This window comes from Nocardioides aurantiacus (genome assembly GCF_003752505.1).
In the GTDB taxonomy this organism is placed as follows: Bacteria; Actinomycetota; Actinomycetes; order Propionibacteriales; family Nocardioidaceae; genus Marmoricola; species Marmoricola aurantiacus.
Map to the genome: position 1 here is coordinate 965,621 of NZ_RKHO01000001.1, position 56,669 is coordinate 1,022,289.

Annotated in this window: 53 protein-coding genes, 1 pseudogene and 1 riboswitch (2 of these 55 running past the window's edge); of the genes and pseudogenes, 29 read left to right on the forward strand and 25 right to left on the reverse strand. The window is 73.8% G+C overall.

What is annotated here, in order from left to right; genetic code table 11:
- A protein-coding gene (locus tag EDD33_RS04635) for an amino acid ABC transporter ATP-binding protein (protein ID WP_123389299.1) crosses the window boundary here: on the reverse strand, positions 1–289 show its beginning. The gene continues 452 nt to the left of window position 1, outside the view; 289 of the gene's 741 nt are visible here — the first part of the coding sequence; it begins with the start codon at positions 287–289; the stop codon falls past the left edge of the window.
- Positions 290–477: 188 nt separating this feature from the next.
- Here EDD33_RS04635 and EDD33_RS20655 point away from each other — a divergent pair, with 188 nt between their 5' ends.
- Positions 478–1,149 carry a hypothetical protein gene (locus EDD33_RS20655; protein WP_170169699.1) on the forward strand — a complete coding sequence of 224 codons (672 nt, stop codon included), beginning with the start codon at positions 478–480 and terminating at the stop codon, positions 1,147–1,149.
- A gap of 37 nt (positions 1,150–1,186) precedes the next feature.
- Entirely contained in the window at positions 1,187–2,680 is a 1,494-nt protein-coding gene (gene miaB, locus EDD33_RS04645) for a tRNA (N6-isopentenyl adenosine(37)-C2)-methylthiotransferase MiaB (RefSeq protein ID WP_123389300.1), read from the forward strand.
- Between the two features lie 10 nt (positions 2,681–2,690).
- Here the strand turns inward: miaB and EDD33_RS04650 are convergent, their stop codons facing one another.
- From EDD33_RS04650 to EDD33_RS20790, 3 genes are read right to left on the reverse strand one after another with little or no spacing between them, the layout of a single operon-like run.
- Positions 2,691–3,326, reverse strand: coding sequence for a GNAT family N-acetyltransferase (locus tag EDD33_RS04650; protein WP_123389301.1), 636 nt, complete (start codon positions 3,324–3,326; stop codon positions 2,691–2,693).
- A 41-nt stretch (positions 3,327–3,367) separates the two neighbouring features.
- Positions 3,368–3,607, reverse strand: a complete 240-nt coding sequence (locus EDD33_RS04655) for a hypothetical protein (RefSeq protein ID WP_123389302.1) — start codon at positions 3,605–3,607, stop codon at positions 3,368–3,370.
- Positions 3,604–4,071, reverse strand: a complete 468-nt coding sequence (locus EDD33_RS20790) for an antitoxin (RefSeq protein ID WP_246003370.1) — start codon at positions 4,069–4,071, stop codon at positions 3,604–3,606. Before EDD33_RS20790 ends, EDD33_RS04655 begins: the two co-directional genes overlap by 4 nt.
- 48 nt (positions 4,072–4,119) lie before the next feature.
- Here EDD33_RS20790 and miaA point away from each other — a divergent pair, with 48 nt between their 5' ends.
- Complete coding sequence (gene miaA, locus EDD33_RS04665) at positions 4,120–5,046, forward strand: tRNA (adenosine(37)-N6)-dimethylallyltransferase MiaA (RefSeq protein ID WP_123389303.1); 927 nt, start codon at positions 4,120–4,122, stop codon at positions 5,044–5,046.
- Here miaA and EDD33_RS04670 read toward each other — a convergent pair.
- Positions 5,033–6,307, reverse strand: a complete 1,275-nt coding sequence (locus tag EDD33_RS04670) for an MFS transporter (protein ID WP_211332413.1) — start codon at positions 6,305–6,307, stop codon at positions 5,033–5,035. The two genes, miaA and EDD33_RS04670, sit on opposite strands and share 14 nt — an antisense overlap.
- A 256-nt stretch (positions 6,308–6,563) precedes the next feature.
- Between EDD33_RS04670 and EDD33_RS04675 the strand changes: the two genes are divergently transcribed.
- The 4 genes from EDD33_RS04675 to EDD33_RS04690 all read left to right on the forward strand — a co-directional run bounded on the left by EDD33_RS04675 (position 6,564) and on the right by EDD33_RS04690 (position 10,639).
- Positions 6,564–7,229 (forward strand): MSMEG_1061 family FMN-dependent PPOX-type flavoprotein, encoded by a 666-nt coding sequence (locus EDD33_RS04675; protein WP_123389305.1) that lies wholly within the window; start codon positions 6,564–6,566, stop codon positions 7,227–7,229.
- A 14-nt stretch (positions 7,230–7,243) separates the two neighbouring features.
- Positions 7,244–8,083, forward strand: a complete 840-nt coding sequence (gene dapF / locus EDD33_RS04680; protein ID WP_211332414.1) for a diaminopimelate epimerase — start codon at positions 7,244–7,246, stop codon at positions 8,081–8,083.
- A 144-nt stretch (positions 8,084–8,227) separates the two neighbouring features.
- The gene (locus tag EDD33_RS04685) at positions 8,228–9,004 is read left to right on the forward strand and encodes an SDR family oxidoreductase (protein WP_123389306.1); all 777 of its coding nucleotides are present in this window, start codon (positions 8,228–8,230) and stop codon (positions 9,002–9,004) included.
- Between the two features lie 69 nt (positions 9,005–9,073).
- On the forward strand, positions 9,074–10,639 hold the full coding sequence (locus EDD33_RS04690) for an alkaline phosphatase D family protein (RefSeq protein ID WP_123389307.1): 1,566 nt from the start codon (positions 9,074–9,076) through the stop codon (positions 10,637–10,639).
- Between the two features lie 6 nt (positions 10,640–10,645).
- On the opposite strand, the gene EDD33_RS04695 is transcribed toward EDD33_RS04690, so the two are convergent.
- On the reverse strand, positions 10,646–10,957 hold the full coding sequence (locus EDD33_RS04695; protein ID WP_123389308.1) for a hypothetical protein: 312 nt from the start codon (positions 10,955–10,957) through the stop codon (positions 10,646–10,648).
- 38 nt (positions 10,958–10,995) lie between these two features.
- Positions 10,996–11,289 carry a hypothetical protein gene (locus EDD33_RS04700; RefSeq protein ID WP_123389309.1) on the reverse strand — a complete coding sequence of 98 codons (294 nt, stop codon included), beginning with the start codon at positions 11,287–11,289 and terminating at the stop codon, positions 10,996–10,998.
- Positions 11,290–11,431: 142 nt separating this feature from the next.
- Between EDD33_RS04700 and ggt the strand changes: the two genes are divergently transcribed.
- From ggt to EDD33_RS04725, 5 genes are all read left to right on the forward strand, one after another.
- Positions 11,432–13,297: a gamma-glutamyltransferase gene (ggt, locus tag EDD33_RS04705; RefSeq protein WP_123389310.1), complete on the forward strand. Its 1,866-nt coding sequence runs from the start codon at positions 11,432–11,434 to the stop codon at positions 13,295–13,297.
- Between the two features lie 120 nt (positions 13,298–13,417).
- Positions 13,418–13,717, forward strand: coding sequence for an SAV_915 family protein (locus EDD33_RS04710; protein ID WP_123389311.1), 300 nt, complete (start codon positions 13,418–13,420; stop codon positions 13,715–13,717).
- Entirely contained in the window at positions 13,714–14,019 is a 306-nt protein-coding gene (locus EDD33_RS04715) for a hypothetical protein (protein WP_123389312.1), read from the forward strand. Before EDD33_RS04710 ends, EDD33_RS04715 begins: the two co-directional genes overlap by 4 nt.
- Complete coding sequence (locus EDD33_RS04720) at positions 14,016–15,200, forward strand: hypothetical protein (RefSeq protein ID WP_148076933.1); 1,185 nt, start codon at positions 14,016–14,018, stop codon at positions 15,198–15,200. Before EDD33_RS04715 ends, EDD33_RS04720 begins: the two co-directional genes overlap by 4 nt.
- Positions 15,176–16,009: a hypothetical protein gene (locus EDD33_RS04725; RefSeq protein WP_123389314.1), complete on the forward strand. Its 834-nt coding sequence runs from the start codon at positions 15,176–15,178 to the stop codon at positions 16,007–16,009. The genes EDD33_RS04720 and EDD33_RS04725 overlap by 25 nt, the downstream gene beginning before the upstream one ends.
- A gap of 33 nt (positions 16,010–16,042) precedes the next feature.
- On the opposite strand, the gene EDD33_RS04730 is transcribed toward EDD33_RS04725, so the two are convergent.
- Entirely contained in the window at positions 16,043–18,250 is a 2,208-nt protein-coding gene (locus EDD33_RS04730) for an ATP-binding protein (protein ID WP_123389315.1), read from the reverse strand.
- A gap of 121 nt (positions 18,251–18,371) precedes the next feature.
- Here EDD33_RS04730 and EDD33_RS19635 point away from each other — a divergent pair, with 121 nt between their 5' ends.
- From EDD33_RS19635 to EDD33_RS04745, 4 genes are read left to right on the forward strand one after another with little or no spacing between them, the layout of a single operon-like run.
- On the forward strand, positions 18,372–18,551 hold the full coding sequence (locus EDD33_RS19635) for a hypothetical protein (RefSeq protein ID WP_148076934.1): 180 nt from the start codon (positions 18,372–18,374) through the stop codon (positions 18,549–18,551).
- Positions 18,548–19,414, forward strand: coding sequence for a hypothetical protein (locus EDD33_RS04735; protein ID WP_123389316.1), 867 nt, complete (start codon positions 18,548–18,550; stop codon positions 19,412–19,414). Before EDD33_RS19635 ends, EDD33_RS04735 begins: the two co-directional genes overlap by 4 nt.
- Positions 19,411–20,937: a GTPase HflX gene (gene hflX, locus EDD33_RS04740; RefSeq protein WP_123389317.1), complete on the forward strand. Its 1,527-nt coding sequence runs from the start codon at positions 19,411–19,413 to the stop codon at positions 20,935–20,937. The genes EDD33_RS04735 and hflX overlap by 4 nt, the downstream gene beginning before the upstream one ends.
- A 27-nt stretch (positions 20,938–20,964) precedes the next feature.
- Positions 20,965–21,951 carry a DUF2207 domain-containing protein gene (locus EDD33_RS04745; RefSeq protein ID WP_123389318.1) on the forward strand — a complete coding sequence of 329 codons (987 nt, stop codon included), beginning with the start codon at positions 20,965–20,967 and terminating at the stop codon, positions 21,949–21,951.
- Here EDD33_RS04745 and EDD33_RS04750 read toward each other — a convergent pair.
- Positions 21,948–23,771, reverse strand: coding sequence for a BCCT family transporter (locus EDD33_RS04750; protein ID WP_123389319.1), 1,824 nt, complete (start codon positions 23,769–23,771; stop codon positions 21,948–21,950). The genes EDD33_RS04745 and EDD33_RS04750 overlap by 4 nt on opposite strands.
- A gap of 118 nt (positions 23,772–23,889) precedes the next feature.
- Here EDD33_RS04750 and EDD33_RS04755 point away from each other — a divergent pair, with 118 nt between their 5' ends.
- A complete protein-coding gene (locus EDD33_RS04755; RefSeq protein WP_425463835.1) occupies positions 23,890–25,902 on the forward strand; it encodes an ATP-dependent DNA helicase in 2,013 nt (670 codons plus the stop codon).
- 51 nt (positions 25,903–25,953) lie between these two features.
- On the opposite strand, the gene EDD33_RS04760 is transcribed toward EDD33_RS04755, so the two are convergent.
- Together EDD33_RS04760 and lexA are read right to left on the reverse strand one after the other, a co-directional pair.
- Positions 25,954–28,053 (reverse strand): fibronectin type III domain-containing protein, encoded by a 2,100-nt coding sequence (locus EDD33_RS04760; protein ID WP_123389320.1) that lies wholly within the window; start codon positions 28,051–28,053, stop codon positions 25,954–25,956.
- Positions 28,054–28,110: 57 nt separating this feature from the next.
- Positions 28,111–28,866, reverse strand: a complete 756-nt coding sequence (gene lexA, locus EDD33_RS04765; RefSeq protein ID WP_123393042.1) for a transcriptional repressor LexA — start codon at positions 28,864–28,866, stop codon at positions 28,111–28,113.
- 282 nt (positions 28,867–29,148) lie between these two features.
- Between lexA and EDD33_RS04770 the strand changes: the two genes are divergently transcribed.
- On the forward strand, positions 29,149–29,667 hold the full coding sequence (locus EDD33_RS04770; protein WP_123389321.1) for a LysM peptidoglycan-binding domain-containing protein: 519 nt from the start codon (positions 29,149–29,151) through the stop codon (positions 29,665–29,667).
- Between the two features lie 258 nt (positions 29,668–29,925).
- Positions 29,926–31,353: a hypothetical protein gene (locus tag EDD33_RS04775; protein WP_148076935.1), complete on the forward strand. Its 1,428-nt coding sequence runs from the start codon at positions 29,926–29,928 to the stop codon at positions 31,351–31,353.
- 8 nt (positions 31,354–31,361) lie between these two features.
- Here the strand turns inward: EDD33_RS04775 and EDD33_RS04780 are convergent, their stop codons facing one another.
- Positions 31,362–32,585: a glycosyltransferase gene (locus EDD33_RS04780; protein ID WP_123389323.1), complete on the reverse strand. Its 1,224-nt coding sequence runs from the start codon at positions 32,583–32,585 to the stop codon at positions 31,362–31,364.
- 47 nt (positions 32,586–32,632) lie between these two features.
- On the opposite strand from EDD33_RS04780, the gene EDD33_RS04785 reads away from it, so the two are divergent.
- Positions 32,633–33,712 carry a glycosyltransferase gene (locus EDD33_RS04785; protein ID WP_148076936.1) on the forward strand — a complete coding sequence of 360 codons (1,080 nt, stop codon included), beginning with the start codon at positions 32,633–32,635 and terminating at the stop codon, positions 33,710–33,712.
- A gap of 11 nt (positions 33,713–33,723) precedes the next feature.
- On the opposite strand, the gene EDD33_RS04790 is transcribed toward EDD33_RS04785, so the two are convergent.
- Positions 33,724–34,983 carry an ABC transporter ATP-binding protein gene (locus tag EDD33_RS04790; protein WP_123389325.1) on the reverse strand — a complete coding sequence of 420 codons (1,260 nt, stop codon included), beginning with the start codon at positions 34,981–34,983 and terminating at the stop codon, positions 33,724–33,726.
- Positions 34,973–35,833, reverse strand: a complete 861-nt coding sequence (locus tag EDD33_RS04795) for an ABC transporter permease (protein WP_123389326.1) — start codon at positions 35,831–35,833, stop codon at positions 34,973–34,975. Before EDD33_RS04795 ends, EDD33_RS04790 begins: the two co-directional genes overlap by 11 nt.
- A gap of 43 nt (positions 35,834–35,876) precedes the next feature.
- Here EDD33_RS04795 and EDD33_RS04800 point away from each other — a divergent pair, with 43 nt between their 5' ends.
- Positions 35,877–36,914: a glycosyltransferase gene (locus tag EDD33_RS04800; protein WP_211332415.1), complete on the forward strand. Its 1,038-nt coding sequence runs from the start codon at positions 35,877–35,879 to the stop codon at positions 36,912–36,914.
- Here the strand turns inward: EDD33_RS04800 and EDD33_RS04805 are convergent.
- The gene (locus EDD33_RS04805; protein ID WP_123389327.1) at positions 36,899–38,185 is read right to left on the reverse strand and encodes a polysaccharide deacetylase family protein; all 1,287 of its coding nucleotides are present in this window, start codon (positions 38,183–38,185) and stop codon (positions 36,899–36,901) included. The genes EDD33_RS04800 and EDD33_RS04805 overlap by 16 nt on opposite strands.
- A gap of 55 nt (positions 38,186–38,240) precedes the next feature.
- Between EDD33_RS04805 and EDD33_RS04810 the strand changes: the two genes are divergently transcribed.
- Positions 38,241–38,999, forward strand: a complete 759-nt coding sequence (locus EDD33_RS04810) for a class I SAM-dependent methyltransferase (RefSeq protein WP_170169700.1) — start codon at positions 38,241–38,243, stop codon at positions 38,997–38,999.
- Here EDD33_RS04810 and EDD33_RS04815 read toward each other — a convergent pair.
- Positions 38,977–40,002: a glycosyltransferase family 2 protein gene (locus EDD33_RS04815; RefSeq protein WP_123389329.1), complete on the reverse strand. Its 1,026-nt coding sequence runs from the start codon at positions 40,000–40,002 to the stop codon at positions 38,977–38,979. The two genes, EDD33_RS04810 and EDD33_RS04815, sit on opposite strands and share 23 nt — an antisense overlap.
- Before the next feature lie 51 nt (positions 40,003–40,053).
- Here EDD33_RS04815 and EDD33_RS04820 point away from each other — a divergent pair, with 51 nt between their 5' ends.
- Positions 40,054–41,832 carry a glycosyltransferase gene (locus EDD33_RS04820; RefSeq protein WP_123389330.1) on the forward strand — a complete coding sequence of 593 codons (1,779 nt, stop codon included), beginning with the start codon at positions 40,054–40,056 and terminating at the stop codon, positions 41,830–41,832.
- On the opposite strand, the gene EDD33_RS04825 is transcribed toward EDD33_RS04820, so the two are convergent.
- The 4 genes from EDD33_RS04825 to EDD33_RS04835 form a co-directional block, all read right to left on the reverse strand.
- Positions 41,811–42,704 (reverse strand): glycosyltransferase family 2 protein, encoded by an 894-nt coding sequence (locus tag EDD33_RS04825; RefSeq protein WP_148076937.1) that lies wholly within the window; start codon positions 42,702–42,704, stop codon positions 41,811–41,813. The two genes, EDD33_RS04820 and EDD33_RS04825, sit on opposite strands and share 22 nt — an antisense overlap.
- 55 nt (positions 42,705–42,759) lie before the next feature.
- On the reverse strand, positions 42,760–43,233 hold the full coding sequence (locus tag EDD33_RS04830) for a hypothetical protein (protein ID WP_123389332.1): 474 nt from the start codon (positions 43,231–43,233) through the stop codon (positions 42,760–42,762).
- Between the two features lie 380 nt (positions 43,234–43,613).
- A complete protein-coding gene (locus EDD33_RS20795; protein WP_425463836.1) occupies positions 43,614–44,180 on the reverse strand; it encodes a DUF6318 family protein in 567 nt (188 codons plus the stop codon).
- Positions 44,181–44,447: 267 nt separating this feature from the next.
- Positions 44,448–44,753, reverse strand: coding sequence for a hypothetical protein (locus EDD33_RS04835; protein ID WP_123389333.1), 306 nt, complete (start codon positions 44,751–44,753; stop codon positions 44,448–44,450).
- 387 nt (positions 44,754–45,140) lie between these two features.
- On the opposite strand from EDD33_RS04835, the gene nrdR reads away from it, so the two are divergent.
- Complete coding sequence (gene nrdR, locus EDD33_RS04840) at positions 45,141–45,656, forward strand: transcriptional regulator NrdR (RefSeq protein WP_123389334.1); 516 nt, start codon at positions 45,141–45,143, stop codon at positions 45,654–45,656.
- A gap of 88 nt (positions 45,657–45,744) precedes the next feature.
- On the forward strand, positions 45,745–48,678 hold the full coding sequence (locus tag EDD33_RS04845; protein ID WP_123393045.1) for a vitamin B12-dependent ribonucleotide reductase: 2,934 nt from the start codon (positions 45,745–45,747) through the stop codon (positions 48,676–48,678).
- A gap of 197 nt (positions 48,679–48,875) precedes the next feature.
- Here the strand turns inward: EDD33_RS04845 and EDD33_RS20485 are convergent, their stop codons facing one another.
- The 3 genes and pseudogenes from EDD33_RS20485 to EDD33_RS04855 all read right to left on the reverse strand — a co-directional run bounded on the left by EDD33_RS20485 (position 48,876) and on the right by EDD33_RS04855 (position 50,399).
- Complete coding sequence (locus EDD33_RS20485) at positions 48,876–49,244, reverse strand: hypothetical protein (RefSeq protein WP_246003371.1); 369 nt, start codon at positions 49,242–49,244, stop codon at positions 48,876–48,878.
- A gap of 75 nt (positions 49,245–49,319) precedes the next feature.
- A pseudogene (locus tag EDD33_RS20800) lies at positions 49,320–49,514 on the reverse strand (CPCC family cysteine-rich protein); the annotation flags it as partial.
- Positions 49,515–49,700: 186 nt separating this feature from the next.
- The gene (locus tag EDD33_RS04855; RefSeq protein ID WP_123389336.1) at positions 49,701–50,399 is read right to left on the reverse strand and encodes a hypothetical protein; all 699 of its coding nucleotides are present in this window, start codon (positions 50,397–50,399) and stop codon (positions 49,701–49,703) included.
- A 227-nt stretch (positions 50,400–50,626) separates the two neighbouring features.
- Here EDD33_RS04855 and EDD33_RS04860 point away from each other — a divergent pair, with 227 nt between their 5' ends.
- The 4 genes from EDD33_RS04860 to EDD33_RS04875 all read left to right on the forward strand — a co-directional run bounded on the left by EDD33_RS04860 (position 50,627) and on the right by EDD33_RS04875 (position 55,205).
- On the forward strand, positions 50,627–51,844 hold the full coding sequence (locus EDD33_RS04860; RefSeq protein WP_123389337.1) for a threonine synthase: 1,218 nt from the start codon (positions 50,627–50,629) through the stop codon (positions 51,842–51,844).
- Between the two features lie 145 nt (positions 51,845–51,989).
- Positions 51,990–52,703, forward strand: a complete 714-nt coding sequence (locus EDD33_RS04865; protein WP_123389338.1) for a hypothetical protein — start codon at positions 51,990–51,992, stop codon at positions 52,701–52,703.
- Positions 52,704–52,792: 89 nt separating this feature from the next.
- The gene (locus EDD33_RS04870) at positions 52,793–53,674 is read left to right on the forward strand and encodes a T3SS (YopN, CesT) and YbjN peptide-binding chaperone 1 (protein WP_123389339.1); all 882 of its coding nucleotides are present in this window, start codon (positions 52,793–52,795) and stop codon (positions 53,672–53,674) included.
- 58 nt (positions 53,675–53,732) lie between these two features.
- The gene (locus EDD33_RS04875) at positions 53,733–55,205 is read left to right on the forward strand and encodes a hypothetical protein (protein ID WP_123389340.1); all 1,473 of its coding nucleotides are present in this window, start codon (positions 53,733–53,735) and stop codon (positions 55,203–55,205) included.
- A gap of 38 nt (positions 55,206–55,243) precedes the next feature.
- Here EDD33_RS04875 and EDD33_RS04880 read toward each other — a convergent pair whose 3' ends face one another.
- Positions 55,244–55,573, reverse strand: coding sequence for a transglycosylase family protein (locus EDD33_RS04880; protein WP_123389341.1), 330 nt, complete (start codon positions 55,571–55,573; stop codon positions 55,244–55,246).
- 1 nt (position 55,574) lies between these two features.
- Positions 55,575–55,715: riboswitch (cyclic di-AMP (ydaO/yuaA leader) on the reverse strand.
- A gap of 164 nt (positions 55,716–55,879) precedes the next feature.
- Positions 55,880–56,669, reverse strand: the 3' end of a protein-coding gene (locus EDD33_RS04885) for an MMPL family transporter (protein ID WP_123389342.1). 1,526 nt of this gene lie beyond the right edge of the window; the window shows 790 of its 2,316 coding nt (coding positions 1,527–2,316); its start codon lies off the right edge, out of view; it ends in the stop codon at positions 55,880–55,882.

Below are 56,669 nucleotides of genomic sequence, written 5' to 3' on the forward strand. Positions count from 1 at the left end.
TCTTGTGGGCGAAGAGGTTGAAGCTCTGGAAGACCATCCCGACCTCGGAGCGCAGCGCCGCGAGGGCCTTGCCCTCCTGCGGCAGCTCCTGGCCGTCGAGGGTGATCTGCCCCTGGTCGATGGTCTCGAGCCGGTTGATGGTGCGGCACAGCGTCGACTTGCCCGAGCCCGAGGGGCCGATGACGACCACGACCTCGCCCTTGGCCACCGAGAGCTGGATGTCCTGGAGGACGTGCAGCTGGCCGAACCACTTGTCGACGTGGTCGAGGACGATCAGGGGCTCGGTCATGGCGGCACCCTAGGGCGGGCTTCGGGGGGAGTCGAGCGGACAGGGCGCCCGCTGCCGCTTCGCGACCAGTTCGTGACCTGGGTCGCGACGCTCGTCACGCCGCCGCCGCGGACGTTTCGCCGGACCTGCGCAGGGCACAGCAGAGGTGTCCGACGCGCGCCACCCGAGCACGAGGAGAGTCACCCACGATGAGCACCCTGGTCGTCAGCCTGGTCCGCGGCACGGTGAGGACGGCGTACGGCGCCGCCCGCCATCCGATCGCCACCGCCTCGCAGGCGGTGGGACTGGCCACGGACGCGGTGCGGCTGGGCGTGGGTGTCGTCCACGGGCGGATCCCCGGATCCCCGCCCGAGCAGCGACCCTCGACCGTCCCCGGCCCGGGCCCCGGCACCGCCCACGACCCGGCCCGCGCCGCGGAGTCGCGACCCACCACCGCGCGCGAGGCCGCTCCCGCCGCCCAGGCCGCCCCCGCGGCACCCTCCGCGTCCTCGGCGCCGACGGGTGCACCCCTCGAGCCGGTGACCGACGCGCCGGGCGAGCCGGAGGGCAGCGGCCCGACCAGGATCCCCACGCCCGACGAGATCGCCGTCCGGGCGGCCGGCCCGATGCCGGGTGCTCCCGGCGAGGCGTTCTCCACCGAGCCCAAGGTCGCCAGCCGCGAGGTCGAGCACGGCGGCAGCGCCACCGGCGACCGCGAGGCCGTCGACGGCTTCCTCGAGGACATGGCGGCCGGCGAGCCCGAGTCACCGGTCGACGCGATCGGCTCCACCACCGGGACCCCCGAGCCCGGCGCCGAGGCGTCGGTGCTCTCCGAGGCCGAGACGCTGCAGCGCGGCGCGGAGCGCAACCCGGGGGAGTGACCCGCTCCGACGGCGGCCCGTACCCTGGGTGACTGTCATGGCTGAGCAACGCACCTACGAGGTCCGCACCTACGGGTGCCAGATGAACGTCCACGACTCCGAGCGGCTCACCGGCCTGCTGGAGACGGCCGGCTACACCGCCGCCTTGACCGGCGACGAGCCGGCCGACGTGGTCGTGCTCAACACCTGCGCGGTGCGGGAGAACGCCGACAACAAGCTCTACGGCAACCTCGGGCACCTCGCCTCGGTGAAGAAGAAGCGGCCCGGCATGCAGATCGCCGTCGGTGGCTGCCTGGCCCAGAAGGACCGCGCCACCATCACGGACAAGGCCCCCTGGGTCGACGTGGTCTTCGGCACCCACAACATCGGCTCGCTGCCGGTGCTGCTCGAGCGGGCGAGGGTGGCGGAGGAGGCCCAGGTCGAGATCCTGGAGTCGCTCGAGGTCTTCCCCTCCACGCTGCCGACCAAGCGCGAGTCGGCGTACGCCGCCTGGGTCTCGGTCTCGGTCGGGTGCAACAACACCTGCACCTTCTGCATCGTGCCGGCGCTGCGCGGCAAGGAGAAGGACCGTCGTCCCGGCGACGTGCTCGCCGAGGTCGAGGCGCTGGTCGCCGAGGGCGTCAGCGAGGTCACCCTGCTGGGGCAGAACGTCAACGCCTACGGCGTGGAGTTCGGCGACCGCCAGGCGTTCTCCAAGCTGCTGCGCGCCTGCGGCGAGGTCGAGGGCCTGGAGCGGGTGCGGTTCACCTCGCCCCACCCGGCGGAGTTCACCGACGACGTCATCGAGGCGATGGCGCAGACGCCCAACGTGATGCCCTCGCTGCACATGCCGCTGCAGTCCGGCTCCGACCGGGTGCTCAAGGCGATGCGACGCTCCTACCGGCAGTCGCGCTACCTCGGCATCATCGAGCGGGTCCGGGCCGCGATGCCGGACGCCGCCATCACCACCGACATCATCGTGGGCTTCCCCGGCGAGACCGAGGAGGACTTCCAGGACACCCTGGACGTGGTCCGGCAGGCGCGGTTCTCCAGCGCCTTCACCTTCCAGTACTCCAAGCGCCCTGGCACCCCGGCCGCCGTGCTCGAGGACCAGGTGCCCAAGGCCGTGGTCCAGGACCGCTACGAGCGGCTGGTCGCGCTCGTCGACGAGGTCGCCTGGGCCGAGAACCGTGCCCTGGAGGGTCGGGTGGTGGAGCTGATGGTCGCCGAGGGGGAGGGGCGCAAGGACGCCGCCACCCGTCGGCTCACCGGCCGCGCCCGCGACAACCGGCTGGTCCACTTCACGCCGCTGGCGGTGGACGGCACCCCCGTCGAGGTCCGTCCCGGCGACGTCGTCGAGGTCGTCGTGTCGTACGCCGCGCCGCACCACCTGGTCGCCGACGGTCCGGTGAGGTCCGTACGCCGCACCCGCGCGGGTGACGCCTGGGAGGCGGCCACCTCCGCCCCGGCCGCCGCCCCCGGCGTCTCGCTGGGACTGCCGACGATCGGGGTGCCCGCCCCGTTGCCGCCGCTGGTCGACGGCTGCCGCTGAGCGGGCCCGCTCAGCGGCGCCGGGCCACCACGACCGCGCCGACGACCTCCCAGCCCAGCGTCAGGTAGAGCCGCCGACCCTCGTCGGAGGCCACCAGGACGCCTCGGTCGGCACCGGACCCGAGGGCGGCGTCGCCGAGCAGGGTCATCACCGCCGACCCGAGGCCCCGCCGCCGGTGGGCGCCCGAGGTCGCGATCCGGTCGGGGACGGCGACCGCCCCGTCGAGGCCGACCTGCCCCCACGCGGCGGGAGAGCCGTCGGGGGCGTCCACCTCGACCTCGACGCGGTGGGGCCCCGGACGCCTGGTCGTCGCGGCGTAGCCCGGCGGCAGCGGCGTGCGTGGGGAGGGCGCCAGCGAGCGGGTCATCAGCCACTCGGGGACCGTCGCGGTGGCCAGCCCGTGCTCGGCGAGGCGGTCGGCGACCCGGCCGGGATCGGCCGTCGGCACGGTCACCCACGGGTCGCGCTCGTCCCACGACGCCTGCGCGGCGACGTCGGTGCGCCGCGGGTGACGGTCGGCGTCGAGCACGAGCAGCTCGACGTCACGGCCCGGGGCGCCCACCGGGGTGCGCAGCACGCCCGCGGCGACCTCCTCGGCGCTCGGGAGGTCGCGCGAGCGCGCCCAGCCGGCGACCCACGCGCGCACCAGGTCAGGTGGCGGCGGCCCCGGACGGGCGCTGGTCGTGCTCAGACGGGCGGCTCGTCCTCGACGTGCTCCTCGGACTCGTCGACGTCCTCGGGGGCGTCGATCTCGTCCGGCACCTGGTCCTCCTCGACCTGCGCCGAGCGCGGCTGGTCGGGCGTCGCCGGGGGCTGCTCGTCGGTGTCGACCTGGGGTGCGTCGGCGGGACCGCCGGGCGCGAAGTCGGGCGCCGGGTCGGTGGTGGGCTCGGGGGCGGGCGAGAGGTCGCCGTCGGCGGAGCTCACCGGTCACGCCCGGGGGTGCCGTCGCCCTGCGGGCCGGTGGGGGCCTTGGGGTCCTTCGGCGCGGTCGGCGTCGACGGGCTGCTCGGGCCGGCGGGGTGGTCGGTGCCGCGGGTCGGGCCCGCGCCGCTGCCGACGCCGGTGCCCGTCGTGGTGCCGGTGGTGGGGCTCGTGGGGGCGTCGGGACCACGGCCGCCGAGGTCGTCGTTGCGGCCGTCGAGGTTGTCCAGGCCCTGCTTGGCGCGGGCGACGCCCTGGCTGATCTTGTCGCTGTGCTTGCCGCCGGTCTTCTTGTCCACGGCGGCCGCGGCCTTGTCGAGGCCCTGGTTGATCTTGTCGCCGTGCTTGTCCACGGCGTCGGACAGCTTCTTCTTGGCGTCGTCCATGAAGCCCATGGCGTCCTCCTGGGTCTGGGTGTCTGCGGGGGTGGCGGGGTGCGGGCCGCGGCGTACCGGCGCGTCGGACACGGCGTACCCGCTGGGCCCCCGTCCAACCTAGCGGGCGAGACTAGGCCGGTGACCGCTCCTGCGCTGCCCGTCGTGGCGGTCGTCGGCGCCACCGCGGCGGGCAAGAGCGACCTGGCCCTCGACCTGGCCCTGGACCTCGGCGGCGAGGTGGTCAACACCGACTCGATGCAGCTCTACCGCGGCATGGACATCGGCACCGCCAAGCTGCCGGAGGCCGAGCGTCGCGGCGTGCGGCACCACCTGCTCGACGTGCTCGAGGTGACGGAGTCGGCCACGGTGGCGGAGTTCCAGCAGCAGGCCCGGGCCGCCGTCGCGGACTGCCACGCCCGCGGGGTGGTGCCGGTGCTGGTCGGCGGCTCGGCGCTCTACACCCGTGCGGTGCTCGACCGGTTCGAGTTCCCGGGCACCGACCCGGACGTCCGTGCCCGGCTGGAGGCGGAGCTGGTCGACCAGGGGTCGCAGGCCCTGCACCGGCGGCTCGCGGAGGTGGACCCGGCGGCGGCGGAGCAGGTGCTGCCGAGCAACGGGCGGCGCGTCGTACGCGCGCTGGAGGTCGTGGAGATCACCGGGCGGCCGTTCGCCGCCACCCTCCCCACGCGGGAGTACGTCGCCCCGGCGACCGTGCAGGTCGGGGTCGACGTCGACCGCGGGCTGCTCGAGCAGCGGATCGCCACCCGGGTGGACCGGATGTGGGAGGCCGGGCTGGTCGCCGAGGTGCAGGAGCTCGTCGGCCGCGGCCTCCGGGAGGGGCGTACGGCGCACCGCGCGCTCGGCTACCGACAGGTGCTCGCGGCCCTCGACGGCGAGATCACCGACGCACAGGCGCGCGAGCAGACGGTGACCGGCACCCGCCGCTTCGCCCGCCGCCAGGACAGCTGGTTCCGCAAGGACGACCGGGTCGTCTGGGTGGCCCACGACGACCCGCAGCGCCTGGACCGCGCCCGCCGCGCCGTGGAGCCGGTCAGCCGGCGCTGAGCCGGTCGAGCTCGCGGGGCAGCTCACGCATCCGCACCAGCGGGGAGAGCACCGTCGGCGCGGCCGCGACCACCTGGCCGGCCAGGGCGATCCAGAAGACGCCGCGGGCGCCGATGCCCTCGCCCAGCAGCCCGCCGGCGAAGGCGCCGATCGGCATCACGCCCCAGACGACGAACCGGATCGAGGCGTTCATCCGGCCCAGCAGCGGGCGGGGGCACAGCCGCTGCCGGAAGCTGACCTGAGCCACGTTGTAGACCACGACCGAGAAGGTCAGCAGCAGGCTGGAGACCACCACCGCCACGAACGGGTCGAGCACGGTGCCGGCCAGCGGCATCGGCAGGCCCGCCGGCACCATCACCAGCGCCGAGAGCGGGATGATCCGGCCCTCGCCCACCCAGCGGGTCACCGCCGGGGTCGCCAGCGCGCCGAGGAGGCCGCCGCCGGCGCCGAGACCCATCGCCAGCCCGAGCTGGGCCTCGCTCAGCCCGAGCTCGCGCAGCGCGAACAGCACCAGCAGGGCCCCGGTCGCGGCGGAGAACAGGTTGCTGATCGCCGTGCAGGCCGTGATCCGCCACAGCAGCGGGTGCCCGAGCACGAAGGCCAGCCCCTCGCGCACCTCGACGCGCAGCGGCCGGCGGTCCTCGCGCGGCGGCGGGGTGGAGACGTGCCGGATCCGGCGCACGAAGAACGCCGAGCCGAGGAACCCGACGGCGTTGAGCAGCGACGTCAGGGGTGCGCCGACGAGCCGCACCAGCCCGCCGCCCAGCGCGGGGCCGCCGATCATCGCCACCGACTGCACCGCCTGGAGCTGGGCGTTGCCCTCGCCGATCTCGTCGGGCTCGACGATCTCGGGCAGGTAGCTCTGGTAGGCCACGTCGAAGAACACCGTGGCGGTGCCGATCACCGTGGTCACCACGAGCAGCTGCGCGAACGACAGCACGTCGAGCCACCAGGCCAGCGGGATCGTCAGCAGCGCCACCGCCCGGACCAGGTCGGCGGTGACCAGCACCCGCTGCTTGCGCCAGCGGTCGACCCACACCCCGGCGGGCAGCGCGATCAGCAGGAAGGCGAGGTTCTCGGCCGTGCCGAGCAGGCCCATCTCCAGCTCGCGGGCCCCGAGCAGCTCGACGGCGGTGACGGGGATGGCGAGGGTGGAGAGCTGGGTGCCGAGCTGGGCGGCGACGTCGGCGCCGAACAGCTGTCGGAAGTCGTGCTGGCGCAGCAGCCGTCGCCTGCGGGCGGGGGCGGCGGCACCGGTCACCGCGCCATCGTCGACCAGTGATGGGGACAAGGCAATCAGGTGTCGTCGGCGACGTGCCGACACCCGCCCCGCGACCGGACGAAGCGCCGTACGGCCCGCTGCCGGTCGGCAGCGGCCGCCAGGTCTGGGCCCGTCGCCCGGCCGACGAGGCCGAGTCGCGCGCCCTGGCCTCGCCGCTGCGCGAGCGACCCGAACAGCGAGCCGTGGAGCCTCTACCTGGCGCTGCACCCCGAGCCCGGCGGCGTACGGTCCCGGCATGACGACGACGAGCAGCCCGCACCCGACGCCGGCCGGGTGGAGCGAGGTCACCGACGTCGAGAGCCTGACGGCGATCGTCGGTGAGCCCGGCCCCCGCGCCCGCGACAAGGTGCGCCACGCGCTGACCGACCTCGACGTGGCGTGGCTGGACTCCTCGCCGTTCTGCGTGCTGGCCACCTCGGCCGCCGACGGCGGGGGGCTGGACGCCTCGCCCAAGGGCGACCCGGCCGGTCGGCTGGTGCACGTGATCGACGAGCGCACCATCGCGATCGCGGAGCGGCCCGGCAACCGGCGGGTCGACGGCTACCGCAACGTGCTGGAGAACCCCCGGGTCGGGCTGCTGTTCCTGATCCCCGGTCGTGCCGACACGCTGCGCGTCAACGGCCGCGCCCGGCTGGTGAGCGACGCGCCGTTCTTCGACGACCTCGAGGTCAAGGGGCACCGGCCGGTGCTGGCCCTGGTCGTGGAGGTCGAGGAGCTGTTCCACCACTGCGCCAAGGCGTTCCTGCGCGCGCAGCTGTGGGAGCCGGGGTCGTGGGACCCCGAGGCCGTGGTGCCGCGGCGGGCGGTCCTGGCCCAGCGGCTGGAGCGGCCCGAGGACACCGTCGACGAGCTCGACGCCTACTACGGCCCGTCCTACGCCGACCAGCTGTACTCGTCGTGACAGGATCCCTGAGCGTGAACGAGTACTCCTTCGTCAAGGGCCACGGCACCGAGAACGACTTCGTGCTCGTCCCCGACGCCCGCGGCTTGCACGAGCTCCAGCCCGGCCAGGTCGCGCTGCTGTGCGACCGCCGCGCCGGCATCGGCGCCGACGGCGTGATCCGGGTGGTCCGCACCGACGCCACCGACGACCCGGCCGCGGTCGCGGCGCGCGGCGAGGCGACGTGGTTCATGGACTACCGCAACGCCGACGGGTCGCTCTCGGAGATGTGCGGCAACGGCATCCGCGTGCTCGGCCGCTTCCTGGCCACCCACGCCGACGTCGACGCCCGCGGCCCGCTGCCGATCGCCACGCGCGCCGGCACCAAGGTGCTGACCTTCGCCGACGGCGACCCCCTGGGCGAGATCACCGTCGACATGGGCGCTCCCGCCCTGCTCGGCGAGACCACGGTCAGCGTCGGCGAGCGCTCCTGGCCGGCCGTCCACGTCTCGATGGGCAACCCCCACGCCGTGGCGTTCGTCGACTCCCTCGACGACGCCGGGCCGCTGACCACCGCCCCCGGCCACGACCCGGACGTCTTCCCCGACGGCGTCAACGTCGAGCTCGTCGTACGCCGCGGCGAGCACCACCTCGCCGTACGCGTCCACGAGCGTGGCTCCGGCGAGACCCGCTCCTGCGGCACCGGCGCGTGCGCGGTCGCCGTCGCGGCGGCCGTCGCCGACGGCGCCGAGCGCGGCACGGCGTACACCGTCGACCTGCCGGGCGGCACGCTGCGCCTGGTGTGGACCGAGGACGACCGGGTCCTGATGACCGGCCCTGCCGTCCTCGTCGCCGAGGGCCTCACCGCGCTCTGAGAGTCGTGAGGCCGAGGCCGCGCCACAGCGCGTCGTGGGACTCACGACTCGGCTGATCGGCGCCGCGCGGGGAGTCCGCGGCCGGCCCACCACCCTCCCGACCCCGCTGGGCACCCACGTACGCCGCTCCCTAGGATCCGGCGCATGGACATCAACGGAGCCAGTGCGATCGTCACGGGTGCGGCGTCGGGGATCGGCGCGGCCGTGGCCCGGCAGCTCGCCGAGCGGGGCGCCCACGTCGTCGTCGCCGACATCGACCAGGAGAAGGGCGAGGCGCTCGCCGCCGAGATCGGGGGCGTCTTCGCGCCGGTCGACGTCACCCGCACCGAGCAGATCGAGGCCGCCGTCGAGGAGGCCGAGAGGCTCGGCCCGCTGCGGCTGCTGGTCAACTCCGCCGGCATCGGCTGGGCGCAGCGCACGGTCGGCCGCGACGGCACCTACGCCTCGGCCGCCGACCTCGAGGCGTTCTCCAAGGTCGTGCGCATCAACCTGATCGGCACCTTCGACTGCATCCGGCTCGTCGGCACCGCGATCTCGCGGACCGAGCCGACGGCGTCCGGCGAGCGCGGCGCGATCGTCAACCTCGCCAGCGTCGCGGCGTTCGACGGACAGATCGGCCAGGCGGCGTACTCCGCCTCCAAGGGCGGCGTCGTCGGCCTCACCCTCCCGGTCGCGCGCGACCTCGCCGCGGTCGGCATCCGGCTCAACACCGTGGCGCCCGGCCTGATCGACACCCCGATCTACGGCGAGGGCGAGGCCTCGGAGGCGTTCAAGGCCAAGCTCGGCGAGAGCGTGCTCTACCCCAGGCGCCTCGGGAAGCCCGAGGAGCTGGCGAGCATGGTCGTGGAGTGCCTGACCAACTCCTACATGAACGGCGAGACCGTCCGCGTCGACGGCGGCATCCGGATGCCCCCCAAGTAGCCCGGCAGTCCGCCCACCGTTCACGCGGGCGTGGCGCGGGCGTCACCGCGGCGGGGTGGGGTGCGACGCATGACCTCTCGGCCCTCCCTCTCCCGTCGCCACCTGCTGGCCGGCTCGGCCGGCGCCCTGGCCGCCGGCGCGCTGTCCCGACCCACCGGCGCCGCGGCGTCGCGCTCCGCGCCCGGCCAGCTCCGCGCCCGGCTCGCGCTGCCCGACGGCGTGCAGACCGGTGACGTCACCAGCCGCTCGGCGGTGCTGTGGTCGCGGGCCTCGGGGGAGGGTCGGCTCGTGGCCCGGGTCGGCAGCGGCCGCTCCTCGCGCGTCGTACGCGGGCCATGGGCCACGCCCGACACCGACCTCACCGCCCGGATCGAGCTCGAGGGCCTGGCGCCGGGTCGGGCCTACGACGCCGCGCTCTGGTTCGAGGCGCCCGACGGCACCCGCGGCGAGGTCGGCCGCGCCCGCTTCGTCACCGGCGACCGCCGCCCGGCGGCGACGTCGTTCGTCTGGACCGGCGACACCGCGGGGCAGGGCTGGGGGATCAACCCCGACCTCGGCGGCATGACGGCGTACGCCGCGATGCACGCGACCCGCCCCGACTTCTTCGTCCACGCCGGCGACACCATCTACGCCGACGGCCCGATCGCCGAGCGGGTCGTGGAGCCCGACGGCCAGGTCTGGCGCAACCTGGTCACCCCCGAGGTCTCCAAGGTCGCCGAGACGCTGCGCGAGTTCCGGGGCCGGCACCGCTACAACCTGATGGACGACCACGTCCGGGCCTTCTACGCCGACACCCCGGTCGTGGCGCAGTGGGACGACCACGAGACGGTCAACAACTGGTGGCCCGGCGAGGTCCTCGACGACGCGCGCTACACCGAGCGCCGCGTCGACGTGCTCGCCGCACGGGCCCGCCGGGCGTGGCAGGAGTACCAGCCGATCGCCACCGGCGTCGCCCGCGGCCGCAGCGGCTTCGCCGAGGCCCGGATCTACCGCAGGATCGAGCGCGGCGCGCACCTCGACCTGTTCTGCCTCGACATGCGCACCCACAAGTCACCCAACACCGCCGGGCTGGAGCCGCGCGAGACCCCGGTCCTGGGGCGCGAGCAGGCCGAGTGGCTGGTCCGGGAGGTACGCCGCTCTCGCGCGACGTGGAAGGTGATCAGCGCCGACCTGCCGCTAGGCCTCGTGGTCCCCGACGGCGCCGCGCAGGAGTCGGTCTCCAACGGGGACCCCGGCATGCCGCTCGGTCGCGAGCTCGAGCTGGCGCGGGTGCTGCGCGGCCTCAAGGGCGTGCCGGGGATCCTGTGGATCACCGCGGACGTGCACTACTGCGCCGCCCACCACTACAGCCCCGAGCGGGCGAGGTTCACCGACTTCGACCCGTTCTGGGAGGTCGTGGCCGGCCCGATCAACGCCGGCACCTTCGGCCCCAGCGCGCTCGACGGGACCTTCGGGCCGCGGCAGGTCTTCGCGCGCACGGCCGACTACCCCAACCAGTCGCCGCGCGGCGGCAACCAGTTCTTCGGCCACGTCGACATCGCACGCTCGGGACTGCTGACCGTCTCGCTGCGCAACGCCGGGGGATCGGTGCTGTGGTCGCAGGACCTCGAGCCGGGGGAGCGGGCCACCGCGTAGTCGGCCTCAGACCCCGTGGCGGGGGTTGCGGTCGGGGTCGTGGGGGTGGGCCGCCACCTCGTCGGGCCGGACCTCGGGACGACCGTCGCGGGAGGACTGCTCGGGCAGCGGCTCGCCGTCCTCGTCGAGCGTGGGCCCCTCGTCGGTGTGGGTCGGCGCCGAGTCGTAGGTGACGCCGGTGTCCTTGCCGCGGATCGCGCCGGTGCGCTCGCTGCTGACGCCCATGCCGCCGGCCAGGCCCTCGGGGCTGTCGGCGTTGGGGTCGGACTCGGTGGGCTCCGTCGCGGGGGCGCCGGGGGTGTGCGGGGTCTCGCTCATGGTCGCTCCTGGGGTGGTGGCGGGGACTGCTGGGGGGACTACTGGGACGGCTGCTCGGTGGAGGCCTCGGTGTTCTCCCGCTGCTCGGCGGTCTCCTCGGTGCCCTCGCTCGCCGCGGAGGGACCGGGCTGCTCGTCCTCGACGTCGAGGGTGCCGCCGTGGGAGTCCTCCGCCGAGTCGGCCGCCGGCTCGTCGCGCAGGCCCGTGTCCTCGGCCAGGCCGGGCTGCGACCGGTCCTCGGCCCCCGTCACGCCGGGCGGCGTGGACACCTCGGGCGCCTCGGTGGAGGCGGCGGGCTCGGTGGTGTCGGTCTCGTCGGTGTGCTCGCTCATGCCTACGGCGTACCCGTCACCGGGGTGCCCAACCCGCCGCCCCCGGGCGTCGCCACGACCGTGGGTGATTGCGGCTGTCGGTGGCGGGGTGTGTGATGTCGGGGTCGGTCCGCCACCGGCACCGTCTCTCGGAGGTCTCCCCATGCCACGTCGCCACTCACGTCGCCCCTCACGTCGTCTCCTCGCCGGCCTGGTCGCGCTCACCACGGGCGTGGGCGCACTCGCCCTGGCCCCCGCGAGCTCCGGCGCCGAGCAGCGGGTGCCCTCCGGTGGCCGCTACAACGTCAAGACGGCCACGAGCACGGGCTACGGCGGCGCCGTGACCTCGGTGGACCCCGAGGCCTCGCGGGTCGGGGTCGAGGTGCTGCGCCGCGGTGGCAACGCGGTCGACGCCGCCGTCGCGACGGCCGCCGCGCTGGGCGTGACCGAGCCCTACAGCTCGGGCATCGGCGGCGGTGGCTACTTCGTGCACTACGACGCCCGGACCCGGACCGTCAGCACCCTCGACGGCCGTGAGACCGCGCCGGCCACGATGCCCACCGACGCCTTCGTCGACCCCGCGACCGGCGAGCCCTACCGGTTCACTCCCGAGCTGGTGACCAGCGGCGTCGCGGTCGGCACCCCGGGCACGCTCGCGACCTGGGACACCGCGCTGCGCCGGTGGGGCACCCGCAGCCTGTCGCAGTCGCTGCGGCCGGCCACCCAGCTGGCCTCCCGCGGCTTCGTGGTCGACCAGACCTTCCGCGACCAGACGGCCGACAACGCGGCCCGGTTCCGCCAGTTCCCCGCCACGCAGCGCCAGTTCCTGCCCGGCAACGAGCTGCCGCGGGTCGGCAGCGTGATGCGCAACCGCGACCTCGCCGCGACCTACCGGCTGATCGCGCGGCAGGGCGTCAAGGCCTTCTACACCGGCCCGCTCGCCCGTGAGATCGCCCGCACCGTGCAGGACCCGCCGACCGTGCGCCGGCCCAGCCTGCCGGTGCCGCCCGGCTACCTCACCACCGCCGACCTCGCCGGCTACCGGGTCGCCTCGCAGGCGCCGACCCGCTCCACCTACCGGGGCTACGACGTCTACGGCATGGCGCCGTCCTCGAGCGGCGGCTCGACCATCGGCGAGGCCCTCAACATCCTCGAGCGCCACGACCTGGGCGCGCTGTCCGAGGTCGACGCGCTCCACCTCTACCTCGAGGCGAGCGCGCTGGCCTTCGCCGACCGCGGGCAGTACGTCGGCGACCCGCGGTTCACCGACGTGCCGCTGACCGACCTGCTCTCGGACACCTTCGCCGCCGAGCGCGACTGCGAGATCGACGTCGACCGGGCCGCGACCAAGCCGGTGGAGCCGGGCGACGTCGACGACTACGACGGCGTCTGCGGCGACGGCACCACCGAGCGCCGCCCCGAGCAGGACACTGAGAACATCTCCACGACCAACCTGACCACGGCCGACCGCTGGGGCAACGTCGTCGAGTACACCCTCACCATCGAGCAGACCGGCGGCTCGGGCATCACCGTGCCGGGCCGGGGCTTCCTGCTCAACAACGAGCTGACCGACTTCTCCTACGACGGCGTCGCGGCCGACGACCCCAACCGGATCCAGCCGGGCAAGCGGCCGCGCTCCTCGATGTCGCCCACGATCGTGCTGCGCGACGGCGAGCCGGTGCTCGCGCTCGGCTCGCCCGGTGGTTCGACGATCATCACCACGGTGCTCCAGACGCTGGTCAACCGGCTCGACCTCGGCATGACCATCCAGCAGGCGCTGGCCTCGCCGCGCGCCGCGCAGCGCAACAGCGCGACCGTCACGGCGGAGCCGGAGTTCATCGCGCTCCACGGCGACGCCCTCGAGGAGTACGGCCACACCCTGACGCCCTCCGGCGACGCCTTCACCAGCGCCGCCCAGATCGGCGCGGCCACCGCCATCGAGCTCGGGCCCCGGGGTCGGCTCACGGCCGTCTCCGAGCCCACCCGCCGCGGTGGTGGCTCGGCGCTGGTGGTCCGCCCCCGTCGCTGACGGTCTCCCGACGTGGCACCGCCCCGAGCAGGTCCGCGGTTTCGTCCGATGGCCCAGATGGTAGGAAACGGACAAACCCGGGGCGCAGCGCGTGCCCCGGCACCGACCCGAGGAGCAGCCGTGGAGACCCCAGAAGGCGCCGACCGTCCGTTGATCCCGCCGGTGGTCTACCTGCCCTGCCGGCCGTCGATCCCCGGCGAGGCCCCGCAGATCGAGCTGCGGCAGCTCGAGGACGGTCGCGTGGCGCTCCTGGCCTACACCGCCCTCGACCGGATGTCGCGCTGCTGCGGTCCCCACCAGCCGTGGGCCCTCTACAAGACCGAGGAGCTGTCGGCGCTGCGCCGCAGCGCCTCCTACGACGTCGTGGTCTTCGACCAGGAGCTTCCCGTCGAGGTGCGACACACGGGGGAGAGCGCATGAGCGGGTTGCGGATCGAGGCCGGTGCGGCGGCGGCGATCGCCGGACTCCACGGCGAGGCCGTCGACGCGATCGAGGGGGCGGCCGACTCGGCACCCACGTCGGTCGACGCGGGGCCCGCCGACGTCGCGATCGCCGCCATCATGCAGCGCGTCGCCGCCGAGGCCCGCGACCTGGCCCAGGTCGATCGCGGCGCGCAGACGGTGATGGACGACGTGGCCACCGACTACACGGCGACCGAGGAGTCCGTGGACGCCGACTTCGACGCGCTGGGGCGTGACGTGCCCGAGGGGTGGACCCGGTGATCGAGACCGAGGTCGAAGGCAGCCCGGCATCGGTGCGGACCGCGGCCACGTGGGTCGGCGAGACCCTGCGCGGCCAGGTCGAGGAGGCCGGGCGGCTCGCCGACCAGGCCCGGCGGCGAGCCTCGCGGGACTGGGAGGGCGACGCCTCGGCGTCCTACCGCGACGTCGCCGGGAAGATCGTGGAGGCCGGCGACGAGCAGGAGCACGACCTCGCCAAGGTCGCCGAGAAGCTGCGCACCTACGCGGTCAAGCTGGGCCACGTGCAGGACCGCATGGGGGAGCGTCGGGGTGAGGCCTCGGCAGGTGGCCTCACGGTCGCGGGGACGGTCGTCCAGCAGCCGCCCGCGCCCGTGCGACCGGCCGACCTGCCCGCGGTTTCGACGCAGGCCGAGTCGGACGACTGGGACCGGCGCAACGCCGCGTTCGAGCGTGCCAACGACAAGGTGGAGCTCTACAACCGGCTGGCCACGGAGGTGGACGACGATCGCAAGCAGCTGGACGACTGGATCGAGGCCAACCTGACCGCCATCGCCACGGCGTCCGACCCGACCCTGCTGTCCTACCTCGTCAAGCAGTTCCAGAAGCTGCCTGCGACCGCGATGCTGTTCAGCGTCGACGTGCGCAAGGGCCGGCTCGAGGAGATGGTCCGCCACTGGCGCAGCACGGCTGACCGGCTGCGCGCCGAGCGTGCGGAGTCACTCGCGTCGCGGCGCTCCGGGAACCCGGCACGTCGCGCGGCCGGCGCGGGGGTGGACACCCGGGGAAACCGAGCAGCGGCTCGTGGCCTCGACGCCGCGGCCGAGGGTGCCGAACGCGTGGCCCGCAAGCTCCCGCTGGTCGGCGGCGCCCTCACCGCGGTGCTCGCGGCCAACGACATCGCCAACGGGGAGTCTCCGGGGAAGGTGCTCACCAGCGAGACCCTCGCGATCGGTGCCGGGGTCGCGGCCGGCGCGGTCGCGGTGACCCTCGGTGCGCCGGTCATCGCCGTGGCGGCCGTCGGTACCGTCGCCGCCGTGGGGGTCGGGATGCTGGCGGAGTACGCCTGGGACCACTGGGTGCCCGAGGACGTCACCGAGGCGGTCGACGAGGGGCTGCGGGACTTCGGGGAGGGCGTGGCGGACGCGGCGAGCGACGTGAAGGACGCGGCCGGGGACGCATGGGACGCCGTGACGCCGTGGTGAACGAGACCTCCGGTGCGCCGCCCGTGCCGGTCGGGCAACGTGTGGGGCTCGGGCTGGCCGCGGTGGTGCTCGGGGCCGCGCTCGGCGCCGCCGCGGTCGTGATGTCGCTCCAGGGACAGGTCCTGCTGGTCGTGGCCGGGGTGCTGCTCCTGGTGGGCGACGTGCTCGCGGTGAGCTACCTCGTGCGCTTCCTGATGACCCCACGGGGTGCTCCCCGGGTCCTCGAGCGCGACGGGACCACCGTGCTCCCCGAGTCGCAGGTCGCTCGGCTCACCGCCTGGGGGACCCTCGCGGCGTCGCTCGCGTTCCTCGCCGTGTTCGTCCTCGCGGTCGTGGCAGGTGGGGGCCGCGGTGCGGGTCCCGGCGTCGGCGTGTGGGCGGCGGTGCTCGTGCTGGTCGTGGCCGTCCCCACGGTCGTGGGCGTCCTGCACCGCCGCATCCGACCCGGCGAGCTGGTGCTCGACCACGACACCGTCACGTTGTCCTCCTGGAACGCCGACCGCTCGTTGGCGTGGGACGACATGGTCGAGGTGACGATGGTGAGCACCCCGCGCCGGACGCTCGTGCTGTACGCGCGCCGGGCCGACGACATCGCCCAGGGGCGCGCCCCGGTCGGGGTCGGGGAGCAGCAGGCGCGCTCGGTCGCCGACGCCGACCGAGCCCTGGCCGTGTCCTTCCCGCACCTGACGGGTGCTCCCGACGTGATCGCCGCGGCCCTGGCCCACTGGCGCGCCACCCCCGCAGCACGCACCGAGCTGGGCACGGCGGCCGCCCGCGACAGGCTCAGCGGCCGGCCGGCCACCGACTGACCCCATGCCCCGACCCGCCCCCGGGCAGCCCGCTCAGTCGGACGGACCGAGGGGACTGCTGGCGAACGGACCGGCGCCCTCACCGGGATCCTCGAGAGGGAGCGCGGCCGCGATGGCGACCGTGTCGGCGGCGGGGGCGGCGCCCACGACCCCCGTCGGCCCGTCGAGCGGCAGCGTCAGCACGAAGGTCGTGCCCACCCCGCCGGGGCCCTCGAGCGCCGATATCCGGCCGCCGTGGCGGGCCACCGCGCGCTGGCAGATCGCCAGGCCGAGGCCGGTGCCGGGGTAGCCGCCGGTCGCGGCGGAGCGGAAGAAGCTCTCGAAGACGCGGGCCCGGTCGGCACGCTCGATGCCGAGGCCGTTGTCGGTCACCCGCACCTCGAGCCGGTCGTCCACCACCCGGCTGGTGATCTGCACGTGCGGGCGTACGCCGGGCGCGACGTACTTCACGGCGTTGCCCACCAGGTTGGCGAACAGCTGCCGGGTGAGCAGCTCGTCGGCCCGCACCCGGCCCAGGTCGCGGTGCTCGACCACGGCCCCGCGGTCGCCGACCCCGAGGTCGCGGACCACGTCGGCGAGGACCTCGTCGAGGTCGAGCCCGGTGCGGTGCAGCTCGGCGCTGCCGGCGAGCGTGTAGGCCAGCAGGTCGTCGATGAGACGCTCCATGCGCCGGGCCGCGCCGTCGAGCCGGTCGAGATGGGCACACGCGGCCGCCGGGTCGCCGCCGCCGTCCTCGAGCGCGTCGCGGGCCACCTCGGACCAGCTCAGCACGGCTGTCAGCGGGTTCTTGAGGTCGTGGGCCACCACCCCGGCGAAGCTCGCCAGCACGCGGCTGTCGGCCCGCTCGCGGGTCACGTCCCGCAGCAGCACCACCGCCAGCGGGCCGGGTGCGGGATCCGTGGCGCTCGTGGGGTCGGCGGCCCCGGCCGCGTCCTGGGGGTCGGTGACCTCGACCACCGTGTCGTGGTCGAGGGGGACCGCGGAGACCGACAGCACGCGCTCGGCCCCGGTGTCGGGGTCGACGCGCACCACGTCGGTCGGGGCGACGCTCTCCCCACGCAGGGCCCGGGCGTGGGGCAGGCCGTCCGGCAGCGCCGGGCGTCCGTCGATGCGGGAGTGCTCGACGTCGGCCGGGTCGTGGACGTGGCGCCCGGACGCGTCGGCGCCCCCGAGCTCGGCCGCGGCGGAGTTGGCCAGGACGACCCGTCCCCGGGAGTCGCTGACGCACAGCCCGTCGGACATGGCTTCCGTGACGGCGTCGAGGAGGGCCGCCCGCGAGGTCGCGCGGGACTCGGAGCGACGCAGCCGGTGGGTCAGGGCGGCCCGCTCGCCCACGCCGAGGGCGAGCAGCAGCACGAGCGAGGTGGTCACGGCGACGAAGACCTGCAGGGCCACGGCCCGCGTCGTCGGGTCGGTCAGCACCGCGAACGGGCCCCACCCCAGGAGCGTCACGACCACGGCCGCGGTCCCGAAGCCCAGCGAGTGCAGCGCGCCGACCCACGGGGCGAACCGGTTGCCGATCCACGCCGAGGTGGCCAGCACGAGGTAGGTCACCGGCAGCTGCGCGTCGGCGCCGAAGACCAGGCCGCCCAGGGCCGCGGTGGCCAGGACCGCGAGCGCGAGCTCGGCGCCCGCGCGACGTCGCGGCTCCGCGGTCAGGGCGAGGCTCTCCCCGCGTCGCTCGCGCCGAGCCTCGCGCAGCGCGAGCACGGTGGCGGCCACCACGTAGGTGCCGCAGGCGTTGCGCACCACCCATGCCGGCGCCGTCGACCAGGTCAGGTCCCCGGTCAGCGCCCACGACGCAGGGGTGCCGAGCAGCGACCCCACCACGGCGGCCGCACCGGCAGCGGTCGCCAGGCGCAGCAGGTCGCGGGGCCGGCCCAGCGACGGGCCGAGGTCGCCGAGCACCGGGCGCCGGGTGGCTCGCGCCAGCACGAGCCTCACGGCCGCCGCCTGGGCGAGGTTGGCCCCCGCCAGGAGCACGGCGGCGAGCGGTCCCGCGGGGGCGAAGTAGAGACCGGTCACGGCGGCGAGCAGGGCACCGTCGAGGAGCACCTCGCGACGCGTCGTGCCCCGGAGCAGCCACAGCGCCGCCACCCCGGCCGCGGGCCAGAACAGCGCCAGCCCGGTCTCGGGGAGGACCGCGAGCCGTCCGAGGGCGATCACCGCGACGTAGAGCGCGGCCCACCCGAGCGGCACGGCCCAGCCCGTACGACGCAGCGGGCAGACGTCGGCGGTCATGGGGCCAGTGTGCTCCACCGAGCACCGTGACCCGTCGCGGGGAAGGCGCGTCGGTGGTCGGTAACGTGCTCGGGGTGAGCAGCGGCAGGCCGACGGTGCACCCGTACGTCGCCCCGAGGGCGTGATGGACGCCCGGGCGGCGACCACGCCACCGGTGCCGGTCGGGCAGCGCGTCGGGCTCGTCCTGGTCAGCCACCCGCCCCGCACCCTGGTGCGCCCCACGCGCCGGGTCGAGCGGGGCACGCCCGCCGCCGGGGTCCGCTGGGGCGGTCGGACGACATCGACGGGTGCCGACCGATGAGCGAGCCGCGGGCCGGGGGCGGGCACGAGCTGCCCCGTCGCCCGGCGGTCAGGGTCTGGGGCGGTGTGGCCCTCGTGGTGCTGCTCTCGCTCGTGCCGCTCGCCGGTGCGGTGGTGATGGTGACCAGCGGCGGCTGGCTCGCCGCCTCGGGCCTCGCCCTGGCCCTGCTGGTCCTCAGCGCCGTGGTCTTCCTGGTCACGGCCACCGTCGTGCGCCGCACCGGGCGGGTCGACGCCCGGTCGCGCGACGGGGGTCTCGAGCTGCCCGTGTCGCGGTGGGTGCTCTCGTGGCTGGCCGCACTGGTGGTCCTCTTCGTGGTCTTCGCCCTGACCCTGGTGGCCAACGCGCTCTCCGCCTCGGCCGGCGGTCCCTGGGGCCCGGTCGTGCTCGTGGCCGGCGTGCTCGGTCTCGGGGCGCCGATGGGCGTGCGGCTGCTGCGTGGCGACTACCAGCGCGGCGGCCTGCTGCTCACGCCGCGCGAGGTGGTGTGGTCGACGTACGACACCACGACCCGGGTGGCGTGGAAGGACCTCGTCGGTGAGCGGCTCGTCGCCGACCCCGGGAGCCGGCTGGTGCTCGAGGCGCGCTCGGCGAAGGCGCTGCGCCGCACCCGAGGCCCGCAGGGCCTGGCCGAGCAGCCGGTCGGCGGTCCCCGGGTCGCGGCCCACGAGGTGTCGGTGCCGCTGGCCTTCCTCGGCTCCGACGGGGCGCTGGTGGCCGACCTGGTCGCGCACTACCGCACCCACCCCGCGGCGCGCCGCGAGCTGTCCGACCCCGAGACCGCTCGGCTCCGGTCGCGCACCGACCGCGCCGAAACCGGTTCGCCCCGTCGCGACGCGCGAACTAACCTGGGAGACGTATGACGAACGCACCCGAACCCCTCGACCTCGCCCAGGAGCTCGCCGACACGGCGGACTGGGACGAGGTGACCACCGAGCCGCGCCGCCCCGAGGTCGCCACGGCTCCTCCCACCACGCCCGCCTCGCCCGCCGACCCGGCCCCGTGGCCCGACGAGCGCGAGCAGACCACCGGCGAGCAGGACCTCGCGGCTCGCCACCAGCTGCGCCGCGTCGCCGGGCTGTCCACCGAGCTCGAGGACATCTCCGAGGTCGAGTACCGCCAGCTGCGCCTGGAGCGCGTCGTGCTCGTCGGCGTCTGGACCCAGGGCTCGGTCGCCGACGCCGAGAACTCCATGGCCGAGCTCGCGCTGCTCGCCGAGACCGCCGGCTCGACGGTGCTCGACGCGCTCTACCAGCGACGCGACAGCCCCGACCCCGCGACCTACATCGGCCGCGGCAAGGTCGAGGGCCTGGCCGAGATCGTCAAGGCCAGCGGCGCCGACACCGTGATCTGCGACGGTGAGCTCGCCCCCAGCCAGCTGCGCAACCTCGAGGACAAGGTCAAGGTCAAGGTCGTGGACCGGACCGCGCTGATCCTTGACATCTTCGCCCAGCACGCGAAGTCGCGCGAGGGCCAGGCGCAGGTCGAGCTGGCGCAGCTGAACTACATGAAGCAGCGGCTCCGCGGCTGGGGCGGCAACCTGTCGCGCCAGGCCGGTGGCCGGGTCGCCGGTGGCGCGGGCATCGGTGGACGCGGTCCCGGTGAGACCAAGATCGAGACCGACCGCCGTCGCATCAACACCAAGATCGCCAAGCTCCGCCGCGACCTCACCCACATGAAGACCACGCGCGACACCAAGCGCTCGGGCCGCAAGCGGCACGAGATCCCCAGCGTCGCGATCGCGGGCTACACCAACGCGGGCAAGTCCTCGCTGCTCAACCGGCTCACCGACGCGGGGGTGCTGGTCGAGGACGCGCTGTTCGCGACCCTGGACCCCACCACGCGCCGCACCGAGACCGGGGACGGCCGCGTCTACACGATGAGCGACACCGTCGGGTTCGTGCGTCACCTGCCCCACCAGCTCGTCGAGGCGTTCCGCTCGACGCTGGAGGAGGTGGCCGACTCCGACCTGATCGTGCACGTGGTCGACGGGTCCCACCCCGACCCCGAGGGCCAGCTCGCCGCCGTGCGCGAGGTGCTGGCCGAGATCGGTGCGGACAAGGTGCCGGAGCTGGTCGCCATCAACAAGGCCGACGTCGCCGACCCGCTGGTCGTGGCCCGGCTGCGGCAGCGCGAGCCCCACTCCGTCGTGGTCTCGGCCCGCACCGGCGAGGGCATCACCGAGGCGCTGGCCGCCATCGAGTCCGAGCTGCCCAAGCCGGCCGTGGAGGTCTCGGTGCTGCTGCCCTACGACCGGGGGGACCTGCTCTCCAAGGTCCACGAGCACGGCGAGGTCATCTCGCTCGAGCACACCGGCGACGGCACCCGGCTCGAGGCCCGCGTCAACGAGGTGCTCGCCGGCGAGCTCGCGGCGTACCCCGGCTGAGGCCGTACGCCGCCTAGGATCCGCGGCATGAGCCGGGACCGCCTCGCCGGGTCGGTCCTGCGCGTGGTGGCCGGCGTGCTGCTCGCGTGCCTGGTGCTGGCCCCGGTCGTGCGTCCGGCCGCACCGGTGCCGGACGTCGACGCCGGCGTGACGGTGACCGACCACCGGGCGGCGTACGCCGTGGACGGGCGCGGCACGCTGCGGGCGGCCGAGACGCTGACCGTCAGCTTCGCCCGCCCGACGGCGGGCCTGGAGCGCCGCTTCGACCTCCGCGACCCCGGGGCCGTGCGCGGCGACCGCTCGCCGCGTGACGTGGCCGTGACCCGCGACGGCCAGGCGGAGGAGGTCGCGCTCGAGCGCGTGGCGGGCGTGGTCGTCGCGCGGCTCGGCGACCACGACCGCGAGCTCACCGGGGAGCACGTCTACGTGCTGCACTGGACCGTCCCCGGGGTGCTGGCCACAGCGGGGGAGGACGACGACCGGGCCCGGCTGCGTCTCGACCTGCTGCCGGCCGGCTGGGGCACGCCGGTGCTGCGCAGCCGCACCAGCCTGGAGCTGCCGGACCGGCCCGAGCGCGTGCGGTGCTCCGCCGCCGGGAGCAGCTGTCGTCCCCGGCTGGCCGACCGCGGCCTGGTCGTGGCCACCGGCCGGCTGGCGGCCGGGGAGCCGGTGCGGGTCGACGTGGTGCTCGACGGCGAGGCCCCCGAGGCGGAGCGGTTGCCGTGGCCGCTGCGGCTGGTGCCGGCGCTGGGGGAGCGGTGGTGGCCGCCGGTCGTGGTGCTGCTGCTCGCCCTCGTCACGTCGTACGCCGGGACCCGGCTGGCCGCCCGGTCGCGACCGAGGCGCACCCGGCTGGCCGTCGTCGCGGCGGTGCTGGCGACGGCGGTGACCTGGGTGCTGGCGCCGTGGACGCTGGCCGTGCTGGTGCCGGGCGCGTTCGCCGTGGCCGCGCTGCCGCTGCTGCTCCCGGGTGGCGCCGGGCGGGCCGCCACCCGGGAGCAGGAGCCGGTCTAGGAGTCGCTCTTGCGCGGGTCGGAGGAGGCCAGCGTCTCCTCGTCGTAGGGGCTCTCCTCGACCGCGATCGCGAAGTCGTCGCCGTGGCGGGTGACGCCGTCGACCACGGCCTGCTCGACGGCGGCGCTGCCGTAGCGGCGGCGCACCATCAGCGGGTCCGAGCGCAGGTCCTTCACCAGCGCGACGCACAGCACGATCATCACCAGCACGAAGGGCAGGGACGCCACGATCGTGAGGTTCTGCAGCCCGGTGAGCGCGTCGCCCCCGTCACCGCCGACCAGCAGCATCACCGCGGCCACGCCGCCCATCAGGACGCCCCAGAAGATCACGGTGGCGCGCTTGGGCTCGATGGTGCCGCGCGAGGACAGCGTGCCCATCACGATCGACGCGGCGTCGGCGCCGGAGACGAAGAAGATCGCCACGAGCACCATCACCAGCACGGCGGTGATCGTGGAGAGCGGCAGCTGGTCGAGCATGCCGAACAGCTGGCTCTCGGCCGCCTCGATGTCGCCCAGGCCGGCACCCTGCTGCTCCAGCCGGATGGCGGTGCCGCCGAAGATCGCGAACCAGACCAGCGAGACCAGGCTCGGGACCAGCAGCACGCCGGTCACGAACTGGCGGATCGTGCGGCCGCGCGAGATGCGGGCGATGAACATGCCGACGAAGGGCGTCCACGAGAGCCACCAGGCCCAGTAGAAGACGGTCCAGGTGGACAGCCACTCGGCCATGCCGTCGCCGCCGATGGCCTCGGTGCGGGCAGACATCTGGGCGAGGTCCTGCACGTAGGAGCCCAGGGCGGTCGGGACGAGGTCGAGGATGAAGACCGTCGGGCCGACGAGGAAGACGAACAGCGCCAGGGTCAGGGCGAGCACCATGTTGGTGTTGGACAGCCACTGGATGCCCTTCTCGACGCCGGAGACGGCCGAGAAGATGAACGCGATGGTCAGCACGACGATGATGCCGACGAGCACGCCGTTGCCGACGCGGCCGATCCCGGTCACGATCTCGAGCCCGGAGCCGATCTGCAGGGCGCCGAGGCCGAGCGAGGCGGCCGAGCCGAACAGGGTGGCGAAGATGGCCAGGACGTCGATGACGCGGCCGGCGGGGCCGGAGGTGGCGCGACGGCCGAACAGCGGGGTGAAGACCGAGCTGACCAGCTGCGGGCGGCCCTTGCGGTAGACGCTGTAGGCGATGGCGATGCCCAGCACGGCGTAGATCGCCCAGGGGTGCAGCGTCCAGTGGAACATCGTGGTCGCCATGGCGTGCTGCACGGCCTCGGGGTTGCCGGCCGCGCCGGTGCCGGGGGGCGGGGTGACGAAGTGGGACAGCGGCTCGCTGACGCCGTAGAACATCAGGCCGATGCCCATGCCGGCCGAGAACATCATCGCGATCCAGGACACCGTCCTGAACTCCGGCTTCTCGCCGTCGTTGCCGAGCGGGATGTCGCCGAAGCGGCCCATGGCCAGCCAGATCACGAAGGCCACGAAGGCGGTGGCGGTCAGCACGAACAGCCAGCCGGTGTAGGTCGTGACCCAGGTCAGCGCGGTGGCGGAGACCGACGTCAGCGAGCCGGTCGAGACGAACCCCCACACCAGGAACGCCAGGCTGATGGCGGCGGTCACGCCGAAGACCACCTTGTCGAGGCCGGAGCCGTGGTCCTGCTCGTCGACGACGCTCTCCAACGCCGGGTGCTCACCGGTCTGCGCCGCGCGGGCGACGAGGTCGGGGCTGGTGGACACGGCGTCGACGACGTCGTGACGACCGTCGTGGGGATCCCGCTCGGGTCCGCTCGCGGTCGGTTCGGTGGTGGTCGTGGCCATGCCGAGTGCCTCTCTCTCCAGGTGTACGGGTCGTGCCGTGCTGCCGTGAGGCGGCTCGTCCTCCACAGGTCACCAGGGGGTGGCCGGGGTGAGCGGTCAACCAGCATAAGGTGCTCCGGTGGTCGAGGAGCAGGGCGTGCGCGAGGTCCTGGACACAGTGGTGGCCACCCTGGGAGGCCAGGAGCGACCCGGTCAGGTGGCGATGGCCGAGGCAGTCGCCCGCGCGATGTCGCAGCGCCGGCACCTCCTGGTGCAGGCCGGCACCGGCACCGGCAAGTCGCTGGGCTACCTCGTCCCGGCGCTCCTCCACGGCGACCGGGTCGTGGTGGCGACCGCGACGCTCGCGCTCCAGCACCAGCTGGTCGAGCGCGACCTGCCGGCCCTCGTCGAGGCCGTCAAGGGCCAGCCGGGCTGCGAGGACGCCTCCTTCGCCGTGCTCAAGGGGCGCTCCAACTACGCCTGCCTGCACCGGGTCCGCGAGGGCGTCCCCGACGACCAGGGAGCGCTGCTCGACGCGGCCTCGCTGCCCGAGGGGTCCCTCGGGGCCGAGGTGCTCGCGCTGCGGGAGTGGGTGGAGGACGAGTCGTCCTCGGGCGGCACCGGCGAGCGCGACCACGCGCCGCGCCACACCGACCGCGTCTGGCGCCAGGTCAGCGTCAGCCACCGCGAGTGCCTGGGAGCGGCTCGCTGTCCCTACGGCCAGGAGTGCTTCGCCGAGCTGGCCCGCGAGCGGGCCCAGCGCTCCCGGGTCGTGGTGACCAACCACTCGTTGCTGGCCATCGACGCCATCGAGGGCATCCCGATGATCCCGACCTACGACACGGTGGTCGTGGACGAGGCGCACGAGCTGGTCGCCCGCGTGACCCAGGCGGCGACCGACGAGCTCTCGGCGAGCGAGGTCGACCGCACCTCCCGCCGCGCCGCCCGGCTGGTCGAGGGCGACGAGGCCGACGACCTCGGCGACGCGGGCGAGGCCCTGCTCGACGCGCTGCTCACGATCGAGCCGGGGCGCGTCGACCGCCCGCCGCAGGCGCTCGGCGACGCGCTCGAGCTGGTGCGTGACGCCGCCCGGGCCCTGGTCTCCGCGCTGCCCAAGGAGCCCGCCATCGGCTCCGGCGAGGTGCCGGACCCCGGGGCGGCCCAGGCCAAGGGGTGGGCGCAGGAGCTGTTCGCGACCGCGGAGCGGATGGCGGCCGGCTCGGACCGCGACGTGCTCTGGGTCTCCGAGCGCGACCGCGTGCGCGGCGGTCGTTCGCTGCACGTCGCGCCGCTCGAGGTCGCGATGCCGATGCGCCACGGCCTGCTCGCCGACAAGACCGCCGTGCTGACCTCGGCCACGCTGCGCCTGGGGGGCGACTTCGACGCCGTCGCGACCTCGCTCGGGCTGTGGCCCCGCGAGCGCGTCACCGCCGACACCCCCGTGGACGCCTCCTCCGACGACGGGGCCGAGGACGACGCGCAGCCCTGGGAGGCGCTCGACGTCGGTTCGCCCTTCGACTACCGCGCCCAGTCGATCCTCTACGTCGCCCGCCACCTGCCGCAGCCGGGCCGCGACGGCCTGACCCAGCGCCACCTCGACGAGATCGCCGAGCTGGTCGACGCCGCCGACGGGCGCACCCTGGGCCTGTTCTCGAGCCGTCGCGCGGCCGAGGCGGCCGCCGAGCACGTGCGCGAGGTGCTGCCGCACCTCACCACCCTGGCCCAGGGGGAGGCGCAGCTGTCCGAGCTGGCGCGGCAGTTCGTCGGCGACCCCCACACCAACCTGTTCGGGACGCTCAGCCTGTGGCAGGGCCTCGACGTGCCGGGGGAGACCTGTCAGCTGGTGATCATCGACCGGGTGCCGTTCCCCCGACCCGACGACCCGCTGATGTCGGCCCGGCAGCGCGCGGCGGACCAGCGCGGGGGCAACGGCTTCATGCAGGTGGCGGCCACGCACGCGGCGCTGCTGCTCGCCCAGGGCTCGGGGCGACTGATCCGCACGACCACCGACAAGGGTGTCGTGGCCTGCCTCGACCCGCGGCTGGTCACCGCGCGCTACGGCTCCTTCCTGCGGGCCAGCCTGCCGCCGATGTGGCAGACCGAGGACCCGGCCCTGGTGCGGCAGGCCCTGAGGCGGCTCGCCGGCGCCTGAGCCGGTGCTGCTGGCGTCGCTCCCCGGGGGGCTGTCCCGGCGGGCGCCGACTCAGCGGGCGGTGACGATGCGCGACCGGGAGGACCAGGGCGAGGCGCCCAGGCCGTTCTCCGCGGTCACGACGAAGGTGTAGCGGCCCCGGGGCAGTCGGTAGACCAGTGTCCGGACGTTGGCCGCGGTGCGCGCGGTCGTGTAGGTGCGCACCACCCGGTTGCGGGAGTCGAGCTTGTAGGCGCGCACCTTGTAGCCGCGGACCGCCTGACCGCCGGTGACCTTGGGGGCGCTCCACCGGGCCGTGGCGCTGACGGTGCCGCCGCTGGCCCCCGAGGAGGCGTAGCCGATGGTCGGGGCGCCCGGTCGGGTCATCACGACCGGGGCAGGGCTCGTCGTGGGCGTCGGGGACGTGGTGACGGGCGCTGGCGTCGTCGAGGGCGCGGTGCTCGGGGTCGGGGTCGGGCCCGCGGTCGGGCTGGGGGGGGTGGTGCCGGCGCAGCCCGAGGCGCGCAGCCGGTAGCGGCCCAGGCTGCCGTAGTCGGACCAGCCGACACCCGCCTGGGAGGCCGATCCGTTCCCGACGCCGTCGACCCGCAGGTAGTAGGTGCCGGCGGGCAGGGCGCGGCTGATCGACGCATCCATCCCGGTCACGGTCGACGGCCACGTCACGAGGGTGGCCGTGGGCTGGTCCGAGGTCAGCTGGGTGCTGCCGTCCGCGGCGAGCAGCGCCAGCTGGAGGTCGAGGGACGCCTGGGGGCCGGTGCCCGTCGCCGTCGCGGTGAGCGTCGTCGCGCAGGGGAGGGTCAGCCGGTAGAGGTCCCGGTCGGACCGGTCGCTGACCACCCCTGCCACGTCGTACGACGGGCTCGTGGGGAGGTCGGTCGCGGAGGCCGTCGTGCCGCCGTCCTCGTCGGGCACGCGGGTCAGCTTGGAGCCGATCACCGCGAGGTCGTCCTGGGTGCTGGTGGCGCCGGCGTACTCACCCTTGCTCCACTGGCTGATCCCGCGCGTCATCGAGGAGCCCATGAGCGGGCCCCACAGCGTGGTGCCCTTGTAGTAGTCGCTCCTGACGCCGTTCGTGGTGATGCCGTCGTGCACGAGGCCGAAGGTGTGGCCCGCCTCGTGGGCGACCGACTGGGCCGCGACGATGGGCGACATCGGCTTGCCGCCCATGGGGGTGGCGAACACCCAGGCCGGCTGGTAGGAGGCGGAGGGGTCCACCCGGTCGAACACGCCGCTCCAGGCCTGGCCGATGCACGCGGAGGCGCAGATCTGGGCGGGGGGCTCGGTGCTCGTGGTGACCACCACGCGGGCGCCGTAGGTCTCGTCCGCGGTCGTGTCCCGGCGCCACACGCCGTCGTCGCGGCTGTCGGTGGTCACGTCGACGTCGAAGGCCGCGTAGTACTCCGAGACCTGGCGCCAGACCTCCTGGATCCAGGCGTGCTCGGACAGGCTGTACGTCGAGGCGGTGCCCTCGCTGTTCCACCCGGCCCAGGTGCCGTCGCGCAGGGGGGTCTTGATGAGCTTGCCCCAGGCGCTGCCCCGCACGTCCGCACCGTCCATGTCGATGACGATCGAGCGCTTGGCGCCGGGCCGGCTGTGCAGCGTGAAGGTCTTGGCAGTGTCGACGCTGGTGGTGGTGACCGCACCGGCGACGGGCCCCTCGGCCACGGTGGCCATCGGCTCCTGGAAGTAGAGCTGTCCCTCCCGCGAGACCCACGCCGTGTCGTCGTCGCGCAGCACCGTGGCCAGGGCCTGCGGGCTGACACCGCTGCGCGAAGCCGCCTCGCCGACCTGGTCGCCGAGGGCGCGGAGGGCGTCGCGGCCGCGCCGCTCGCGGTCGATGACCGGAGCGACCTGGGCGTCGGGCGCCGCGACCTGGCCCGACGCGCGGCCCGCGTCGGCGTCGTTCTGGAGGGGGGAGACGGTCCCGGTGGCGCTCGGGTCGTCGGCCGGGGTCGCAGGTCGGGCGGGGGGTGTCGACGCCGTCGCCGGACGGGTCGACACCTCGCGCCGCGGAGCGGCAGCGGCCACGTCGGAGGTGGCCTCGGCGTCACCGGGGCCGGGAGGCAGTGCGCCGGGGGAGCCGACCGCCACCGCCGCGGCGATGGCGGCGGTGGCGCCGAGAGCGACGAGTCGGCGGGCGTGGGGGGGCACCCCCTCATCGTCACCCCAAATACGGACTCTTGGGCCGAAATGCCCAAATCAGACAAACTACATCCGGCGCAGGACTGCGGTCACCTTGCCGAGGATCGTGGCGTAGGTGCCGTCGATGGGGTCGTAGGCGTCGTTGTGCGGCAGCAGCCAGACCTTGCCGTCCTTCTTCTGCAGCGTCTTGACCGTCGCCTCGCCGTCGAGCATCGCCGCGACGACCTCGCCGTTCTCGGCGTTGGGCTGCTGGCGGACCACGACGTAGTCGCCGCTGCAGATCGCGGCGTCCACCATCGAGTCGCCGGAGACCTCCAGGAGGAACAACGTCCCGTCGCCGACGAGCGACTTGGGGAGCGGGAAGATGTCCTCGACGCGCTCCTCAGCCAGGATGGGCCCGCCGGCTGCGATGCGGCCCACCATGGGGACCATCGTCGCCTCGGGCATGCTGTCGCCGGCGCCCGTCGGGTCGAACGGCGACTCGTCGGCGCTCGCGATCGCGCGGCGCGCCGCCATGAGCTCGGGGATGAAGACCTCCAGCGCCCGAGGGCGGTTGGGGTCGCGCTTGATAAAGCCCTTCTGCTCCAGCACGCGCAGCTGGTGCGCGACGCTCGACGAGCTCGTGAGGCCGACCAGCTCGCCGATCTCGCGGATGCTGGGCGGGTAGCCCCGCTTCTCGATCGACTCGCGCAGGACGTTGAGGATGCGCTGCTGGCGTGGCGTGAGCCCGGTGACGTCCGGGGCCGCGTCGGGCAGCTCGGACACGGTGCCTCCCTTCGTCGTGGGGGAGGAACCGGGGGTCTGTGCGTCTCGCGTCGCCATGAGCCGCACGGTAGTCCAGCCGGGTCGGCCACTTCAAACACCTGTTCGAACCGCGTGTCGCGTCCCGCGTTCGACCGACGTGCGAACAGATGTTCGACGAAATGCTTGTCTCGACGGTTCGTGTGCCCTACCGTCGTACAGGTGTTCGATCGAACGTCTCTTCGAACCCGCGGACGACCTCGGTTGTCGGTGGTCGCGGATAGACATCGTTCCAGCACCCGGCAGGGGTCGCCGACCGTGCCGGGTCGCCCGACCCGGCACTTCCCCGAAAGAGGTTGATCGATGAGCACGCTGAGCATTGCCCGCGAGACCACCCGCACGTCCGCCGCGGCCCGAGTCCGGGTCCCGCGCCCCCGTGCGAGCGCGCCCACGTTCGACTTCACCGCGCCGGTCACGGCCCTCGGCCAGGAGGACCCGGCCCTGCAGGTGCTCGAGGTGCCCAGCACCGTCCGCACCGTGGCGCCCCTCGCGGCCCCGGCGCCGCAGCGTCAGTCGCGTGCGGTCCGCCAGGTCCGGCTGACCCGTCGTGGTCGCCTCACCCTGACCCTGCTGTTCCTCGGCGTCGTGCTGACCGCGATGGTGGCCGTCGGTGGCAGCTGGGCCGTCGCGTCGCTCGGCGGCGGCGAGCCGGTTCCCGTGCGCGTGGTGGAGGTCCAGCCGGGTGACACGCTCTACGGCATCGCCTCCTCGGTCGCCGAGCCGGGCGAGGTCCGCGAGATGGTCTACGAGATCCAGGAGCTCAACTCGCTGCCCACGGCGACGATCGCCGAGGGCCAGAAGCTCGCCGTCCCCCGCGGCTGAGTCATCGGCCCGTCCGCCACGGGCCGACATGACGTGCGACGACCTCTTCGACCCGGGTCGACGCACGGGGGAAGCGACGGGGCGGGGCCATGGTGGCCCCGCCCCGTCGGCGTCTCCCGGCGGCCTGGGCGAGGGCGGCCAGGTCCCGCACACCAGCCCGGGGGCGAGCGTGGTGTCGGTACGCTCAGCGCCGGACGGCGGACGCTCGTCGGAAAGGTCGTGCTGCCGATGTCGTTGCGCTCGGCCGACCTCAGGCTGGTGGCTCCGCACCGCGTCGAGACCGCGGTGGTGATGGGTCCCCTCGCCGAGATGCGCGAGGGGCTGCGCGCGGCAGGGGTCGAGGTCGACGGGCCATCGCGGCAGGTCGATCTCGTGGTCGGCGAGGTGCGCGATGCCCGGGAGGTGCTGGCCGTCACGGCGAGGTCGCACGTGGTCCTCGGCCCCGCTGTCGGCCAGGCCGTGCGCCGTCGATCGGGACCGTGGCACCCCCTGCTGCTCCGCGGCGCGACCCAGCGCCCCACGGCGGTGGTGCCCTTGTGGAGGCGAGAGCCGCTGCAGCAGTACGTGCGGACGACCGCGGTCCGGCCGGGGCGGAGGGGGGAGCTGCGCAACCAGGCGGCGAGGGCGTCACTGATGTGGGGTCCGTTGGCGGGCGCGGTGCTGCCACGCATCGCGAGCTGCGCTGTCCGGTTCCCGGAGCCGGGGCGGCCGGTTGCCCCGCGCTTCCTGGAGCAGGCGCGGGACCTCGGACTGCCCGGCGACCCCGGGTGGGTGCTCACCCTCGGGGACGGCGACGACCTCCAGCGAGCGGTGTTCCACGTGCTGCACGGGGGCACGCCGCGGTGGGTGGTCAAGCTGAGCCGCGTGCCGGCCGCGACGTCGGCCTTCGACCGGGACGAGGCCGGTCTGTCCGTGGTCGCGCGGGCCGGGGGCGTGGTGGCGCAGCACGCGCCGCGACTCCTGGGCCGCTACGACGTGGACGGGCTGCCGGCATCGGTCGAGACCGCAGGTCCCGGACCCCAGCTGGTGCACCAGGTCCCGGGTGCGCGGAGCGGGGTGGTCGAGTCGGTGGCGCGCTGGGTGGTCCAGGTCGCGGAGCAGACGGCGCGGGACGCCGCCGCCCTGGACGACGAGCTGGACCGGCTCGAGCGTGAGGTGCTGCCGCACTGGCGCGCTGCCGGGGCGCCCGACGACCTGGTCGCGCGACTGCGAGCCCCGGGGTGCGGCCCGCCCGCCGTCCTCGCCCACCAGGACCTCGGAACGTGGAACGTCGTCGCGGCGGGAGGCGACTTCATGGCCGTCGACTGGGAGTCCGCGACGGCGGACGGCATGCCCCTGTGGGACCTCGTCTACTTCCTCGGGGACGCGTTGGTCCGCGCCGAGGGCGTCGCGGGGCCCGCCGTGCTCCTGGAACGGTGCCTCGAGCTGTTCCGAGGCCGGGCACCCGGCTCCCCGGTGCTCTTCCGGTGGGTGCGTGAGATGGTCGCCGCGCTCGGTGTCGCGCCGGACCAGGTCGGGGCCCTCGTCACCCTGTGCTGGCTGCACCACGGACTCTCGGCCGAGCGGCGGGAGCGGGCGCTGGCGGGAGCCTCCGCGGCACCGGTCGGGCACCTGGCGCAGATGGCCGGACCATGGCTGGCCGACCCCGAGCTGGGGCCCGGCTGGTCGACCTGGCGGACGTCGTGACGAGATCCTCAGCCGGCGTCGGCCACGGCGCGCTCGAGGGCGGCGGAGATCGTGGGCGCGACCAGGTCGGACCGGTAGCGGGCGTGCCAGAGACGCCGCCCGGCCGCGGCCAGGGCACGACGGAGCGCCAGGTCGCCGACCAGTCGCGCGCACGACGCTGCCAGGTCCTCGGGGGCGTCGGCCACGAGCAGGTGGGTGCCGGGCTCGACCTCCAGCCCCTCCGCGCCGACGGTGGTGGACACGACGGGCACGCCGTAGGCGAAGGCCTCGAGGATCTTGATGCGGGTGCCCCCGCCGAAGCGCACCGGCACCACCGAGAGCGTGGCCGCTCGCAGCTCCTCACCGAGGTCGGGCACCTCGCCGGTCAGCTCGACGCCCTCGAGCCCCCGCAGAGTCGCCACCTGCCACTCGTGGTCGAAGCGACCCACCACGCGGAAGACCGCGCCGGGCACGTGGCGACGGAGCAGTGGCAGCACCTCGCGGGCGAAGTACGTCGCGGCGTCCAGGTTGGGCTCGTAGGTCAGCAGGCCCACCATGAGCACGACGGGAGCCGACCGGTGGTCGGCCGCCTCGGCGGGCTCATCCGGACGCTCGTAGCCGTTCTCCACGACCACCACGTTGGCGCCCCCCAGGCGTTCGCGGTCGAGGTCGCTGCACACCGCGACCACCTCGACCCGGTCTCGGACGGCCTGCTCGGCGCGCCGCCAGCGACGCTCGTCGAGGGTGTCCGCCGCCATCCGGGCCGCACGGCGCGCCCGGTCACGGGCTCCCCGGGCCTTGGCGCGTCGCCGCGACTCCCGGCGGTGGCGCAGCACCTCCGACTCGAGGTTGTCGAGGTCGACGACCGCTGGCAGGTCGACCAGGTCACCCAGTCGGAGGTAGGTCGTGGCGTGGCTCCACCAGACGGCGTCGTAGGACTCGGTGGCCCACGTCGCCAGCTCGCTGCGGGCGGGCGTCCAGTCGTGCCGGCTCAGGGACCGCGGGTGGTCGCTGAGCCACCACCGCCAGGCCCGACGTGCCGCGGAGCCGGGATGACCCGGAGCCTGCACGGTGCCGACGCGCCCGAGCGCGAGGTCGTGGGGTGGCGGGGGAGCGGGCCGGCCGTCATGGCGCACCACGAGGACGTCCACGTCGTGGTGGGAGCCCAGCGTGCCCACGACGCGGGCCAGCCGCTGCCGGTAGCCGCTCGTGGGGGGCCACGGGTGCTCGTCGGCGACCACCAGGACCCTCATGGCGACGTCCGGGGACGTCGGGGGCGGTGGTGACGGCGGGGCGCGAGGTGCGCCTGCTCCTGCACGTGGGTGCCACGGAGTGGGGCGGCGCCGAGGTGATGGTGCGCAACCTCCTCGGAGCGCTGGGCGACCACGTCCGTCCGACGCTGATGGGAGTCGACGACGGGGTCCTCGAGCGGGTGGTCGAGGTGCGCCCGGGCACCGAGGTGCTGCGCGTGCCGCGCATCGGCGGTTCGCGCGACTGGGCCGCCGTCCGCGAGCACCGTCGGGCGATGCGTGGGGCGCGTCCCGACGTCGTGCAGCTCAACCTGCCCGTCCCGTTCTCCGAGCCCTGGACCCTCCTGGGTGCGAGCACGCTGCCGGGCGTGCGCGTCATCGCCGTGGAGCACCTGCCGATGCCGACGCCCTCGGCCAAGCTGCGGGCGGTCCGACGCGTCCTCGACCCCCGCCTCGCGGCCGAGGTGGCGGTCGGTGGACCGGCTGCCCGGGAGCTGGAGCGTCTGCGCCACCGACCGGCGGGCTCGATCAGGGTGGTCTGGAACGGCGTGCCCGTGCCCGTGCCGGGAGCCGTCCCCCCGCGACCTCGGGGGGCGAGGGTGCTGGTGGGTGGCGTCGGTCGGCTCCACGAGCAGAAGGGGTTCGACGTCCTCGTCCGTGCGCTCGCGCTGCTCCCGCCCGACGTGCACGTCGTGCTGGTGGGCGACGGCCCGGAGGCAGCAGCGTTGCGGGCCCTGGCGCACGACCTGGGTGTCGCCGACCGACTCATGCTGACGGGCTGGGTCGACCGACCCAGCAGCTGGTACGCCGCCCTCGACGTGCTGGCGATGCCGTCGCGCTTCGAGGGGCTGCCCCTCGTGCTGCTGGAGGCGCTGCACGCCGGGGTCCCGGTCGTCGCGACGCCCGTCGGCAGCGTCTCCGACGCCGTGCGAGACGGGGAGACGGGTCTCCTGGTCCCCGTCGGCGACGCGGAGGCCCTCGCGGCCGCCGTCGCTCGACTCGCCTCCGAGCCCGACCTCGGCGCTCGCGTGGCGGCCGACGGGCGGGCGCTGGCGACGGAGTGGTTCACCGTCGCGGCCATGGCCCGCTCCTACGAGGCTCTCTACGACGAGGTGCTCGGCCGACGCTGACGCCGCGCCGTTCACAGCGTCGGGACCGTCCACCGGTGGTCCAGCGCCAGGTCACCGACCCCGTCCATCGCAACCGGGCGGCCGGACACCAGGCCGGGCTCGACGTCGAAGATGGCTGCGGAGTCGAGGTCGTCCTCGAGCTGGTGGGTGCCGCGCAGCTGCACGTCCACCCGGTAGCGGCCGGGCACCAGCGCCAGCGCGTCCACGTCGCACACGAAGGTCGCGGGCTCGTCGGCCGATCGCGCACCCGACGTCGTGTCGGTGGGTCCGGTGTTCCCGCTGTCGAGTCGGCACACGGGCTGACCGAGGTGGTTCAGCACCGTGAGGGTGCAGGTGCTGCTCGGCTGCAGCCCGGTGACCGACACGGTGAAGCGGGCGGGCTGACCGGTGGCCGGGCTCCCGCCCTCGCGGTGCTGCACGTCGAGGCCGGAGACCATGATGCGGTGCCAGCCGCGCCGGTCGGTGCGCTCCAGAAGGTCGGTCTGCATGAGCTGTTCGAGGCTGCGCAGGTAGAGACCCACGGTCTGGTCGACCGGGCCGTCGGCCACCACGCGACCGGTCTGCATGTAGATCCCGCGCTTGCACAGGGACTGGATGACGGCCATGTTGTGGCTGACGAACAGCACGGTCCGCCCTTCGTCGGCGACCTCGCCCATCCGGCCGATGCACTTGCGCTGGAAGGCCGTGTCGCCGACCGCCAGCACCTCGTCCACGATCAGCACCTCGGTCTGCAGGTGGGCCGCCACCGAGAAGGCGAGGCGGACCCGCATGCCGCTGGAGTAGCGCTTGACCGGGGTGTCCAGGAACCGCTCGACGTCCGCGAAGGCGACGATCTGATCGAACTGGCGACGGATCTCGGTGCGGCGCATCCCGAGGATGGAGCCGTTGAGGAAGACGTTCTCGCGGCCGGTCAGCTCGGGATGGAACCCGGTGCCGACCTCGAGGAGGGAGCCGACGCGGCCGGTGATCTCGGCGTAGCCCGACGTGGGCTCGGTGATCTGGGAGAGGACCTTGAGCAGCGTGCTCTTCCCGGCCCCGTTGTTCCCGATGATGCCGACCGTCTCGCCGGGCGCGATGTCGACGGTGACGTCGTCGAGGGCCTTGAGCACGGCCCCTTCCGGTGGCGGCGTGCCTCGTCCCTGCAGCCGTCGGAGAGGCTCGGTGACGAGGTGGGAGACGCGTTCGCGCAGGGTGTCGTCGCCGTACCCCCGGACCCCGATGCGGAACTCCTTGCCGAGGGACCGGGTGCGGATGGCCAGCTCAGATGACATCGGCGAGGGTCCGTTCGACGCGGCGGAAGAAGATCGTGCCCGACGCCAGCAGGGCTGCGGCGACCCCGACGGAGATGAGCAGGGCCGCCCAGGGGTCGGTGGCGGTGCCCAGCATGGCCCAGCGGAACCCCTCGACCACCCCGACCATCGGGTTGAGGGAGTAGAGCCACTGCCAGGACCCGCTGAGCAGGGTCGCGGGGTAGGCGACGGGCGTGGCGAAGAGCCCGAACTGCACGAGGAACGGCACGAGGTGCCGCACGTCGCGGTAGAGGGCCATCGCCGCCGAGAGCCAGAGCGAGGCACCGAGGGCCACGGTGAACGCCAGCAGCGCGACCGGGATCGCCAGGAACATCCGCCACCCGCCGCCGACGCCGAAGAAGGCCATCGCCACCAGGAGCACGCCGGTCGCGATCAGGAAGTCCACGAAGCTGGCGATCATCGAGGCGATCGGGACCGAGAGGCGGGGGAAGTAGACCTTGCTGACCAGGTCGGTGTTGGACACCAGGCTGGCGGAGGCGGTGCTGACCGAGGTGGAGAAGAAGTTCCAGACCACGAGGCCCGCCAGGGCGAACACGGCGTACGGCACGCCGTCCGAGGGGACCTTGACCAGCCGTCCGAAGACGAGGGTGAAGACGACGGCCGTGGCGACCGGCTGCAGGACGGCCCACGTCGCGCCCAGGACGGTCTGCTTGTAGCGGACCTTGATGTCTCGCTGGGCGAGGAAGCCCAGCAGCTCGCGGTACTCCCACAGCTGCCCGAGGCGCAGCGCCGTCCAGCCGCGCGTCGGCTCGATCCTGATGGTGCGTGGCGCCTCGTCCGGCGCTGGCGGGCTGGACGGGGGGCTCGGCACGAGCGTTAGGGTAACGTCCGCGCAGGTGGGGGACCTACCGAACGTGCGGTCCGCAGACCGCACCTGGCCGGTGCTGGCTCCCGAGCCGGAGGTCCAGCCCGAGCCGCTGCGGATCGCCCCGTCGATGTCGGTGGTCGTCGCCGCCTACCAGGCGGAGCGCACGCTCGCCGCCGCCCTCGACTCGGCCCTGGCGCAGACCCTCCCGCCCCTCGAGGTCGTCGTCTGCGACGACGGCTCCACCGACGACACGGCCGCGGTGCTGGAGCGGTACGCCGGCCGGGTGCTCGTCGTGCGGCAGGACAACGGGGGCGAGGCGGCGGCGAAGAACGCGGCGGTGGAGGCGGCGTCAGGCGACTTCGTGGTGGTCCTGGACGCCGACGACGTCTTCGAGGCCGAGCGGCTCGAGGCGCTCACCTGGTTGGCCGTACGACGACCCGACCTCGACGTCCTCACGACGGACGCGGTCGTCGAGGCCGACGGTCGGGAGGTGCGGCGGGCGTACCACCCGGGATGGACCTTCCCGGTGGAGGACCAGCGGGCCGAGATCCTCTCGCGCAACTTCGTGCTGGGTCTGGCGGCGGTGCGCCGGGAGCGCTGGCTCGAGGTCGGCGGGTTCGACCGGTCGCTGAGCCGTGCCACCGACTGGGACTTCTGGCTGCGGCTCGTGCTCGGCGGTTCCCGGGTGGGGCTGGTGGACGCGCCGCTCGCCCGCTACCAGCTCGCGACCGGGACCCTCAGCTCGGACCGGATCGGCGTCGTCCGCGCCCGCGTCGTCGTGCTCGAGCGGGCGGACGCCCGTGACGACCTGGCACCGCACGAGCGTGCCGTGGTGGGGGCGGCCCTGCGGCGCGAGCGCCTCGACCTCACCGTGCGCTCGGCCGTCGCGTCGCTCTCGGGTTCCCCTGCCGCCGCGCGCCGCGCCCACCTCCGACTGGCCGTCCACCCCGGACTGAGCCCCGGGGGCCGCGTCCGGGCAGTGGTCGGCGTGGTGGCTCCGGCGCGGCTGGCCGCCCGTCGTCGGCGGCGTGGCGACGGCCGGGTCGAGATCGGCTCGGGGCTGTGGGTTCAGCCGCTCGACTGAGCGCGGCGCCGCTCCCACGTCGCCCGTAGCCGTCGCTCCCAGCGGGAAGGCGGTGACTGGGCCGTGAGCATCTTCCAGGTCAGGCTCGCGGCGTCGTCCCACAGCTTGGGTTCGACGCGGCGCAGGCACCACCGGTCGGTCCCGGCGCCGTTGCGGCCCTGGCGGGTGGTGTAGGCCAGGTCGTAGCCCGCGTCGCGCGCCGCGTCCCGCACCGCCCGGTCGTGGCCGCCGTGGGGATAGGCGAGCGCGCCGGGGACGACGCCGAGGTGTGCGGCGATCTCGTCCCGGGAGCCCTGCAGCTCCTCGCGCACCGTGGCGTGGTCCTGCTCGTCGAGCCTGACGTGGTGGCGGGCGTGGCTGCCCACCTGCGCGCCGCCGGCCACGGCCGCCGCCACGTCCGGCCAGTCGGCGACCGGTTCGTCGCCCATCCAGTACGACGTGCCGCCCGCGGCCGCGGTGACGACGAACAGCTGCGGGTGGTGCCGCCCGTGGCGCTGCAGCTCGGTCACCGCCTCGGCGAACCCGTCGTCGGCGGTCACGACGTAGCAGCGGCGCGGGAGCACCGCGTCGGGATCGGTGTGGAACCGCACGAGGTCGTCGTGGCTCAGGGCGTGCCACCTCAGCAGGCGCAGCACCCGCAGGTGGCGGCGCAGTGCGCGGGGCTCGACGTCCATCCGCTCCTGGCCGGGCGAGCCCAGCCCGGTGAGACGGTGGTAGCACAGGACGACGTACGAGCTCGAGGTGAGTCGTCTCCACTCGCGGCCCGTGGCCGAGCGTCGTACGCCGGACCAGAAGGCGACGTCCGCAGCGAGCCCCACCGGCATGAGCGACGCGAGCCGCGACCACGGGAGCGCGGCCCGCCGAGCCCACCGGGCGCGCCACCCCGCGGCGTACCAGGACCCGATCTGCAGGTGGGGGAGCAGCTCCGGCTCGGCCCGGACGACCGCCACCGAGCCCTCACCCCGACGTCGGGACAGGGCGACGAGCTCGCGCCTGGTGCGGACGACGTCGGAGCGTCGGTGCTCCTCCGGAGCCCGTCCCGCGGCGAGCTGACGAGCCACGGCGGCCTCGGCCTCGGCCAGCTCCTCCGGGGCGGCCGCGCGACCGTCGAGCCCGACGACGACGTGGTGCCACGGGCCGACCACGGAGCGCAGCTGGCCGAGCAGGTGGTCGTCACCGGCGAGCCACTGCGCGACGCGGCTCCCGCCCGATCCGTCCACGACCTCGGCCACCGGCGTCGGTGGGGGAGCTGGTGCTGGGCTCCCGGGCATGGTCGGGGAGTGTAACCAGCACCCGAGCCTGCCGGGATGCGGCAGGATGCGTCGTGTGCCACGGCCCCCACTCTCCGAGCTGAGGGTCCGTCTGTCCCGCCAGCTGCGCAACCTGCCGCCCGGCCGCCGTCTCCGCCTGCGGCTGGCCGTCGACGTGGTCGAGGAGCTCGTCGGCGACCGTGACGACGTCCGGCTGCTCGACGCGGGCAGCGAGGAGGGCCTGCTGTGCCTGGAGCTGGCCCGGCGCCATCCCCGGTGGACCCTGGTGGGCGTGGACATCAGCCACCGGCCGCTGGTCCGGGGCAGCGCGTGGTCGAGGGAGGAGCACCTGGGCGTCAGCTACGTGCAGGCAGACCTCCAGCGTCCCCTCGGCGAGGAGCTGTACGACGTGGTGGCGAGCCTCGAGTCGCTCGTCGAGGTGCCCGACGACCGCGAGGCCATGCGGTCCATCGTCGCCGCCCTGAAGGTCGGAGGCCTCGTGGTGGCGCAGGTCCCGACCCACGACTGGACGCCGGTGCTGTCGGGCGCCGAGCGCACGTGGCGGCGGGAGGCGCGCCACGGCTACGACCGGGCCGACCTGGTGAGCATGTTCGAGGGCCTGGGCCTGGACGTGCTCGAGGTCCGACCCACGTTCCGGCGCACCACCGCCCTGGCCCAGGACGTCCGCGACCGGCTCAAGCACCGCGGTCGCGTGGTCCGGCTCGGCCTGCTGCCGCTCTCCGCCGCCGCGGTCGGGCTCGAACGCCACGGGCTCGCGTGGGGCCCGCCGCGGGCCCTGTTCGTGGTGGCGGTCAAGCGACCGAGCGGTCGGTAGCCGCCCGGCCCCGTCGCTCGGCCTTGCGGCGTACGCGACGCCCCACGACCCCCGGCGCCAGGACCGCTGCCGCGGCGAGCGCCCGCCGCCGACGGCCCGCCCCGCTCGCGATGGCGAGCTCCAGGTTGGCCCGGCGCCGGCCGCGCCCGCCCTCGATCAGGAGCTTCTCGGCCCGCGCGTCGAGGCCGCGCACGCGGTAGAGCCGGCGGGCGTCGTGCAGCGCCGCGGTCTGCCGCTCCGACAGCCGGTGGGTCCGCTCGGCACGGTCCAGCAGCTCGACCCGGGCCGTCATGGACTCCCACCGGTCGGCCGAGAGGCTGCTGTCGTGGACGGCGTAGTCGGCCAGCGGCTCGAGCACGCAACCGGCCCGGACACCCGAGAGCAGCAGCCGCAGCTGCAGGTCCCAGTCGTAGCCACGGGCGAGGTCCTCGGCGAAGCCGCCTGCTCGCTCCCACGCCGAGCGGCGTACCGCCACGTGGGCGAAGAAGTAGGTGCGGCGCAGGATCTCGACGTCCTGCTCCACCGTCGCGAAGTCGTTGGCCGCGTAGAACGTCCCCCGTCTCGCTCCGTCCACCACGAACCACGCGTCGGTGGTGAGGAGGTCCAGGTCGGGTCGTGCCTGGGCCAGGTCGCCGAGGCGCTCGAGTCGGCGCGGGTCCCAGGTGTCGTCGGCGTCGAGGATCACCAGGAAGTCCCCCCGGGCCTCGCGGGCGACGTCGTTGCTGGCGCTCGCGGCACCCCGGTGCGGCAACCTGGACAGGCGCACCCGGTCGCCGAAGGGGGCCAGTGCGCCTGCGATGTCGTCCGACGACCCGTCGTCGCCGACCAGGATCTCCAGCGGCGGCTCGGTCTGGGCGAGCGCCGACCCCACCGCGGCGCCGATCTCGTGCGCCGCGTCGTACGCCGCCACGACCACGGAGAAGGTCGGCCGCGGCCCGGGCGCCATCGACGGGGGTGACTCGGGCGCCGCGAAGGCGGGGTCGGGACGCGGCGGTGAGGTCACCGTCGGGATTCTGGCACCGGCGGGCGTCCACCGCCCACTAGTCTGCGCAAGGTGAGCGACGGCGAGCCTGCACACGCGGTGGTCATCCCGACGTTCCAGCGACGCGAGAGCGTCGTGGCCGCGGTGCAGGCCCTGGCGTCGCAGACCGTCGCGCCGCACGAGGTCGTGGTGGTGGTCGACGGGTCGGACGACGGCACCGCCGAGGCGTTGCGCGGGCTCGACACGCCCTTCCCCCTGCAGGTGGTCGAGCAGACCAACGCCGGTGCGTCCCGTGCCCGCAACCACGGTGCCGAGGTCTCCTCGGCGCCGCTGCTGCTGTTCCTCGACGACGACATGCTGGCCGCCCCCGATCTCCTCGAGGTGCTGCGACGACGGCACGCTGCCGGGGCTGACGCCGTCCTCGGGCACATCCCGGTAGCGCCGGCGTCACCGCCCGGGTTCCTGCTGACCGGGCTCGACGAGTGGGCGCAGCGTCGACGCGACCGGCTGGCAGCGGAGGGGGCTCGGCTGACGGCCGCCGACCTCCTCACGGGTCAGCTGTCGGTCAGGCGCGCGGTGTTCGAGGAGCTGGGGGGATTCGACGAGACCTTCACCGCGGGCGGCACCTTCGGCAACGAGGACACCGACTTCGGCCGGCGCCTGTTCGCCGGGCGGCACCGCATCGTCTTCGACGCCGACGCGGTGAGCCACCAGCTCTACACCGTGACGCCGCGCGCCTACCTGCGTCAGTGGCACCAGTGTGGCGCCGCCGACGTGGCCTACGTGCGCAAGCACCCGGACGACCTGGAGGAGATCTTCGGTGCCAAGCGTCCGGGCACGCGGAGCAACCGCTACGTGATGCGGCCGCTGGCGCGCGTGCCGGTGGTGCGCGACCTCGCTGCCGCGGGGCTGCGCTCCGTGGCCCTGGCGCTGGCGGCGCGACAGCCCGAGGGGGAGCTGGCCCGCACCGTGTTCTTCAAGGCCCGCAACCTGGAGTACTGGCGCGGCGTGGCCGAGGGAGGCGGGATGCCGGTCGCGCGCGGTCTCCGGGTCCTCTGCTACCACGCCGTGGCCGACCTCCGTGCCGCTCCGCCGCTCAGGCAGTACGGCGTGCCGCCGGCGCTGCTGCGGTCGCAGCTGCGGGTGCTGCGGCGTACCGGACACCGCTTCGTCACCCCGGACGAGGCCGTCCGCGCGCTCACCGGGGGTGGCGGACTACCGCGCCGCGCGGTGCTGGTGACGTTCGACGACTGCTTCAGCGACCTCGTCTCCGCGGGTCTGCCCGTCCTGCAGGAGGAGCGCGTGCGGGCCGTGGCCTTCGCGGTCGCGGACCGCGTGGGCGACAGCAACCGCTGGGACCAGGAGATCGGCGCCCCGCCCCTCGCCCTGCTCGACGCTGGAGGCCTGGCTCGGCTGCAGCACGCAGGCACCGAGATCGGCGCCCACGCCAGCACGCACCGACCCCTCACGAGCGTGTCCCACGACCCGGCCGACCTGCGGCGCGAGGTCGCGGGCAGCGTCGAGACCCTCGAGCAGCTCGGGCTGCGGCGTCCTCGGATGTTCGCCTACCCCCACGGCGAGAACGACGCCCCGACCCGGGAGGCCGTGGCCGCGGCGGGGCTGGAGCTCGCGTTCACGGTCACGCCCGGCATCGCCGTGCCTTCGGACGAGCTCACCGCCGTGCCGCGCATCGAGGTGCTGCGGCGCGATGGTGCCGGGCTCCTGTTCCTGGCCAAGGTCGGGTCCGGCGGACGGTTGCGCATGGACGAGCTGCCAGCGCACGCGCGCAGGGTGCGCCGGAGGCTGAGCCGGGTGCGGCACCGCCTGCGTCAGGGAGCCCAGACGCGGTAGCGCCACGACCCCTGGGCCCGTCCGACGCGCCACCCGAGCCGGGCTGCCCACTTCATGCGCTCCTGGGAGGACCGCAGCGACGGGAGCAGCGCGAGCAGCGTCATCCCCCATCCCAGCAGGGCCCGCCCGGCCGGCGGCTTGGCCAGTCCGTGGGTGCGGTAGCGCTGGTACATGTGGACGCTGCCGATCGCGTAGTTGCGCCACTGGCGGAAGCAGCCCGTCCACGTCGTGCGGTGGCGGTAGTGCACGAGGGCGTCGGGCACGAGGACGAGCTCCTCGCCCGCCAGCTGGGCGCGGTAGCAGTAGTCGCGGTCCTCGCAGGCGATCTCGACGAAGGGGTCGAACCCGCCGAGCTCGTGGTGGAGTCCGCGCTGGACGCCCATGGAGGTTCCGAACGTGTAGGGCAGGAACGCAGGATTGGTCTCCAGCAGCCCCGACCGGGGGGTGTGGATGTCCAGCGACCACGGCTGGTTCAGCTTGCGGTGGTCCAACCGGGCGGCGACGAGGCGGTGCGCGGCCAGTGCTTCGGCCATGGCGCCGAGCGTGCCGGGCGCCAGCTCGTCGTCGGCGTCGCAGAACACCAGCCGCGAGCCGCGCGCTGCGTCGACACCGGCGTTGCGTACTGCCCCGGGGCCACGTCGGGCCGAGGCGTCCACGATCGTCAGCGCCGGCAGCTTGTCACGGTAGCCCTCGGCGATCTCGACGCTGCGATCGGTGGACCCGTTGTCCGCGATGACCACTTCCCACGGCACCCGGCACGTCTGTGCGGCGATCGAGTCCAGCTGGTGGCCCAGGTATGGCTCGACGTCGCGCATGGCGATGACGACGCTGAGGACGACGTCCCCTTCGTGCAGAATCCGGTCGCCATGCACGCGGTGACCCTACTCGGCGGGCAGGCGGCCCGTCCCCGTCTTGACCACCCGTCGGTCAGTGCCCCTGCCCGGAGAGCGACGGGCTGGCCTCGGCCACGCGGAGCGGTGTCGTCGGGCCGGTGGTGGTGACGGTGCCGTCGACGGGTTGCAGCGGGCCGCCGTCGAGCGACCACTGCGCGGTCCAGGTCACCACGACGCGGTGCTCGACCGTGACGTGGGCGTCGGCGTAGCGGTGCACGATCTCCTTGGCCGGGTAGGGCGCCCCCGCCGTGCTCGTCGTCGTGCTCGTGCCGTCGCCGTGCTGCCAGGTGAAGGTGCTCGGCTCGATCTGCAGCCGCACGTCCTGCCCCAGGATGGTCACGTCCCGGGTCAGCGGCTCGGCTTCGGTGAAGAAGATCGTGTCGAAGTTGACCAGCGTCTTGTCACCTGGCTGGCTCTGCGACCGCAGCTCCGGCACCGGCACCCGCCGGAACGCCGCCAGCACCATCGCCTCGGTGACCTGCGGGGGAGCGGGTGCGGCGGCCGTCACCGCAGGTGGAGGGCCATCGCCCGAGCACACGAACCCCAGCGGTGTCTCGCCCCCGAACCCGATCTGCCACTGGCGGTACTGCACGCTGCCGGGCGGACACGGACTGGCGGGACAGACGCCCGCGCCCGTGTTCGGGCTGCCGACTCCGGTGTCACACGGCGAGCGGTACTCGTAGCGGAACTGCGGAGGCTTGGTTGGTGCTGAGGAGATCTGCTCGGGTGGGGTTGTATCACTGCCCTTAATCGCCGCACCGCCTTCAGACCCCTTCAATAGGACGTCGAAAGCGTCGTCACCGGGCGACACAGGGGGGTCCGCTGCCGCAGTCCAGTCCGGGATGAGTGCCAGTATCAGTGCGGTTAACGCCGCGGCCATCCCGCGGTTCATGCGGTTGGATCCAGCTCTGCGACGAGCCAGCCGCTCTCAACCGGCCGAAGAACAAAGGCACGCAGTCGTTTTGCCACCCCAGGGAACGCGGTGGGTGTCGCGCCGCTCGACTGAGTTAGCGATTGCTCGTCGGACTTAATGGTTGCGTCAACGAAGTATCGGTTCCGGGTGGGCCCAAACTGCTTCGTCTCAAGAACCGTCCAACCGCCGCCTTCGATCCTCCCGCCGCCAGCGTAAATGTTGTCGATCCCATTCCAGAGAGCAGCACACTTGATGCAGTCATTTGTGGATAGCCGACGCAGCGCCTTGGTGTCTCCAGTGGCTCCCGCGTAGTTCAGTACCGCAACCCAGTGCCGAACGAAAGCGGCCGCGCCAGCCTTACTGGGCCGCCTAGCCGGTTTAGGGATTGGTGGGATCGTCGGTTCCACAGAAGAGGATGAGGCACTCGACGGTGCGGGTGAAGGTGCGGCCGACGGGGCGGGGTTGTCGCCGCCGCACGCGGCTGACACTCCGATCGCCATCACGGCCGTCACAGTGGCCACCACACGGCTCAGCCGACGCATACGTCACCCTCCAGGGTCCGGTCCCGAGAACGTCGAGACGGTATCTACCCAGGTCAGAAGCGCGCTACACGCCGTTCCCGGGTTGTGGACAACCCGTGCTCCGCCTGGCGACCATCGCGAAGCCGGTCGCGCGCGAACACCGAACACTCCGCACGCGACAGGCCGTGCACGGGGTCCGCACGTTCGGCGATCGCCCGAGTCAGGCAGCGACGACGCTTCCCGGTCGACGAGCTGAGCCGCAGGGGCGGCGGAGCTGGGAAGGACGGATCAGCGACCCGCGACGCGGCGGCCCGGCGTACGAGGTGGGTGGGGGTCCTCCCGGAGCAGTGCGGTCAGCCGGACCCCGAGGAGCAGGGCGAGCAGGAGGCACGCCGCAGCCCCCACCGTCGCGGCGACCAGCGCGACCCAGGCGCCGGCCCCGGCCTCGAGCTGTCGCCCCGCGCCGACGGCGAGCACGACGAGCAGCCCCCACACCACGACGCACCCGGTCACGGCCAGTGCCAGCAGGGCGAGCCGACCGCGCGGCAGCTGGCGAGGAGCCGGGGCGGCGCGGTGCTGGTGGGGCGAGGTCACGAGCACATCATGCCGACCCGACGGCGTCGCGGAGGCAGGATCGGGACCAGGTCGGTCCTCCCCAGGGGCCCCGACGGCCGGTGTCCGACCGGTCCGCGCTGGTCGACACGCACCTCGACACTGGGCCGCCCACCGATTTCCGGACGCGTCCGCGTCGCTGACCTGCGAGAACGGGACGAGCGATCCTGGCCCGCCGGATCCGTCGGCGCGCGCGGTTGCACCTCGCCGTGGCCGGGTCTACGGTTCCCCTACATCTAGTAGTTACACGGATGTAGTTATCCACATCTAGTCCCACAGGACAGACGGGGTTACGCACAGCGAACCCCCGTCGTCCACACGGAATCCACAGCCGAGCACACAGGTTGAACACCTGGAGGGAGGTCCGCCGTGCACTGCCCCTTCTGTCGCAGCACCGACACGCGGGTCCTCGACTCCCGGGTCGCCGAGGACGGTTCGTCCGTACGCCGCCGCCGCACCTGCCCCACCTGCGAGCGCAGGTTCTCCACCGTGGAGCTGATGCAGCTGATGGTCGCCAAGCGCAGCGGCGCCACCGAGCCGTTCACCCGCGAGAAGGCCGTGGCCGGCGTCCGCAAGGCCTGCAAGGGCCGCCCGGTGTCCGAGGACGACCTGGCCCGCCTGGGCCAGCTGGTGGAGAACGACCTGCGCGCCGAGGGCTGGGCCGAGGTGCCCGCCCACGAGGTGGGGCTGGCCATCCTGGCGCCCCTCAAGGCGCTCGACGCGGTGGCCTACCTCCGCTTCGCGAGCGTCTACAAGGCCTTCACCTGCGCCGACGACTTCGAGAGCGAGATCGCGCTGCTGCGCGCCGCCTCGGTTGTCGGTGGTGACGGCTTGACTGGGTCCGACCCCGACGCACGGGCCGCGACCCCCCAGCCCACGGGCTGACCCCGATCAGCCCCGTGCGCTGTGGGGAAGCAGCGCGCGGGGCCACCACGTAAGACAGATGAGCACCACCAACCAGGGAGCACGGGACATGACCGAAACGGTGAGCAGCACCGGCACAGCACGGGGACGTCGCAAGGGCGGCCTGAAGATCGAGCAGACCTTCTCGACGCCCGGGGTCCACCCCTACGACGAGCTCACCTGGGAGCGACGCGACGTCGTCCAGACCAACTGGAAGACCGGCGCCACCGTCTTCGAGCAGCGCGGCGTGGAGTACCCCACGACCTGGAGCGTCAACGCCTCCACGATCGTGACGACGAAGTACTTCCGCGGCGCCGTCGGCACCGACGCCCGCGAGTGGAGTCTCAAGCAGCTCGTTGACCGCGTGGTCACGACCTACACCGCCGCCGGACGCGAGCACGGCTACTTCGCGAGCGAGAAGGACGCCGAGGTCTTCGAGCACGAGCTGACCTGGCTGCTCGTGCACCAGTACTTCTCCTTCAACTCGCCGGTCTGGTTCAACGTCGGCACCCCCAGCCCGCAGCAGGTCTCGGCGTGCTTCATCCTCTCCGTCGACGACTCGATGGACTCGATCCTCAACTGGTACAAGGAGGAGGGGTTCATCTTCAAGGGCGGCTCCGGCGCCGGCCTCAACCTCTCCCGCATCCGCTCCTCCAAGGAGCTGCTCTCCTCCGGCGGCACCGCTTCGGGCCCCGTCTCCTTCATGCGTGGCGCCGACGCCTCCGCGGGCACCATCAAGTCCGGCGGCGCGACGCGTCGTGCGGCCAAGATGGTCGTCCTCGACGTCGACCACCCCGACATCGTGGAGTTCGTCGAGACCAAGATGAAGGAGGAGGACAAGATCCGGGCGCTGCGCGACGCCGGGTTCGACATGGACCTCGGCGGCGCCGACATCACCTCGGTCCAGTACCAGAACGCCAACAACTCGGTCCGCGTCAGCGACGAGTTCATGCGTGCGGTCGAGGACGGCACCACCTTCGGCCTGCGTGCCCGCGACACCGGCGAGGTCATCGAGAGCGTCGACGCCCGTGAGCTGTTCACCAAGATCAGCGAGGCCGCGTGGGCCTGTGCCGACCCGGGCCTGCAGTACGACGACACGATCAACGACTGGCACACCAACCCCGAGACGGGCCGGATCACCGCGTCCAACCCCTGCTCGGAGTACATGTCGCTCGACAACTCCTCGTGCAACCTCGCCTCGCTCAACCTGCTGAAGTTCCTCAAGGACGACGACACCTTCGACGCCCCGCTGTTCGCCAAAGCCGTCGAGCTGATCATCACCGCGATGGACATCTCGATCTGCTTCGCCGACTTCCCGACGGAGCCGATCGGCGAGACCACCCGCAACTACCGCCAGCTCGGCATCGGCTACGCCAACCTCGGCGCCCTGCTGATGGCGATGGGCCTGGGCTACGACTCCGACGGCGGGCGCGCGATGGCCGCGACCATCACCTCGCTGATGACGGGTCAGTCCTACAAGCGCTCGGCCGAGCTCGCCGCGGTCGTCGGTCCCTACGCCGGATACGCCCGCAACGCCGACGCCCACAAGCGCGTCATGCGCAAGCACCAGGCCGCCAACGACGTCGTGCGCACCCTCGGGGTCCACGACGCCGGCGTCCACAAGCTGGCCACCAAGGTCTGGGACGACGTCCAGAAGCTCGGCGAGAAGAACGGCTTCCGCAACGCGCAGGCCTCCGTGCTCGCGCCGACCGGCACCATCGGCTTCATGATGGACTGCGACACGACCGGCATCGAGCCGGACTTCTCGCTGGTCAAGTTCAAGAAGCTCGTCGGCGGCGGCTCGATGCAGATCGTCAACCAGACGATCCCGCGGGCGCTGAAGAAGATGGGCTACCAGACCGAGTCGATCGAGGCCATCGTCGAGTTCATCGCCGAGAACGGCCACGTCATCGACGCGCCCGGCCTCAAGACCGAGCACTACGAGGTCTTCGACACCGCCATGGGCGCGCGTGCGCTCAAGCCCATGGGCCACGTGCGGATGATGGCGGCCTGCCAGCCGTTCCTGTCCGGCGCCATCTCCAAGACGGTCAACCTCCCCGAGTCGGCCACGGTCGAGGAGATCGAGGACGTCTACCTGCAGAGCTGGAAGCTGGGCCTGAAGGCGACCGCGATCTACCGCGACAACTGCAAGGTCGGCCAGCCGCTGTCCGACGGCAAGTCCGAGTCCTCCAAGAAGGACCAGGGCCTGTCCACGGCCACCGTCGCCCCCGAGGTCGTCGAGAAGGTCGTCGAGGTCCACAAGCCGTTCCGCAAGCGCCTGCCCAAGAGCCGGGCGTCGCGGACCACCAGCTTCACGGTGGGTGGCGCCGAGGGCTACATGACCTCCGGTGCCCACGACGACGGCGAGCTCGGCGAGGTCTTCCTCAAGCTCGGCAAGCAGGGCTCCACCCTGGCCGGCGTGATGGACGCCTTCTCGATCGCGGTCTCGATCGGCCTGCAGTACGGCGTCCCGCTGGAGACCTACGTCTCGAAGTTCACCAACCTGCGCTTCGAGCCCTCGGGCCTCACCGACGACCCCGACATCCGCATGTCGCAGTCGCTGATGGACTACGTCTTCCGCCGGCTGGCGCTGGACTACCTGTCCTTCGAGGACCGCTCGATGCTCGGCATCTACTCCGCCGAGGAGCGGCAGCGTCACCTCGAGACCGGCTCCTACGAGCCGCTCGAGGAGACCGGCGGGTCCGGCGAGCTGCTGGCCGAGACCACCGTGGGCGTCGTCGAGGCCAAGGCCACCCAGCCGACCGGTCGCGACCACGACGACCGCGGGGACGACCTCGAGACCAAGGACACCCACGGTGCCGAGGCTCGTCAGGTCCCCGCGCAGGTGACGAAGCAGGAGGCCCGCACCTCGGCCGAGCTGCTGGAGAAGATCACCGGCACGGCCGTCGACTCCCCGCTGTGCATGACCTGCGGCACCAAGATGCGACCCGCCGGCTCCTGCTACGTGTGCGAGGGCTGCGGCTCCACCAGCGGCTGCAGCTGATGAGGCCGCACCTCGCGAGAACGGCGCCGAACCGCGCGGGTTCGTTCACCGCGTCTCACGAGGTGTGGCACCGGTGATCCTCGTCGGGTCGGTGCGCTGACCGTGAGGTGAAACGCGTGACGACGAAGGGCCGGTCGCTCCTCACGGAGCGACCGGCCCTTCGTCGTCCAGCTTGCCCCAGCACGGTGGCGTGTGGGTCAGCCAGCGAGGGTGATGCGACCTGTTCGCAGCATCGCCCAGTGTTGCTGGACCGTGCCGGGGCGTGCGAAGCGGAGCATCCACCAGGCCGCGTGCAACGGGTGGTGTCGGTAGAAGTTCTCGTCGCTGATGAGCCGCGAATGCAGGTCGACGAAGGACGCCGGGAGTCCGGGGCCGTGCTCACGGTTCAGGTCGGTCAACTCCTGCTTGACCTGCCGATGCGTCATGGATGGAGCGTCGGCCGCGATGCGCCGCACCCCGGCGTTGTACTCCCTGAACGGACCTTCGGGGTCGTCAACGACTGCCTGGTCGTAACGGCGGTCCTCTTCCTCCCGGCGGAGTCGTTCGTCCGACGATGCCTGGCGCACCCGCGCCCTCAACTCGTCCGTCAGCTCTATGGGTGACCACTCCGGGTCGCGCGCTTCTCGCCGCCTCGGTGCTCGGACCTTCCCCGGACGGCGAGGGTAGGGGAGTGTCTCCGAGAGGAAGTCCTGCTGAGCCTCGACCAGTGTCTGACCGTTCGGTCCGCTGAACTCCCAGGGTTCGACGCTCTCGTCCTCCCACCAACAGACGGGACAGAGGTCGTAGTCGCCTCTGCCCGGCAGCGTCCTGTAACCACAGCAAGGACACGCGTACATGCGAGCACGTGTGTCTGCTCGCAACCTCGGCCACACGAAACTGGGAGAACGGCCGGGTCGACCGCGACACAGAGTGTCCTTCGGCAGCGACCCGCGTGGTTCGCCGTGCTGCAACTCAGCCACCGGTCCGCTGGAACGCCCACCCCCTCGCCGCACTGGCGGCGATCGGTCCCTGAGGCGGAGCGCTCAGCCGCGCCGCAGCCAGGGCGTCCAGCCGAGGTCCGCGTCGCTGCTGAGGCGGCCGCCGTCGCGGAAGGGGTTGTCGTAGGACTGCTCGACGCGCAGCGAGGTGTCGGTCTCGCGGAACGCCAGCCGGAAGCTGGCGCCGCTGAGCTTGATGCGTCGGGGGCTGCCGGCGCACCAGCGAGGGAAGCTGACCCGCACCGTGTTGGCGCGGTAGTCGATGCGACGGGTGATGTTGCCGCGGCAGATCGCACGCTCGTCGGACATGCGCTCGATGCTCGCGACCCCACCGGGCCGCCGTGCGGTGGCGGCGACCGCCACCTGGCGGCGCTGTCCGTTGGCGCCGCGGGTCAGGGCGACCCACGTCAGCTCCTGACCCGCGCGAGGGCGACGGATGTCGAGGTACTGGCTGGTGATGCTGATCGAGCTCCGGTGGTGCGCGAAGGTGGTCGCGACGAGGTCGCCGACCCGGGTGGTGTCCCGCCGGAACTCAGGGTCGAACGGGTCGCCGTCCACCTCGGGCTCGCACTCGTCGGCCTCGAAGTCGCAGCCCTCGTCGACGGTCAGCGTCAGGACCGAGCGCATCACGTCGCCGGACGGGTCGGCCACCCCGACGGACCGGGCGCCGGCCGGGGCTGCACCCAGCAGGGTCAGGCCGAGGGTGAGGGCGGTCGCCAGGCACAGGGCGATGCTGCGGCGCATGCGGACTCCGAGGGTGAGCGGGGACCGAGCGCCCCGGTGGGCGGATCCCACCACGAGGTGGGGATGCGACGTCGTTGGAACGGCGAAGGGGGGCCGACTGGTCTAGCCGGGGTGGCCCTGTCACGTACGTCGGGCCGCGACCTGCTCGTGCGGTTGGTGCGCGCCGGCCGAGCGGGCGCGCTCGCTACGGTGGGCCGGCCCGATCCAGCCGCTTCCCCGGAGGACCCGTGCCCTACTCCTCGCTGTCCCACCTCGAGTGCTCCGCCACCGGCGAGCGCTACGACGCCGACCAGGTGCAGGGGGTCAGCGCGGCCGGCAAGCCGCTGCTCGCGCGCTACGACCTCGAGCAGGTGCGGGCGGGGCTGACCAAGGAGGAGGTCGCGTCGCGGCCGCACGACCTGTGGCGCTACCACGAGGTGCTGCCGGTGCGGGACCCCGCGCACGTCACCACGCTGGGCGAGGGCATGACGCCGATGCTGCCGCTGCCGGCGTACGGCGCCTCGATCGGGCTGCCCGGCCTGATGATGAAGGACGAGGGCCTGGTCCCGACCGGGTCGTTCAAGGCCCGTGGCGCGGCCGTCGGCGTCTCCCGGGCCCGCGAGCTCGGCGTACGGGCCGTCGCGATGCCGACCAACGGCAACGCCGGCGCCGCCTGGTCGGTGTACGCCGCCCGCGCGGGCATCGGCTCGCTCATCGTGATGCCCGTCGACGCCCCGGAGATCACCCGCCGCGAGTGCGTCGTCGCCGGCGCCGAGCTCTACCTCGTCGACGGGCTGATCAACCACGCGGGAGCGCTGGTCAAGGCGGCGGTCGAGCAGCGGCCGGGCTACCAGGAGGTCTCGACCCTCAAGGAGCCCTACCGGATCGAGGGCAAGAAGACGATGGGCTACGAGATCGCCGAGCAGCTGGGCTGGGAGGTGCCCGACGTCATCCTCTACCCGGCCGGCGGCGGGGTCGGGCTGATCGGGATCCACAAGGCGATGCAGGAGCTCCAGGCGCTGGGCTGGATCGGGGAGAAGCTGCCCCGGCTGGTGTGCGTGCAGTCCACCGGCTGCGCCCCGATCGTGGACGCCTTCCACGCGGGCCTCACCGAGAGCACCCTCGTCGAGGGCACCCACACGCTGGCCTTCGGCATCAACGTGCCCAAGGCGCTCGGCGACTTCCTCGTGCTCGAGGCCGTCCGCGAGTCGGGCGGCACGGCGATCGCGGTCAGCGACGAGACCATCCTGGCCGAGACGACGGCGCTGGCCCACGCCGAGGGGAGCTGGGTCTGCCCCGAGGGCGCGGCCTGCATGGCGGCGGCCCGCGAGCTGCGGGAGAGCGGCTGGATCGGCGAGCAGGAGCGCGTCGTGGTGCTCAACACCGGCACCGGCCTGAAGTACCCCGACACCGTCAGCGTCGACGTGCCGACCCTGGCCCGCGACGGAGTCGTCCCGCGGCGGTGATCCGCCGGGGCGGGCGCGGGGGAACGCCGACGCCGGGGACGGCCGCTCCCTAGGCTGGTGTCCAGCACGCAGTCGATCGGGGGGCCAGATGCCGCAGGGACCACCGCCACCGCCGTGGCCGTCCGGACAGGCCCCACCGGGTGCGGTGCCACCACCCCCGCAACGCCGGGGCGCCTCGACCGGGCTCAAGATCTTCGTCGGGGTCCTGGCCCTCGCGCTCGTGGTCGGCGCCCTCGGCGTGGTGCTGCTGGTGACCCGCGTCCTCGGTGACGAGGAGCTGCCCCTGGCCGGCGACGGTCCCTCCGGCGGACCGTCGTCCGCGCCGCAGGGTGAGGCCGCGGATCCGCCGCCGGGCGAGGTCGCGCTGCTGGGGAAGACGTGGGGGAGTGGCGAGGACACCTACACCTTCGAGCTCGACGGTCTGCAGCCGTTCCGCGGCCCCGACTACTGGGGCTGCATGCAGATGGAGTCCTCGGCCGAGTCGGCGCGCTGGGCCTGCACCGACGACGGCGGCACCTTCCCGACGGAGCCGCGCCACGAGCCGCCGTCCGTCGGCCGCATCGAGAGCATCGCCTGCCCCGCGCCGTGCGACGTCAGCGACCGCGGCACCCTGGCCGAGCACGCCGGCTCGTTCGCGGGGCTGGTGCCGCGGATGCGCGCGCTGGACGAGCGGACCTGGTGGATCGACGTCCCGGCCGAGGGCGAGGACGGACCGACCCCGATGGCGATGGCCCGCAGCTACGACAGCGACGGTGACGACGAGCCCGACCACGTGCTGATGGTGTTCCTCTCCGCCCATCCCGAGGACGTCGAGGTGGCCGGGAAGACGATGCGCGACCTCTACGACCGCCAGCGCTGAGGCCGCGCCGCGCCCCACGCGCGGGCGACGAGACCCGGGTCGTCGGTGCGGCCCCCTAGATTGAGCCCGACGGCAGAGGGGGTGGGCAGGTGAGCCCGAGCTTCGACGACGTGGTCGAGCGGTCCTGGCAGCGGTTCGAGCGCGACCTCGCCGCGCGCCTGGTCCACCTCGAGGGCGAGCTGGCGGTGGTCTGTCCTGCCGGGCTCGGCGAGGACACCGGCACCCGCCTGGTGCTGACCCGGCTGGGGGAGCTGGTCATGGCCGAGGTGCGTGGGCCGGGGGAGCCCGGGCCGGCCACCCGCGTCCCCCGGGCCGTCGAGCCGGCGCTGGTCGCGCTCGGCTGGGAGGCGCCCGACCACCTCGCCCACCCGGCCTGGTGGTGCGGGGCCCTCGTCGACGACCTGCCGGCGCTGTGCGCCGTGCTGGCCGACACGCTGCGGATGGCGCTGGGCGTGGTGCACCCCGACTTCCTCCACGAGGCGGGCTCGGGTCCCGGCGATCCCGGGTGGCTGGGCGAGGTGGCCCGTGAGGCCGGGTCCCGTGGTGAGCTGCTCGACATGGTCGCGCAGGCCCTCGCCCCGTCGTACGGCCCCGAGGTCAAGCGCGACGACGAGGGCGACTTCCCCGTCTTCACCGGCGTCGTGCCGATCTGGATCCGCGTGCTCGAGGACCGGCCGACGCTGCGCTTCTTCAGCCACGTGGTGTGCGAGGTCTCCGACGCCCGGCGGGCCCGGATCGAGGTCGAGATCCTCAACCGGCGCACGCCGCTGCTGAAGTTCCAGCTCGCGGGCGACACCGTGCTGGCCTCCTACGAGCTGCCCGCCGACCCGTTCGTGGCCCACCAGGTGCTCGGCGTCCTGGAGTCGCTGTCGGACTCGCTCAACGAGCTGGCCGTCGACCTCGCCGACCGCGTGGGCGGCTCGCTGTTCTTCGACGCCCTCGAGGAGAGCACCGACGACGACCTCGGCTGACCCGGGTCCGCCGGGCGACCGACCGGGGCGTCCCGTCGATCGCCGACGATGGGGCAGGATGACCGACGTGGTGGACGAGCACGGCCTGGTGTTCCCGGCCGACGACGAGGGCAGGCGCAGCACGTCACGCACGGGCCGGGGGGTGGTGGCCGACGCGTTGCGCGCGGTCGACCCCACGGGCGCCCGCGCGGCGGAGCAGGAGACCGCGTGGCGCACCGGCTACCTCCCGCACTTCCGGCGCGCCGTCGAGGCCGGGCTCGAGGGCCCCGACGCCGCGGTGACCGTGGCCCGCGACGGCCTCGACTCGCTGCACGAGCGGATGCGTGTCGTCGGTCCCGACGGGCACGACCACCGGCTCACCGACTGGCCCGACGACGGCGCGACGGTGCGCTCGGTCGAGGTCGCCGGTGAGGGCGAGGCGGTCCGCGAGCTGGTGCTGCCCTACCACGGCGAGCGCTTGCGCGGCCCCGGCATCCGGCGCCGCCTGGGCGGCTGGGTGGAGCGCGGCGTCGTCGAGCCGAGCGTGGCCGAGGCCGTCGACCGCGTGCTCGACAACCCCGACTGGCTCCGCCTCGAGGGACACACCGTCGCCGTCCTCGGCGCCGGCGCCGAGATGGGCCCGCTGCCCTCCCTGGTGCGGTGGGGCGCCCGGGTCGCCGCCGTCGACCTGCCCCGACCCGACATCTGGCAGCGCGTCCTGACCCTGGCCCGCAACGGGTCCGGCACCGTCGTGGTCCCGACCCTGCACGACGACGACGGTCGCGCCCTCGACGACGTGGCCGGTCTCGACCTGCTGGCGCAGGTGCCGGCGATCGAGCGGTGGCTGGCCGAGCAGCCGGGCACGCTCGTGGTCGGCAACTACGTCTACGCCGACGGCGCGACCAACACCCGGGTGAGCACCGCCGTGGACGACCTCAGCCGGCGGCTGCTGGCCGACCGCGGCGACACGGCCCTGGGCTTCCTGGCCACCCCGACCGACGTGTTCGTGGTGCCGAAGGAGGCCGTGGAACAGTCGACGGCGTCCTACGAGAGCCGGTCGGGCCGCTCCAAGACGCTGGGCCGGCCGCTGCGGACCCTGTCGGGCGGGCGGCTGCTCCGGCGGCAGTACGTCGCCGGCTCCGACCCGGGCGTCAACGACTCGCTGGTCCCGCAGCAGGGGCCCAACTACGCCCTCGCCAAGCGCGTGCAGCGCTGGCGCGCCACGGTCGCGCGCCACGACGGGGTCACGGTGTCGATGAACGTGGCGCCCCCGACCCGCACCCGCTCGGTGGTCAAGAACCGGGCCCTCGCGGCGGCGTACGCCGGGGCGCACCGCTTCGGCGTGGAGGTCTTCGAGCCGGCGACCTCCAACGTGCTGATGGCCGCGCTGCTGGTGCACGACCTGCACACGCAGGGCGGCCCGCGCCACGAGCAGCCCTGGCAGGACGAGGCGTACGCCGCGTGCCACGGCGGGTTGTGGCGCACGGCCTACGCCCCGCGCAGCGCGCTCGGGCTGGCCGCGCTGCTGGGGTACGGCGCCGCCCGCGGCTGAGGCCCGCCCGGACGGACGGGCCTCACCGGCAGGTCAGGTCAGCGGACGCCGATGGCGCGCGAGCAGTGGGGCCACGCGCCCCAGCCCTGGTTGCGCTTGATCCGCTCGGCCACGCGGATCTGCTCGACCTTGGTGGCGCGGTGGGGCAGCCGGGCGAACTTCTTGCCGCCGAAGGCACGCCAGGTGCGGGGGCTGATCTGCAGACCGCCGTAGTAGCCGTTGCCGGTGTTGACGTGCCACCGGCTGGTCGACTCGCAGTGGGCCATCCGGTTCCAGGTGCGCGCGGTCGCGGCCTCGGCGGCGGGACCGGTGAGCACCGGGAGCGCCAGGACGAAGGCAGCGAGCAGCGACAGGACGAGCTTGCGCATGAGGGTTCCTCCACGCGCCTGCGAGGTTAGCTGTCGGGTTCGGGCCGGGGAGCCCGGTCACTGTCGTGACTTCACCCCGAGGACCGCGGTGCGGTCCGGGAAACCTGGGTTCCCCGCTCCTGTCCGAAAGGTTCGTGTGACACCCCCGCGCGGACAGGACTCGGCGGTCACGGGGGGACGCCCCGCGACGCGGGACAACGCACCCTAACCCCGGGTGAACGGGGTTGTCGCTGACCCGGGCGGGTGGTTCGGCACGGCACCGACCTACTAGTCCGGTGCCGTGCCGAGCCTGCCCGGGGACGCGCGTCAGGGCGTGGGGGCCAGGTCGCGCTCGGGGGCGGCCTCGCGGCTCGTCGCGGTCGGCCGCTGCAGCCGCTCGCCCTCCACGTCGACCTCGGGGAGCACCCGCGCGATCCAGCGGGGGAGCCACCAGGCCTTGTCGCCGAGGAGGTACATCACGGCCGGGATCAGCGCCATCCGCACCACGAAGGCGTCGAAGAACACCGCGGCGGCGAGGGCGAACCCGATGGACTGGATCAGCGGGTCGTCCTGCAGCACGAAGGCGGCGAAGACCGAGATCATGATCGTGGCCGCCGCGGCGACGACACGGGCGCTGTTGCGGAACCCGTCGACGACCGCCTCCCGGGCCGACATCCCGTGCACGAACGCCTCGCGCATCCGGGTCACCAGGAACACCTGGTAGTCCATCGCCAGCCCGAACACGATGCCGATGACGATGATCGGCATGAAGCTGACCAGCGGCTGGCCCTCGACCAGACCGAGCGCGCCCTCCTGGAAGACCAGGACGGTGGCGCCGAGCGTGGCGAGCACCGAGAGCAGGAAGCCCAGGGTCGCGGTCAGCGGCACCAGGAGCGACCGGAAGACGAGCATCAGCAGCAGGAACGCCAGGCCGACCACGACGGCGAGGTAGATCGGCAGTGCCTCGGTGAGCCGCTCGGAGACGTCGGTCTGGATGGCGGTGATGCCGGTGACGCCCAGCCGGGTGCCGGTCTCGGCCTCGATGTCGGACTGGTCGCTGCGCAACCGGTCGAGCAGGTCGAGCGTGCCCTGGTCCGACGGGCCGCCCTGGGGGGTG

Coding starts and splice junctions, on each gene's coding strand:
- EDD33_RS04715 (WP_123389312.1), top strand. CDS start 13,714: ATGAGCGGGTTGCGGATCGAGGCCGGTGCGGCGGCGGCGATCGCCGGA.
- EDD33_RS04750 (WP_123389319.1), bottom strand. CDS start 23,771: ATGGCCACGACCACCACCGAACCGACCGCGAGCGGACCCGAGCGGGAT.
- EDD33_RS04685 (WP_123389306.1), top strand. CDS start 8,228: ATGGACATCAACGGAGCCAGTGCGATCGTCACGGGTGCGGCGTCGGGG.
- ggt (WP_123389310.1), top strand. CDS start 11,432: ATGCCACGTCGCCACTCACGTCGCCCCTCACGTCGTCTCCTCGCCGGC.
- EDD33_RS04745 (WP_123389318.1), top strand. CDS start 20,965: ATGAGCCGGGACCGCCTCGCCGGGTCGGTCCTGCGCGTGGTGGCCGGC.
- hflX (WP_123389317.1), top strand. CDS start 19,411: ATGACGAACGCACCCGAACCCCTCGACCTCGCCCAGGAGCTCGCCGAC.
- EDD33_RS04875 (WP_123389340.1), top strand. CDS start 53,733: ATGACCGACGTGGTGGACGAGCACGGCCTGGTGTTCCCGGCCGACGAC.
- EDD33_RS04730 (WP_123389315.1), bottom strand. CDS start 18,250: ATGACCGCCGACGTCTGCCCGCTGCGTCGTACGGGCTGGGCCGTGCCG.
- EDD33_RS20795 (WP_425463836.1), bottom strand. CDS start 44,180: ATGCGTCGGCTGAGCCGTGTGGTGGCCACTGTGACGGCCGTGATGGCG.
- EDD33_RS04790 (WP_123389325.1), bottom strand. CDS start 34,983: ATGTCATCTGAGCTGGCCATCCGCACCCGGTCCCTCGGCAAGGAGTTC.
- EDD33_RS04845 (WP_123393045.1), top strand. CDS start 45,745: ATGACCGAAACGGTGAGCAGCACCGGCACAGCACGGGGACGTCGCAAG.
- lexA (WP_123393042.1), bottom strand. CDS start 28,866: ATGGCGACGCGAGACGCACAGACCCCCGGTTCCTCCCCCACGACGAAG.
- EDD33_RS04855 (WP_123389336.1), bottom strand. CDS start 50,399: ATGCGCCGCAGCATCGCCCTGTGCCTGGCGACCGCCCTCACCCTCGGC.
- EDD33_RS04700 (WP_123389309.1), bottom strand. CDS start 11,289: ATGAGCGAGCACACCGACGAGACCGACACCACCGAGCCCGCCGCCTCC.
- EDD33_RS04880 (WP_123389341.1), bottom strand. CDS start 55,573: ATGCGCAAGCTCGTCCTGTCGCTGCTCGCTGCCTTCGTCCTGGCGCTC.
- miaB (WP_123389300.1), top strand. CDS start 1,187: ATGGCTGAGCAACGCACCTACGAGGTCCGCACCTACGGGTGCCAGATG.
- EDD33_RS04735 (WP_123389316.1), top strand. CDS start 18,548: ATGAGCGAGCCGCGGGCCGGGGGCGGGCACGAGCTGCCCCGTCGCCCG.
- EDD33_RS04780 (WP_123389323.1), bottom strand. CDS start 32,585: ATGAGGGTCCTGGTGGTCGCCGACGAGCACCCGTGGCCCCCCACGAGC.
- EDD33_RS04695 (WP_123389308.1), bottom strand. CDS start 10,957: ATGAGCGAGACCCCGCACACCCCCGGCGCCCCCGCGACGGAGCCCACC.
- EDD33_RS20655 (WP_170169699.1), top strand. CDS start 478: ATGAGCACCCTGGTCGTCAGCCTGGTCCGCGGCACGGTGAGGACGGCG.
- EDD33_RS04805 (WP_123389327.1), bottom strand. CDS start 38,185: ATGCCCGGGAGCCCAGCACCAGCTCCCCCACCGACGCCGGTGGCCGAG.
- EDD33_RS04690 (WP_123389307.1), top strand. CDS start 9,074: ATGACCTCTCGGCCCTCCCTCTCCCGTCGCCACCTGCTGGCCGGCTCG.
- EDD33_RS04725 (WP_123389314.1), top strand. CDS start 15,176: ATGGGACGCCGTGACGCCGTGGTGAACGAGACCTCCGGTGCGCCGCCC.
- EDD33_RS04675 (WP_123389305.1), top strand. CDS start 6,564: ATGACGACGACGAGCAGCCCGCACCCGACGCCGGCCGGGTGGAGCGAG.
- EDD33_RS04770 (WP_123389321.1), top strand. CDS start 29,149: ATGAGCACGCTGAGCATTGCCCGCGAGACCACCCGCACGTCCGCCGCG.